This is a genomic window from Hymenobacter coccineus, assembly GCF_001816125.1.
Classification (GTDB): Bacteria; Bacteroidota; Bacteroidia; order Cytophagales; family Hymenobacteraceae; genus Hymenobacter; species Hymenobacter coccineus.
This window is the reverse complement of record NZ_MDZA01000110.1, coordinates 1-51,777: the sequence shown is the minus strand read 5'-3', so window position 1 is coordinate 51,777 and position 51,777 is coordinate 1. Positions and strand designations below refer to the sequence as shown.

51 protein-coding genes and 3 pseudogenes are annotated in these 51,777 nt (G+C 60.1%); 17 read left to right on the top strand and 37 right to left on the bottom strand.

Annotation, left to right across the window (positions count from 1 at the left end):
- Positions 1 to 20 precede the first annotated feature (20 nt).
- The 8 genes from BEN49_RS08070 to BEN49_RS08040 form a co-directional block, all read right to left on the bottom strand.
- The gene (locus BEN49_RS08070) at positions 21 to 329 is read right to left on the bottom strand and encodes a transposase (protein WP_070742528.1); all 309 of its coding nucleotides are present in this window, start codon (positions 327 to 329) and stop codon (positions 21 to 23) included.
- A 33-nt stretch (positions 330 to 362) separates the two neighbouring features.
- Positions 363 to 524 carry a zeta toxin family protein gene (locus tag BEN49_RS30895; protein ID WP_083325905.1) on the bottom strand — a complete coding sequence of 54 codons (162 nt, stop codon included), beginning with the start codon at positions 522 to 524 and terminating at the stop codon, positions 363 to 365.
- Positions 521 to 721 (bottom strand): hypothetical protein, encoded by a 201-nt coding sequence (locus BEN49_RS08065; protein ID WP_070742527.1) that lies wholly within the window; start codon positions 719 to 721, stop codon positions 521 to 523. The genes BEN49_RS30895 and BEN49_RS08065 overlap by 4 nt, the downstream gene beginning before the upstream one ends.
- Before the next feature lie 188 nt (positions 722 to 909).
- Positions 910 to 1,542 (bottom strand): MOSC domain-containing protein, encoded by a 633-nt coding sequence (locus tag BEN49_RS08060; protein WP_070742526.1) that lies wholly within the window; start codon positions 1,540 to 1,542, stop codon positions 910 to 912.
- Between the two features lie 72 nt (positions 1,543 to 1,614).
- Positions 1,615 to 2,493, bottom strand: a complete 879-nt coding sequence (locus BEN49_RS08055) for an alpha/beta fold hydrolase (RefSeq protein ID WP_070742525.1) — start codon at positions 2,491 to 2,493, stop codon at positions 1,615 to 1,617.
- Positions 2,494 to 2,586: 93 nt separating this feature from the next.
- Positions 2,587 to 3,171, bottom strand: coding sequence for a TetR/AcrR family transcriptional regulator (locus tag BEN49_RS08050; RefSeq protein ID WP_070742524.1), 585 nt, complete (start codon positions 3,169 to 3,171; stop codon positions 2,587 to 2,589).
- A 232-nt stretch (positions 3,172 to 3,403) separates the two neighbouring features.
- The gene (locus tag BEN49_RS08045; RefSeq protein ID WP_070742523.1) at positions 3,404 to 5,056 is read right to left on the bottom strand and encodes an IS1182 family transposase; all 1,653 of its coding nucleotides are present in this window, start codon (positions 5,054 to 5,056) and stop codon (positions 3,404 to 3,406) included.
- Positions 5,057 to 5,231: 175 nt separating this feature from the next.
- Positions 5,232 to 7,637 carry an alpha-amylase family glycosyl hydrolase gene (locus BEN49_RS08040; protein ID WP_083325904.1) on the bottom strand — a complete coding sequence of 802 codons (2,406 nt, stop codon included), beginning with the start codon at positions 7,635 to 7,637 and terminating at the stop codon, positions 5,232 to 5,234.
- Between the two features lie 399 nt (positions 7,638 to 8,036).
- On the opposite strand from BEN49_RS08040, the gene BEN49_RS08035 reads away from it, so the two are divergent.
- Both BEN49_RS08035 and BEN49_RS08030 read left to right on the top strand, forming a co-directional pair.
- A complete protein-coding gene (locus tag BEN49_RS08035) occupies positions 8,037 to 8,345 on the top strand; it encodes a transposase (protein ID WP_070742521.1) in 309 nt (102 codons plus the stop codon).
- 15 nt (positions 8,346 to 8,360) lie between these two features.
- On the top strand, positions 8,361 to 9,221 hold the full coding sequence (locus tag BEN49_RS08030) for an IS3 family transposase (protein ID WP_083325903.1): 861 nt from the start codon (positions 8,361 to 8,363) through the stop codon (positions 9,219 to 9,221).
- Between the two features lie 97 nt (positions 9,222 to 9,318).
- Here BEN49_RS08030 and BEN49_RS08025 read toward each other — a convergent pair whose 3' ends face one another.
- The 10 genes from BEN49_RS08025 to BEN49_RS07980 form a co-directional block, all read right to left on the bottom strand.
- Positions 9,319 to 11,817, bottom strand: coding sequence for a starch-binding protein (locus BEN49_RS08025; RefSeq protein WP_158022793.1), 2,499 nt, complete (start codon positions 11,815 to 11,817; stop codon positions 9,319 to 9,321).
- Between the two features lie 98 nt (positions 11,818 to 11,915).
- Positions 11,916 to 13,313 (bottom strand): alpha-amylase family glycosyl hydrolase, encoded by a 1,398-nt coding sequence (locus BEN49_RS08020; protein WP_070742518.1) that lies wholly within the window; start codon positions 13,311 to 13,313, stop codon positions 11,916 to 11,918.
- Between the two features lie 138 nt (positions 13,314 to 13,451).
- Positions 13,452 to 15,560, bottom strand: a complete 2,109-nt coding sequence (locus tag BEN49_RS08015; protein ID WP_070742517.1) for a glycoside hydrolase family 97 protein — start codon at positions 15,558 to 15,560, stop codon at positions 13,452 to 13,454.
- Between the two features lie 48 nt (positions 15,561 to 15,608).
- Positions 15,609 to 17,018, bottom strand: coding sequence for an alpha-amylase family glycosyl hydrolase (locus tag BEN49_RS08010; RefSeq protein WP_070742516.1), 1,410 nt, complete (start codon positions 17,016 to 17,018; stop codon positions 15,609 to 15,611).
- Positions 17,019 to 17,554: 536 nt separating this feature from the next.
- Positions 17,555 to 19,180 carry a RagB/SusD family nutrient uptake outer membrane protein gene (locus BEN49_RS08005; RefSeq protein ID WP_070742515.1) on the bottom strand — a complete coding sequence of 542 codons (1,626 nt, stop codon included), beginning with the start codon at positions 19,178 to 19,180 and terminating at the stop codon, positions 17,555 to 17,557.
- A 19-nt stretch (positions 19,181 to 19,199) separates the two neighbouring features.
- The gene (locus BEN49_RS30115) at positions 19,200 to 20,231 is read right to left on the bottom strand and encodes a TonB-dependent receptor domain-containing protein (protein ID WP_070742514.1); all 1,032 of its coding nucleotides are present in this window, start codon (positions 20,229 to 20,231) and stop codon (positions 19,200 to 19,202) included.
- Positions 20,165 to 22,354, bottom strand: coding sequence for a SusC/RagA family TonB-linked outer membrane protein (locus BEN49_RS25520; RefSeq protein WP_262490187.1), 2,190 nt, complete (start codon positions 22,352 to 22,354; stop codon positions 20,165 to 20,167). Before BEN49_RS25520 ends, BEN49_RS30115 begins: the two co-directional genes overlap by 67 nt.
- A 728-nt stretch (positions 22,355 to 23,082) precedes the next feature.
- Complete coding sequence (gene susR / locus BEN49_RS07990) at positions 23,083 to 24,678, bottom strand: SusR family glycan utilization regulator (protein ID WP_070742512.1); 1,596 nt, start codon at positions 24,676 to 24,678, stop codon at positions 23,083 to 23,085.
- 501 nt (positions 24,679 to 25,179) lie between these two features.
- The gene (locus BEN49_RS07985) at positions 25,180 to 25,887 is read right to left on the bottom strand and encodes a 3-keto-disaccharide hydrolase (RefSeq protein ID WP_070742511.1); all 708 of its coding nucleotides are present in this window, start codon (positions 25,885 to 25,887) and stop codon (positions 25,180 to 25,182) included.
- A gap of 417 nt (positions 25,888 to 26,304) precedes the next feature.
- A complete protein-coding gene (locus BEN49_RS07980; RefSeq protein WP_070742510.1) occupies positions 26,305 to 26,622 on the bottom strand; it encodes a hypothetical protein in 318 nt (105 codons plus the stop codon).
- 268 nt (positions 26,623 to 26,890) lie between these two features.
- Between BEN49_RS07980 and BEN49_RS07975 the strand changes: the two genes are divergently transcribed.
- Complete coding sequence (locus tag BEN49_RS07975; RefSeq protein WP_070742509.1) at positions 26,891 to 27,262, top strand: hypothetical protein; 372 nt, start codon at positions 26,891 to 26,893, stop codon at positions 27,260 to 27,262.
- A gap of 485 nt (positions 27,263 to 27,747) precedes the next feature.
- Here the strand turns inward: BEN49_RS07975 and BEN49_RS30110 are convergent, their stop codons facing one another.
- The 7 genes from BEN49_RS30110 to BEN49_RS28640 all read right to left on the bottom strand — a co-directional run bounded on the left by BEN49_RS30110 (position 27,748) and on the right by BEN49_RS28640 (position 30,929).
- Positions 27,748 to 27,942, bottom strand: coding sequence for a transposase (locus BEN49_RS30110; protein WP_083325901.1), 195 nt, complete (start codon positions 27,940 to 27,942; stop codon positions 27,748 to 27,750).
- A gap of 27 nt (positions 27,943 to 27,969) precedes the next feature.
- Complete coding sequence (locus BEN49_RS07970; protein ID WP_070742508.1) at positions 27,970 to 29,232, bottom strand: ABC transporter permease; 1,263 nt, start codon at positions 29,230 to 29,232, stop codon at positions 27,970 to 27,972.
- Complete coding sequence (locus BEN49_RS07965; protein WP_317040416.1) at positions 29,229 to 29,471, bottom strand: FtsX-like permease family protein; 243 nt, start codon at positions 29,469 to 29,471, stop codon at positions 29,229 to 29,231. The genes BEN49_RS07970 and BEN49_RS07965 overlap by 4 nt, the downstream gene beginning before the upstream one ends.
- 6 nt (positions 29,472 to 29,477) lie before the next feature.
- Positions 29,478 to 30,311, bottom strand: a complete 834-nt coding sequence (locus tag BEN49_RS07960; protein ID WP_125916634.1) for an ABC transporter permease — start codon at positions 30,309 to 30,311, stop codon at positions 29,478 to 29,480.
- Complete coding sequence (locus BEN49_RS26715; RefSeq protein ID WP_125916632.1) at positions 30,236 to 30,478, bottom strand: hypothetical protein; 243 nt, start codon at positions 30,476 to 30,478, stop codon at positions 30,236 to 30,238. The genes BEN49_RS07960 and BEN49_RS26715 overlap by 76 nt, the downstream gene beginning before the upstream one ends.
- Positions 30,479 to 30,546: 68 nt before the next feature.
- Positions 30,547 to 30,681, bottom strand: coding sequence for a hypothetical protein (locus tag BEN49_RS30105; protein WP_262490186.1), 135 nt, complete (start codon positions 30,679 to 30,681; stop codon positions 30,547 to 30,549).
- A complete protein-coding gene (locus BEN49_RS28640; RefSeq protein WP_070742505.1) occupies positions 30,660 to 30,929 on the bottom strand; it encodes a hypothetical protein in 270 nt (89 codons plus the stop codon). The genes BEN49_RS30105 and BEN49_RS28640 overlap by 22 nt, the downstream gene beginning before the upstream one ends.
- A 564-nt stretch (positions 30,930 to 31,493) precedes the next feature.
- Between BEN49_RS28640 and BEN49_RS29435 the strand changes: the two genes are divergently transcribed.
- The 3 genes from BEN49_RS29435 to BEN49_RS29425 all read left to right on the top strand — a co-directional run bounded on the left by BEN49_RS29435 (position 31,494) and on the right by BEN49_RS29425 (position 32,722).
- Positions 31,494 to 32,150: a transposase gene (locus tag BEN49_RS29435; RefSeq protein WP_239691867.1), complete on the top strand. Its 657-nt coding sequence runs from the start codon at positions 31,494 to 31,496 to the stop codon at positions 32,148 to 32,150.
- An 85-nt stretch (positions 32,151 to 32,235) separates the two neighbouring features.
- Entirely contained in the window at positions 32,236 to 32,505 is a 270-nt protein-coding gene (locus tag BEN49_RS29430) for a transposase (RefSeq protein ID WP_070742503.1), read from the top strand.
- 10 nt (positions 32,506 to 32,515) lie between these two features.
- Positions 32,516 to 32,722, top strand: a complete 207-nt coding sequence (locus BEN49_RS29425) for a transposase (protein ID WP_317040415.1) — start codon at positions 32,516 to 32,518, stop codon at positions 32,720 to 32,722.
- Between the two features lie 532 nt (positions 32,723 to 33,254).
- Here BEN49_RS29425 and BEN49_RS07940 read toward each other — a convergent pair.
- The gene (locus BEN49_RS07940; protein ID WP_083325899.1) at positions 33,255 to 33,650 is read right to left on the bottom strand and encodes a winged helix-turn-helix transcriptional regulator; all 396 of its coding nucleotides are present in this window, start codon (positions 33,648 to 33,650) and stop codon (positions 33,255 to 33,257) included.
- A gap of 104 nt (positions 33,651 to 33,754) precedes the next feature.
- On the opposite strand from BEN49_RS07940, the gene BEN49_RS07935 reads away from it, so the two are divergent.
- The 7 genes from BEN49_RS07935 (at position 33,755) to BEN49_RS07905 (ending at position 39,415) form a co-directional block, all read left to right on the top strand.
- Entirely contained in the window at positions 33,755 to 34,204 is a 450-nt protein-coding gene (locus BEN49_RS07935) for a nuclear transport factor 2 family protein (protein ID WP_070742502.1), read from the top strand.
- A gap of 2 nt (positions 34,205 to 34,206) precedes the next feature.
- The gene (locus BEN49_RS07930) at positions 34,207 to 35,073 is read left to right on the top strand and encodes an NAD(P)H-binding protein (protein ID WP_070742501.1); all 867 of its coding nucleotides are present in this window, start codon (positions 34,207 to 34,209) and stop codon (positions 35,071 to 35,073) included.
- A 166-nt stretch (positions 35,074 to 35,239) separates the two neighbouring features.
- Positions 35,240 to 36,169 (top strand): helix-turn-helix domain-containing protein, encoded by a 930-nt coding sequence (locus BEN49_RS07925; RefSeq protein ID WP_070742500.1) that lies wholly within the window; start codon positions 35,240 to 35,242, stop codon positions 36,167 to 36,169.
- A 117-nt stretch (positions 36,170 to 36,286) separates the two neighbouring features.
- Positions 36,287 to 37,084: an SDR family oxidoreductase gene (locus tag BEN49_RS07920; protein WP_070742499.1), complete on the top strand. Its 798-nt coding sequence runs from the start codon at positions 36,287 to 36,289 to the stop codon at positions 37,082 to 37,084.
- A gap of 120 nt (positions 37,085 to 37,204) precedes the next feature.
- On the top strand, positions 37,205 to 38,128 hold the full coding sequence (locus BEN49_RS07915) for an alpha/beta fold hydrolase (RefSeq protein ID WP_070742529.1): 924 nt from the start codon (positions 37,205 to 37,207) through the stop codon (positions 38,126 to 38,128).
- A gap of 61 nt (positions 38,129 to 38,189) precedes the next feature.
- Positions 38,190 to 38,537: a hypothetical protein gene (locus BEN49_RS07910; protein ID WP_070742498.1), complete on the top strand. Its 348-nt coding sequence runs from the start codon at positions 38,190 to 38,192 to the stop codon at positions 38,535 to 38,537.
- Between the two features lie 116 nt (positions 38,538 to 38,653).
- Positions 38,654 to 39,415, top strand: a complete 762-nt coding sequence (locus tag BEN49_RS07905) for an SDR family NAD(P)-dependent oxidoreductase (RefSeq protein WP_070742497.1) — start codon at positions 38,654 to 38,656, stop codon at positions 39,413 to 39,415.
- Between the two features lie 199 nt (positions 39,416 to 39,614).
- On the opposite strand, the gene BEN49_RS07900 is transcribed toward BEN49_RS07905, so the two are convergent.
- Both BEN49_RS07900 and BEN49_RS07895 read right to left on the bottom strand, forming a co-directional pair.
- Complete coding sequence (locus BEN49_RS07900) at positions 39,615 to 40,676, bottom strand: IS110 family RNA-guided transposase (protein WP_083325897.1); 1,062 nt, start codon at positions 40,674 to 40,676, stop codon at positions 39,615 to 39,617.
- A gap of 330 nt (positions 40,677 to 41,006) precedes the next feature.
- Positions 41,007 to 41,552: pseudogene (locus tag BEN49_RS07895) on the bottom strand (recombinase family protein).
- Between the two features lie 109 nt (positions 41,553 to 41,661).
- On the opposite strand from BEN49_RS07895, the gene BEN49_RS07890 reads away from it, so the two are divergent.
- A complete protein-coding gene (locus tag BEN49_RS07890) occupies positions 41,662 to 41,841 on the top strand; it encodes a DUF4158 domain-containing protein (RefSeq protein WP_070742495.1) in 180 nt (59 codons plus the stop codon).
- Positions 41,842 to 41,971: 130 nt separating this feature from the next.
- Here BEN49_RS07890 and BEN49_RS07885 read toward each other — a convergent pair whose 3' ends face one another.
- Together BEN49_RS07885 and BEN49_RS07880 are read right to left on the bottom strand one after the other, a co-directional pair.
- Entirely contained in the window at positions 41,972 to 42,766 is a 795-nt protein-coding gene (locus tag BEN49_RS07885; protein ID WP_070742494.1) for an SDR family oxidoreductase, read from the bottom strand.
- A 92-nt stretch (positions 42,767 to 42,858) separates the two neighbouring features.
- Entirely contained in the window at positions 42,859 to 43,437 is a 579-nt protein-coding gene (locus BEN49_RS07880) for a TetR/AcrR family transcriptional regulator (RefSeq protein WP_070742493.1), read from the bottom strand.
- 425 nt (positions 43,438 to 43,862) lie between these two features.
- Between BEN49_RS07880 and BEN49_RS07875 the strand changes: the two genes are divergently transcribed.
- Together BEN49_RS07875 and BEN49_RS07870 are read left to right on the top strand one after the other, a co-directional pair.
- Positions 43,863 to 44,198, top strand: a complete 336-nt coding sequence (locus BEN49_RS07875) for an IS110 family transposase (RefSeq protein ID WP_070742492.1) — start codon at positions 43,863 to 43,865, stop codon at positions 44,196 to 44,198.
- Positions 44,199 to 44,210: 12 nt separating this feature from the next.
- Positions 44,211 to 44,819, top strand: a complete 609-nt coding sequence (locus BEN49_RS07870; RefSeq protein WP_083325895.1) for a transposase — start codon at positions 44,211 to 44,213, stop codon at positions 44,817 to 44,819.
- Between the two features lie 346 nt (positions 44,820 to 45,165).
- On the opposite strand, the gene BEN49_RS07865 is transcribed toward BEN49_RS07870, so the two are convergent.
- The 7 genes and pseudogenes from BEN49_RS07865 to BEN49_RS07840 all read right to left on the bottom strand — a co-directional run bounded on the left by BEN49_RS07865 (position 45,166) and on the right by BEN49_RS07840 (position 51,256).
- On the bottom strand, positions 45,166 to 45,840 hold the full coding sequence (locus BEN49_RS07865) for a cyclase family protein (protein WP_070742490.1): 675 nt from the start codon (positions 45,838 to 45,840) through the stop codon (positions 45,166 to 45,168).
- An 831-nt stretch (positions 45,841 to 46,671) separates the two neighbouring features.
- Positions 46,672 to 47,193: an SDR family NAD(P)-dependent oxidoreductase gene (locus tag BEN49_RS07860; RefSeq protein ID WP_158022791.1), complete on the bottom strand. Its 522-nt coding sequence runs from the start codon at positions 47,191 to 47,193 to the stop codon at positions 46,672 to 46,674.
- A gap of 10 nt (positions 47,194 to 47,203) precedes the next feature.
- Positions 47,204 to 47,341 carry an SDR family NAD(P)-dependent oxidoreductase gene (locus BEN49_RS30100; protein WP_125916629.1) on the bottom strand — a complete coding sequence of 46 codons (138 nt, stop codon included), beginning with the start codon at positions 47,339 to 47,341 and terminating at the stop codon, positions 47,204 to 47,206.
- A 147-nt stretch (positions 47,342 to 47,488) separates the two neighbouring features.
- Positions 47,489 to 48,145 carry a GWxTD domain-containing protein gene (locus BEN49_RS07855; protein ID WP_070742488.1) on the bottom strand — a complete coding sequence of 219 codons (657 nt, stop codon included), beginning with the start codon at positions 48,143 to 48,145 and terminating at the stop codon, positions 47,489 to 47,491.
- Between the two features lie 74 nt (positions 48,146 to 48,219).
- Positions 48,220 to 49,168: pseudogene (locus BEN49_RS07850) on the bottom strand (IS481 family transposase); the annotation flags it as partial.
- A 706-nt stretch (positions 49,169 to 49,874) separates the two neighbouring features.
- A complete protein-coding gene (locus BEN49_RS07845) occupies positions 49,875 to 50,240 on the bottom strand; it encodes a nuclear transport factor 2 family protein (RefSeq protein ID WP_070742486.1) in 366 nt (121 codons plus the stop codon).
- A 146-nt stretch (positions 50,241 to 50,386) separates the two neighbouring features.
- A complete protein-coding gene (locus tag BEN49_RS07840; protein ID WP_070742485.1) occupies positions 50,387 to 51,256 on the bottom strand; it encodes an AraC family transcriptional regulator in 870 nt (289 codons plus the stop codon).
- A gap of 170 nt (positions 51,257 to 51,426) precedes the next feature.
- Between BEN49_RS07840 and BEN49_RS29415 the strand changes: the two are divergent.
- A pseudogene (locus tag BEN49_RS29415) lies at positions 51,427 to 51,777 on the top strand (transposase); the annotation flags it as partial.

The window sequence follows — 51,777 nt, the reverse complement described above, 5'->3', positions numbered from 1 at the left end:
AGCAATGAAAGCGAAGCGTTTCATCGGCCCGTCGGTTGTGAAAATATGGTCAGCGCTTTTTTTAAAATATCGCGCTCCATTTCAGCACGGGCCAATTGGACCCGTAACTGCTTGTTTTCCTGCGCCAGGGCTTCGCTGCCCGCTGGGCGGGCAGCTTGGGTGCGAGCCGCCCGCACCCACTTGCCCAACACGGCCTCGCTCATGCCTAGCGCCTGCGCTACGCGTGTCGTCGCCTGGCCGTCCTGCGTTACGCGGCGGACTGCCTCGGCTCGAAAGGCCGCGTCATACTTAGTTCTCGGCCGTTTGCCAGCTGGTTTATCTGCTTCCATGACAGGGGAAAGTTACTTTCTCCGTGTCCATTTTTACCCGACCATCTCAAACTGAGGGTGCTGCTGCTGGAGCACATCGCCGTTTACCTGCTCGATGGGCTGTTGCGCGGTTTCCAGAAAGCGCGCAAACAGGGTCGATTTTCCCGCGCCGTTTGGGCCGCCGAAAAGGTGTAGGACGGGCGGTTCTGGGCTCATTTACCGCTCACCACCGCTTGTAAATGGGTCGTTGGCAAGGCAACGTCCACGGATTCAGCGGCTGGCACCGAAACCGAAAGCTGGGAACTACCGCTACCCTTAGCGGCTGCGGCTTTGGCCCGCACCTTCGCCAGATTGTCGCGGCGGAACGCCGGGGTGTCTATTGTCGTCAGGAAAGTGGTCAGTTCGGATTCCATCACCAAAAGCTTTAGTGCGCGGCTAAAACAAAGATACCGCCGGGTTCGTGTCAAAAAACAAAGCTCTTATCCCCTACCGCCTTGCTTCTTACGTGGTCAAAAGTTTGGTCCAAAAGCTAAACGGGTTCCCCAGGTGGACAGTCTCCGGTTTAAATTGACCTTTCTTCTACCGGAAACGCACTCCTTCCTCAGCGGCCGGTAAGTTGCCGACGCACTTCGGCCGGCAGATGCGGAAGGGCCAGCACTTCGGCCAGCCGGCTCGCGTCGACCGTGCGGGCCGTTAGCACGTGCGAAAGGTCTTGAATGGTGACGGGGGTCGCCGCCGCTTCGAGCAGGGTGAGCGCGTCGCCGGCCTGAACCGTGCCCGGCTCCTCGACCCGGAAATAAATGCCGGGGTGGCCGGCCCGGGCAAAGCGGGCGGCCATGCCCGCGTCATCAAAGCGGGCGTTGAGCTTGTAGCAGGGTTGCCGGGGCTGCACGGCCCGCAGCCGGGCCGTGCCCAGGCCAAACACGTCGCCCACGCGCACCGCGGTTTCGAGCAAGCCCTCCGTCGTCAGGTTTTCGCCGAACAGGCCCGGGGTCCAGTCCGTCCAGGCGGGCAGCCGCGTCCGCCAAAGGGCGTAGTGGGCGGCGTCGTAGGCATACACGGCCTTGTCGGAACCGCCGTGCACGCTTAGGTCGGCCTGCTCATCGCCCGCGAGGTTGACCCCGGCCAGGGCCACCGGCCCGGTCACGGGCTGCTTGAAAATGGCGGTCCTGATTTCGCGGCCGTTCCAGGTGAGGACGCGGGGCCGCCCGACGTTGACGGAGAGAAGCTGCATAAGGAGAAGAGGTAAATGAGGGGAAAACTGGGGCCCACCGAGGGCGCAAGGGCGGCAGATTCGTTCCGCACCCTACGCCGAAGCCGGCACCGACGCCAGGAACGCGCGGATAAGGCCGGCGATTTCGACCACGTGCGTTTCGAGGGCAAAGTGCCCGGTGGGCAGCAACTGTACCTGGGCGGCGGGGTTGTCGCGGCGGTAGGCGTGCGCGCCGGCGGGTAGGAAAAAGGGGTCGTTTTCGCCCCACACCGCCAGCGTCGGGGGGCGGTGGGTACGGAAATAGTCCTGAAAGCGCGGGTACAGCGCCACGTTGCTTTGGTAGTCCCGGATGAGGTCGAGCTGCATCTCGTCGTAACCGGGGCGGCTCAGGCCCCAGAAGTCCAGCGCGGGCGCCTCGGGGGCCAGCTGCGTGGGGTCGGGCGTGCCGTGGCGGTACTGCAACTGGGTGGTGTCCCAGGTGAGCATCTGGCGCATCGCGGCGCGGTTTTCGGGCGTGGGGTCCTGCCAGTACGTGCGGGCCGGGTCCCAGCCGCTGCTCAGGCCTTCCTCGTAGGCGTTGCCGTTCTGGGTGATGAGGGCCGTCACCCGCTCGGGATGCGCCACGGCCAGGCGCAGGCCCACCGGCGCGCCGTAGTCGAAAATGTAGAGCGCGTACCGGGCCAGCCCCAGCGCCTGCGTAAAGCCGCCAATGACGTCCGCCAAGTGGTCGAAGGTGTAGGCAAACGCCGTGGCGGGCGGCGAGGTGGTAAAGCCAAAGCCCGGCAGGTCGGGCGCGACCACGCGGTAGCGGTCGGCCAGCAGCGGCATCAAGTCGCGGAACATGTGCGACGAGGTCGGAAAGCCGTGCAGCAACAACAGGACCGGCGCCTCGGCCGGGCCGGCCTCGCGGTAAAACAGGTCGAGGCCGTTCACGGCAACGGTGCGGTAATGAACTTGGGTTTGCGTGTCCATGAGTGAAAAGAGGAAATGAGGTGAAAAAATGGGAAGGGCATTGATGGCCCATACGCGATAACTGTACCGAGCAGTACAGAATAAAGCAAAAAATTAGGCGAGCACAGCTAGCTGTAAATCAATGAGTTCGCGGAGCTGTGCGTTATCCGGGTAGAGGCGGCGGGTAATGCTCAGGCCGTTCCACAACGTCAGCAGGTGCCGGGCCAGCAGGCCGGCGGCGGTCGGGTTGGTGAGCTGGCCCGTGGCCTGGGCTTGCCGAATGACCGTGAAAAACAACGCTTCCAGTTTTTTCAGCAGTAGCCCGGCAGCCTGTTGCAGTTGCGGGTCAAGCGAGGCCATTTCCATCACCGTATTGCCCAGGTAGCAGCCCCGTTCATGGGCCTCTGGCGCGGCGGTGGCGATGCGGCGAAAGTAGTCTTTGAGCACTTCCAGCGGCTGCGCACTGGTCGCGACCAGTTGCTCCAACTGGCGCAGGTTGTCGCGGTGAAATTGCTGCACCGTTTTGGCAAACAATTCCCGCTTGCCGCCCGGAAAGGCCAGATAGAAGCTGCCTTTGCCAAGGCCCATGGCCGCCAGCAGCTCCTCGGTAGAGGCGGCGGAGTAGCCGCGCCGCCAGAAAACGCGCTGCGCCCGGTCAATCACCTCGTGCTCGTCAAACGTTTTGGGCCGTCCAGTCATGATGCGTGCCGGGGGAGAAGCAATATTGTACCAACTGGTACAAATGTAGGAATAAAAAGCTTGGCAACCGCTGCTCCGCCAATTTTCACGGGCGCTGCCCAGTCAACGCCGAGCACCTCGCTCAACGCCTCCCCCGGGCAGGTTTCCCAGTGCGGTTGATGAGTTGGGCGCTGTTCCAATCCAGCCACCTGCGGGGTTCTTGTTGCAAAAGGATACTGTTGGCGAATTGGTTTTAAGCCCTTGCTGGCGGAATCAATCGCTCGAAGGCGGCCTGACGGGTCTGGGCTAACGGCACTTCGTTTAACCAGTTTACGATGCGCGACAGGTTCATCGCCGCGGCGATAAAGACGTGCTGCAAATGGGTTTTGGCCAGGCCCACGTAGCGCGAGCGGCGCAGGCCAAACGCTCGGACCCCTTGCGAGAGGGTGCCTTCAATGCCCGCGCGCTGATTATAAAGCAGCGGCCAGTCCGCCTGACTATCGCGCACGCGGGCCGCTTGCAAGGCCTGATAGGGTGCGTCGGCGCGCAGCTTAATGGCGCGGCGTTTCATGCGCGTACACTGCGCGTGCACGGGGCAGGGCCCACAGTGCTTGCGGGAGAACTTGATGAACACGCGGGGCTGGCCTTTTTCCAGCGTGTGAATCCAGGACTGTGACGGATGTCCCTGGGGACAAGTGGCCTGCTGCGCGTCCCAGTCCACGTGGAAATCCGCCGCCGCATAGCCCTGCCCCGCCAAAGCTTGCCATTGCTGGTCTTTCCGGGCAGGCCCGACTAACTCCACGTGATGGCGTTGCTGACTCTGGACGAGCAGCTCGGCGCTCACGTAAGCGGTGTCGACCAGCTGCTGCGATGGGAGTAACGACCTCTCAGCCAGTCCTTGCTGAATGTGAGGCAAGGTAGTCGAATCTACCTCCGTGCTGACGGTCGTGGCGACCTGCGTAATCAAATGCGGTTGGTCGGCTTCGCAGGTTTCGCTCAAATGGACTTTATAGCCCACCCACGTCGTGGTGCGCTTGCGACTAAAGCGGGCTTCCAAATCATAGGGAGAGCTGATGAGCTGCGCGGAGGGGGGTACTTCTCCTTGGTTCTCCACGCGCCAGCTGAGCTGGCCCTCCACCACCTGAAACTGCTGGAGCCAGATTCGGCGCAAGCTATCGATCGCCGGCAGCTGCCACAGCAAAGCGGCCTGTTCATCCCGTTCTACTTGCTCCAGCAGCCACCAGCCGTCCTGCCCGACTTGCTGGGTATAGGCTTCCCGCTGGGGTTTGGTGTGTGGCAGGCGGTACTCCTCGGCGCGGGGGCCGTACCGGGCGGCCCACCCCGGCTGAAGATGGCGGGCCAACCAGTCGGGCAGCAGCGTGGCCAAGCTATTGAGGGTGAAGCGCATCGTCTCCGCCACACACTCTAGGCGGTTCATATCCCGGACCCGGGCTAGCACGTGCGTTGAGTCCATGCGCTGTTCACCCCCGGCTTTGAGCCACTGCTGGTCCTGGCAACAGACCAGCAGGTGGCTAAGGAGCCGTTCCTGGGCCTTGCCGGCCACCAACCGTTGACGAAATTCAGAGAGGACGCTAAAATCAAACCCGGCATCGGTCAGCTCCAAGCCCAGCAGGTACTTCCAGTCGATGCGACTGCGCACGGCATCGGCGGCTTGGCGGTCGGAGAGATTCTCGGCGAATTGCAACAGCGTCACCAGCGCTAACTGCCAGGGAGCCTGGGCCGCTTGCCCCCGCTGCGGAAACAGGTCGGCAAAGAGGGCATCGTCATGCAGCGTGCCCAAGGTATCGCGCAGCAGTAGATAGTGGTTGCTGCGCGGGAATGCTGCCTGCGCTATCTGGCGCGTTTGGGGCGGAACAGGCGTGCTGGGTTGAGGGTGCAGGCTCATGAGCAGAGGCGGTTAAGGTGCCTCCGAAAATAGCCTCTTTATCCCCAAATGAATTCGCCAACAGTATCCCGTTGTAACAAGAACTTCCTTTACCGCTAGCTCGTCCCCTTAGGCGTCCTGGTAGCCGCCATCTGCTACTTACGGCATTTTTTTGTTCCATAGCAACAGCCCCCAGTTACTCCATTGCCACGTGTTGGCTAAGCCGTAGCTCCGGCACGCGCAGCTGGTAGAGTCCGGCATTCAGTGACCGGGGGCCGTTCAGCATCAGCCTATTCAGGCCAGGGGTCAGTTGGGCGGTTTGCGCGTGTACTAAGCGTCCTGTTAAATCATACAGCTGCACCGTTACGAGCTGGGCGGTGGGCGTCTGAATTGTGAAGGCAATGGCATCGGCCGTGATAGGGTTCGGGAAAATATGCAGGGCAACTGCTTCAACCGCCTCGCTGCTAGGAGTAGTAGCAAGCGGGGTGCTCTCGCGGTTGGCGATGGCCCCAACTACCACGGGGGGCGGGGTATAAGTTACTTTCAGGTTGCAGCGCTGCCCAGGATTAGTGACCATGCTATTTTTGACTTTGAGTAGGTACCAGCCCTCGGCGGTAGGCGTGTAGGAGCCGTTGAGCGCACCCGTGCCACTGACACTATTCAGGGAAGTTCCCGCGTTATCAAATACGGTCACCGTCAGGTTGCGGGTGGCGTCGTTAGGGTAGAGGGTGTAGCTGATGTTTTTATTGGCCCCTACGTAGATGCGGCCTGCCGTGCGGTAGGCGGTGGAACCAGCGGGCAGCTGTCCGCCCTGGCCGAGCGAGCGGCTGTCGGAGTCGCCCAGGTCATCGGCTAACTCCCACTCCTGAGTAGTGGCGCGGCCGGTGAGGGTGTAGTTGGTCACGGCGTTGACCGGCGCCCACACCGAGTAGCCCCGGCGGCCGCTGGCGGCCGTGCCGTTGCAGGGTGGCGTATTAATGCTCACCGTTTGCGTGGCACTAACGGTGACCGTGGCGTTGCCATTGGCCCCGGAGTAGTCCTTGAGCACGGTGCCCGCCGGGAAGTCGCAGCTGATGGTGACGTTCTGCCAGGTATCCCAGTTATCACTAATGCCGATAATAGCTGTGGTGCTCCGTTCGATTATCAGGTAGTCGTTGGCTTGGTAAGGCACCTTGTACGCCCCGTCTTTGAAGTGCAGGTTTTGGTGGCACCAAATCAGGTTTTCGATATCGGAGCGGGTAGGTAGGTCAGTAGCGTTGCGGGGGTTATGGGTAAAGCGCTTGCCGGTGGTACCGATGTTGAACAGATCTTCGAAGAAAATCTGGGGCGAGCCGTCCACGGCCAGGGCCACGGCGTAGGCGGCCGAGAGGCGCGGGTCGGAGGGGTCGATGTGCGGGTACAGCTCCCCGCCGGTATCCCAGCCAGTGTAGTTGCCGCTGGCATCTACGGTGGGCCGAAAGGTGTCGTGGTTGTTGACTAACGGCACCGTACGATGCACGGTGGTCCCGTTGATGGTGACCACACGGGTGCCTTGTTGATAGCTAGGCAGCGAGCCGATATTAAAGGCCCCATTGCCTTGGATAAGCGCGAGCAGGCCGCCGCGCAGCGAAAAGTCAAAGGTGCCGGCGCGGTTGTTCACGTTGGCTACCCACTGGTCCATCTGGGCCGCGGTAGCTTGGGCGTATTCACCTACGGCAAACATGGTCGCGCCACCGCTGGCCCAATCGGCGCTATTTTGCAGGCTGTTGAGAAAATCATCAGTGGCAAAGTCTGGGAACAGCTTCACCGCGTCGAGGCGCACGCCGTCGAAGCCCACCTGCTTTTTGTACCATACCAGCCAGCCCCGGGTGCTGTTGCGCATGTAGTCGCTGGCTTGCCCAGGATTGTACGTGGCGTTGGAGCTTTGGCCGTAAGAGCCAGGATAGTAGCTTATATCGGGGCCGAAGTAGGGGGCATTCCAGTCGCCGGTAATGGTATTGTTACCGGGGTTGGGATTGAAATTCTGCCAGTTTTTAGCGAACCGACCCGTGCGGGCTAGGTAGTTGGCGGCCGTTTCGCTGCTGGCCGGCGAGGTGTAGCTCACGTAGCGAAAGTTTTTCATCCGGTTGGTTTTACCATCGTCTGCGGCGGCCGGGTCCTGGCCCCCGGTGTTGTTGTCGTCCGAGCCGGCCCCGTCGAGATGGTTGAGCACAATGTCCTGCACCACATCAATGCCGTTGGCGTGCAAAATGGCCACGGCCCGTAGCAGCTCATCCTTCGTGCCCGAGTTGGTGCGCAGCCGGCCGTGCTGATACTTGTCGCCGAGGTCATAATTGTCGAAGGGTGAATAGCCATTTGAATAAACGGTGTTAGTCGGCATCCGCGTTTTCAGGTTCGGGGGTATCCACACGGCGTTGATGCCTAGGGCCTTGAGGCGCGGGGCCAGGTCAGCGACGTAATTAGCCCAGCCGTTGGGGTAATTGTTGTTTTGGTAGTTCCACCAGAACCCTTCTAAGATAACTTGTTGCGCCCGCGTCGCCGTGGCGCTAAAGCCGATAAGCAGAGCTACGATTATTAGCTGCCGGCGCACGGTGGTCAAAAGAGTAAACCCTGTTTTTTGCATGGTGGGTGGGAAGGAGGAAAGTGAGGGAAGCGCTTTCAGCCAGGGCTGAATGGCGCAAAGGAAACCTACCCGTTCCCCATTTCACATTCATCAAATATCCATCAAGAAAATAATACGGGACTTGTAGCCTAATTATCTGATTTAAAAATAATTAGGCACTCGGCTTAATTTATAAAATCAAACCACATTTCTCTTTATTTGGCCTAGCTGCGGTTGCATGAAGAGCACTTTCGGCCGGTTTAAGCTCACCCTAATTAAGCTGGACAGTTTAAGGAGTCAAGTTGAAGAAGTTGTTGATGAGTAAGATAGGGTATCTGGTAGTTGATGCTAGTTACATAAGCGCCCCTACTGAGGTGGTCGGGTAAAAGTGGACACGGAGAAAGTAACTTTCCTCCTGTCATGGAAGCAGCAATACCAGCCGGTAAACGGCAGCGAACAAAGTACGATGCGGCCTTCCGGACCGAAGCGGTCCGCCGCGTAACGCAGGACGGGCAGGCGGCGACGCGCGTAGCGCAGGCGTTAGGCATGAGTGAGGCAGTATTGGGCAAGTGGGTGCGGGCGGCCCGCAGCCAGGCCGCTCGTCCAGCAGGCAGCGAAGCGCTAGAGCAGGAAAACAAGCAGTTACGAGCCCAATTGGCCCGTGCCGAAATGGAGCGGGATATTTTAAAAAAAGCGCTGACCATCTTTTCGCAACCGACGGGCCGATGAAGCGCTTCACGTTCATTGCGTTACAGGCCCCCTGCTGGCCCGTGCGGCACCAGTGCTACTAGTACCAGTGGCTACTACGCGTGGTGTAAGCTTGCACCCGTGCTGACAGACGAGCCAGCACTTCCCGCCTGGCAAGTGGCAGCCCAGCGTGTCTTCTCCACTCAGGCCGGCCGCTATGGTCAACGCCGGCTACGGGCCCAGTTGCGGCGCGAAGGCCACGTGGTGGGCCACCAGCGTTTGCGCGGCTGGCTCAGCGCCAGCGGCTTACGGGCCCTCTATACGCGCGCGAGCACCCGGCCGCCGCGCACTACCCAGGCCGACCCACAGGCCATCGCCGCGGCCAATAAGCTCGCCACCTGGCCCGCGGCCGCCGCCTCCAACCAAATCTGGGTGGGCGACATCACCTGCCTGGCCCTGGCCACGGGCCACTGGGCCTACCTGGCCTGCTGGCGCGACGCCTTTTCCCGGCGCGTGGTGGGCTGGCACGTGAGCGAGTCGCTGCATACAGACTTGATTCTGACCGCTTTTAAGCAGGCCGTGGCCGTCTGCCAGCCCCCGCCCGGCCTGCTCGTGCACGCCGACCGCGGCAGCCAGTACACCAGCGAAGCCTTTACCCAGCTCCTATACCTTACCCAGGCCATTGCCAGCCTGAGCCGGCCCGGCAACCCCTACGACAACGCCCTGGCCGGGAGCGGCTGGAGCACACTCAAAACCGAGCTGCTGCCCCGAGGGTCCTGCTTTGCCGACCTGGAAGAAGCCCGCTTAGAACTGGCTGAGTACCTGGACCATTACTGCAATACCCAGCGGCTGCATTCCGCCCTGGGCTACTGCACCCCACTCGAAATCGAACTCCACTATCTTTTCAACCTACCTTAGCTCGGTGTCCGTTTCTACCCGACCACCTCATACTATTGAAAAGAGGGTACCCTATCGAGGCACCCTCTTTTCAATAGTAGGGGCTAATTGCTTAGCTCTACTCCACGACAAGCTTTTTCGTAATACTCGTTCCTTTGGTACTTATCCGGACAATGTATATTCCTGCCGGCAGGTTGTGGCTGATTGTGGCTGATTGATGCACCTGCGTTTTCAGTGCTATCCTCCCATTTATATCCAGAACAGAAAGAGTTGCTACTTCATTCTCAGGCAAGTCGGGTAGGTAGATACTGAATACATTATCCTTTGCCGGATTGGGAAATAGTTGCACAGAAGTGGCTGTCTGCGCTCCATCATCAATTGCTTTGGCTGCCGAGTTAACAGCAAGTAGAGTACTAGTGGCCGAGCTCATTGCAATGCCGTGTTTGGTGTCGTACCAAGTACCAGTTACATACCAACCGGTTTTATCCCGGATACCATCGGCTGTTTGGTTGGTGCCGTCGTTGAAGATAAGAACCGCAGAATCTGTATTGGTAAACGTGTAGCTATACCAGCCGTCCCCAGTAGTAGTCATGCTTGCGCCGGGCCAGGCAGGGCTGAGCGGCGCACTGGCTGGCAGCGCATTGTACCAGTACACATTTACGCCCGCGCCCCAACCCGCTGGCTTGAAAAAGTTAACTGTGAACGTATTAGTTGAAACTACCGGTTTGGTATCGTACCAAGTACCATTTACGTACCACCCGGTTTTATTCCTGGTTAAATCGGCTGATTGACGGGTGCCATCGTTAAAAATAACGGTTGTAGAGGAGATATTGGTAAACGTATAGCTATACCAGCCGTCCCCGGTAGTAGTCATGCTTACGCCGGGCCAGGCAGGGCTGGGCAGTGAACCGGCCGGCTCGGCATTGTACCAGTACACATTTACGCCTGCGGCCCAACCCGCTGGTTTGAAAAAGTTAACTGTGAACCTGTTGGGCTCCACAACGGTAACGGCCGATGTGGCGATTTTATTGCCGGCAATAGCAGCCGTGATGGTAACACTGCCCTTGGCAATGCCGGTAACCAAGCCGGATGCATCAACAGTAGCTATAGCGGTATTGCTGGAGCTCCAAGTTACTGACTGATTTTTGGCAGCGAACGGGGTGACGGTTGCGGTAAGTTGTTTAGTAGCCCCAATAACAATGCTGGTGTTCAAGGGCGAGACAGCTATCCGGGTAAAGGCCGGAATATTCATGGTGGTCAGCGTACGGTATTCAAAGCCTTTCAAAGCCAGGGTAGCGCCGGCAGTTAAGGTTACGGTAGCGCCAGTGTAAGCATTTTGGTAAGTACCGGCCAAAGCAGCCGGCATCACATAGGCTGATGCGGTGGCCCTGAGATTAGAAAATACGAGGGTTTTTTCTGTGCCGGCTATTTTTGTAAAAGCACAAACATTCAAATCAGAATAATTGGCCATTACGCCCCGCCGGATGGCCGTACTGCTGTTTCTAAAGCCAATAACGTTTTTAAACTCCTCGGTAACGGTGGCGTTTTGGCTCCAGTCAATGTCTACCCCATCCCAGGGGAAAGGTATTCGTTGGGCAAACGCCACTTCCTGGCCACCGTATATAAAGGGTACGCCTTTCATATAAGCCGCCACTACAAAGTTTGCCATTACCCCAGCAGTTCCGCCAAATACTTCAAGCGGCGTGCCTTCCGATCCATTTGTGTCGTGGTTACCTGTGTAACGGGCTATCTGTTGCGTAGTGTTGGCATAGGTATATTCTACGTCTGTGGTGGTTTGAATATTGGTGACCGGAGCGCCCGCGTGTATAGGTTTCAGCGCGTTATTGTAAAACTTAAATCCAAAATTTAAGTCAAATCCAGCGTTGAAATTTTCCACGCGCTCGCCTTCGGCCAGCATAACCAGCTTGTGGGCTTTTATGCTCCTTAAGTTGTCTATTGTCTGCTTCCAGAAATCAAGCCCTGGATTGTCCGCAAAGTCACACCTGAAACCATCGACGTTGGCTGCAAAAATCCAGTAGCGCATCGCCTTAATCATGGCATTGCGCATGTCTACATTATTTACATCAAGCGCCGCCACATCCGCGTATGACCCCAATTGTTGAATAATACCATTGGCATCCCGCACATACCAGTCGGGATGCTGCGTAATCCAAGGATGGTCCCAGGAAGTTTGGTTTACCACCCAATCAAGTATCACCGCCATGCCCCGGCTATGCGCCCCATCAACGAGTTGGCGCAAATCTGTTAATGTTCCGTATTCTGCCCCTACGGCGGTAAAGTCCTTGATGCAGTAAGGAGAAGCAGAACTGGCAACTTTACTTCTTGCATCGGTGCCCACCGGGAAAACCGGCATTAAGTAAACGACATTGCTCCCTAAGTCACTGATTTCATCCAATCGAGCAGTAACCCCGGCTAAGTTGCTCCCCGGGCTAAAAGCCCGTATGTTCACCTGGTACATAGTGATATCCCTGGTATCGGGAACCCCCTTAAAGGGGGTGCTGTACTGCCCCGGATCCTGGCCGAAAACAGTAGAGAACACAACCGTAAAAAATGCTGTTAGCAGGGCAAGTACCTGGATTCTTCCTTTCGTGTACATGATTCTCATAATAACTGGTCGTTTGTCAATTTGTGAATGTGGCTGCGGCTAACTTATAGCCTGTTCATCGTTGCTAGTCGTCCTCAAAACCTGCCTTGCTATTTCTTGAGTATCATGTAGCCGTACGCTGGCAGCAAAATCTGCGTGCCTACCGTAACAGATCCGCCCTGTAACGCATTGGTCCAATTGGTGTTAGCAAGAGCAGCGGGCACTGCATACTGGGTAGGGGCATTGCGAACATTAACTAGTACCAGCGCCTGGTCACTGCCTTCCGATTTGGTAAAGGCACACACGTCATTCGTGCTATAGGCCACTGGGGCGGCGTGCTGAAGCGCGGGGCTGGCAGCGCGCGCAGCGAGCAGCTGCTGGTAAGCACGCTTCACATCAGGGTGCTGCCCCCACTGCACTTTTACCGTGGTGAAGGGGAAGGTAATGGGCACGGTCATCCCCGCTTCCTGACCGTTGTACACAAAGGGAACACCCTTGAGGCAAGAGGCAATAACAAAAGCTGACATGGCGCCCGCGTTGCCGCCGTACAAAGCCACGGGGGTGCCGTCCGTGCCATTCACGTCGTGATTGGTGGTGTACCGGACAACTTGCTGCGTGGAGTTAGCGCCTACGTATTCGCTGGTATTGAGGGGCGTAAGGCCAGTGGCAGCACCATTGCGCTCGTACACATTGCGCAATGCTCCATAGAAGTTAAAGCCAAAGTTGTAGTCAAAGCCCGACGTGAAATTAGCGCTGCGAGTGCCTTCGGCTAGGAGCAGCAACTTGTGGGTCTTAACGTTACGCAGCGTATCAATGGCCTGCTTCCAGAAGTCGGGCGGGATAACGGGGTCGGAGTAGTCGCAGCGAAAACCGTCGACGTTGGCCATGTACACCCACGATTTCATGGCCGTTACCATCGCCAGGCGCATGGGCGCGCTGCTGAAGTTGAGCTGGGCCACGTCGGTGTAGTTGGTGTTGGGCGGCGAGAGGACGGTGCCGGCCCCGTCGCGCAGATACCAGTCGGGGTGGGCCGTAATCCAGGAGTGATCGAAGCTGGTGTGGTTGGCTACCCAGTCCAGCATCACCGCCAGGCCGCGGGCGTGGGCGCCGTCCACCAGCGTGCGCAGGTCGTCAAGGGTGCCAAACTCCGGGTTCACGGCCGTGTAGTCCTTCACGGAGTAGGGCGAGTTCACCGATTTTAGGGCCCCGACCGGGTAGATGGGCATGAGGTAGAGCACGTTCACGCCAATGGCCTTGATGGAATCGAGCCGGGCCGTGACGCCGGCAAAGTTGCCGTTTTGGCTGAAGGCCCGCATGTTGACTTGGTAAATGACTGCGTCTTCCCGGTTCGGCACACCGGCGTAGGGGGTGCCGTACTGCGCCGGCGTGGCCGTGGTGGGCGCAACCGGAGTGGGGGCATCCGGCACCGCCGGTTGGCAGCCGATGAGCAACCAGGCCAGCGCCGCCAGGACCCGGCTATGCTTGAAAACGGTGCGTAGCGTAAGCATTGGATAACAGGGTAGAAACGAGAAAATAAGTATGATTGGGCCCTGAGCGGCGATGGAACCACAGGCGATGGAACCGCAGGCGAAGGGGCCCCCCGCTTGGGCCAGAAATTAGGAAATGGGCAAGGCGGCTGGGGCCCTTTACTTGCCGACGGGCCGAAAGCTGATGGCCGCGCCGCCGCCCGGCGCCAGCTTCAGCGTGAGCACCGACTTGTTGGTGACCACTCGCTTGGTGATTTGGTAAGCAGTTGGGTTCTTTTGCCAGTCAGCGCCTTCGCCGTCGGCGTAGAGGATGGCTTCGTAGCGCTGACCGGGCGTGAGGAAATCCAGCTTCACGGGTTGCTGGCGAGCGTTTTCGTCGGTAATGCTGCCCAAGTACCACTCGTCCTTGTCCTTGGCTTTGCGCACGGTGGTGAGGTAATCGCCGGGCTCGGCGGCCAGGATGCGGGTATCGTCCCAGTCCACGGGCACGTCCGCGATGAACTGGAACGCGTCGAGGTGCTGCTCGTAGTTTTCGGGCAGGTCGGCCGCCATTTGCAGCGGCGAGTACATGGTTACGTACAAAGCCAGCTGCTTGGCCAGGGTGGTGCGCACCTGGCGCTTGCCGGTGGGCTCGTAGTTTTTAAGCTTGAAAATGCCGGGCGTGTAATCCATTGGCCCCCCCATGAGGCGGGTAAAGGGCATGATAGTCTCGTGGTCGGGCGGACTGCCGGTACTAAAGGCATTGTACTCGTTGCCGCGGCCGGCCTCGCTGGCCAGCCAGTTGGGGTAGGTGCGGCCCAGGCCGGTAGGGCGCACCGCCTCGTGCATGTCGACCACTACCCGGTACCGGGCCGCTGCTTCGGCCACGCGCACGAAGTGGTTGCTCATCCACTGCCCGTCGTGGTGCTCGCCGCGCGGGATGATGCGGCCCACGTAACCGGTTTTTACGGCCGGGTAGCCGTACTTGTTCATGAATTGGTAAGCCGTGTCGAAGTGCTGCTCGTAGTTGGTGGCCGCGCCCGAGGTCTCGTTGTGCATGATCATCTGCACCCCCTTGGCTTTGGCGTACTGGCTGATTTCCTGTGCATTGAAATCCGGGTACGGCGTCACGAAATCGAATACGTTCTCCTTCCAGTTGCCAAACCAGTCTTCCCAACCCACGTTCCAGCCCTCCACCAGTACGCCCGCAATGCCGTGCCGGGCGGCGAAGTCGATGTAGCGCTTCACGTTGGCCGTATTGGCCCCGTGGCGGCCGGTGGGAATAAGTTGACCGCGGGCGTCGAGCGTGTCAGCGCTACTGGCGTACTTCCAGTCGGTGCGGCCAATCTGCATCTCCCACCACACGCCCACGAACTTCATGGGCTTGATCCAGCCCGTGTCGGCGATTTTGCTGGGCTCGTTCAGGTTAAGGATCAGCTTGGACGCCAGGATGTCGGAGGCCCGGTCGCTCACGATGATTGTGCGCCAGGGCGTGCGGCAGGGCGCGTGCAAAAAGGCTTTACTGCCCACGGCGTTGGGCACGAGGCGGGCCGTGAGGCGGTGGCTGGCCCGGTCCACGTGCAGCTGCAGGGCCGGGTAGTTGACCTGCGCCGCCTCGTGAATGTTCACGTACAGCCCGTCGTCGGCCTTGAGCATGAGCGGCGTGGCCACGGCCTGCGGGTCCGGGGCCACGCGCACGGCAATTTCAGTGGAGGCCTTAACCTGCGGTGCGCCGTCAACGGCGCTCAGGCGCGAGTGCGTGTAGTAGTACTCGTTGGTGTCGTAGTCACCGGGGATCCAAAAGGCCTGGTGGTCGGCGGGCAGGGCAAACTCGGTGAGCTCGTCGCGGACCACGAAATTGCCCAGCGCCAACTGCCGCGGAAACTCGTAGCGAAAGCCCACGCCGTCGGCAAACACCCGGAACACCACGTCCAGCCGGCGGCCGGGGGCGGCCAGCTGGCGCAGGTGCACGGTAAGCTGCTGGTAATGGTCGCGGATGTTTTTGACTTCGCCCCACACCGGCTGCCAGGTATTGTCCACGTCTTTCCGCTCGCTGCCCAGCAACACCAAGGGCCCGTCGAAGCCCGGGCCATCGGCTAGCGTAATGCCTAGCCGCGAAGCATTAACCACCGGCTTTTGGCCGCAGGCGACGCTATAAGTCGGCTGGCCGGCCGCATTCAGTGCAAACACCACTTTCACGGAGCCCAGGCTGGCGGCTAAGGGACCAGCTGGCTGCGCGGCGGCCGGGGCCCCCGCTGCCAGCAGCAGCAAAAACAAGTATTTTTCCATGGGGTGCTCGTCGGTTCTCGAAAGTGCTTTGCACGATTGGCTCCAAATTTATTGGCGATTGGCGGCGCGGGGCAGGCTTCGCAAAACCACGTACTGGTAGGGCTGTAAGGTGAAGGGGACGTCCGGGACGGGGACCAGCCCTGCGGTGAGGGCGTTTTGCCAAGCCGTGCCGCCCAAGGCCGCGGGCAGGTGGTAGGCCACGGGCGCGTTGCGCAGGTTGGCCAGCACCAGGACCTGTTCGGGGCCCAGGGTTTTGGTGAAGGCGCACACATCGTCGCTGCTGTAGGCCGCCAGTTGCCCATTGCGCACGGCGTTGCTGCCGTTGCGGAAGCGCAGCAACCGTTTGTATTCCTGGGTCAGCGCCGGGTTGGGCGTCCAGTCAATGGCCTTGCGGGGCCCCATGAACGGCACCCGCTCGGCGTAGCCCACTTCTTGCCCGTTGTACACCATCGGCACGGCCTGCATGTAGGCGGCCACCACGAATGCGGCCATCGCCCCGCGGGGACCCTGGAACATGAGCTGCGGCGGCCCTTCCGAGCTATTGATGTCGTGGTTGGAGGTGTAGCGCACCATGCGGGCGGTGGGCGGCGCGCCGCGGTACTCGACCGCCGTCAACGAGTCGAGCAGCTTGGCACTCTTGCCGTTTTGCAGTACCTCGCGCCGCATCACCTGAATGAAGGGGAAGTCGTAGTCAAGCTGGAAGCCCGCCCGGAAGAAGTATTTTTTCTTGTCGCCTTCGGCCAAGAACAGCAGCTTGCGGCCGCGGATGGCCTTGAGGTTGGTCAGGGCCTCGGTGAAAAACGCCTCCGTCGGCCCGTCGGCGTAGTCAAAGCGGTAGCCGTCGATGTTGGCTTGGAACACCCAGTAGCGCAGGGCCCCCAGCATGGCCGCGCGCAGCTGCGGGTTGGCAAAGTTGAGTTGGGCGATGTCCTTCCAGTCCGGGATCGGGTTCACGATGGCACCGGTGGCGTCGTGCACGTACCAGGCGGGGTGGGCCGTGATCCAAGCGTGGTCCCAACTGGTGTGGTTGCCCACCCAGTCGAGGATAACGGCCATGCCGCGGGCGTGGGCCCCGTCGACGACGGCCCGCAGGTCGGCGAGCGTGCCAAACTCCGGGTTCACGGCCGTGTAGTTTTGCACCGCAAACGGCGAGTCCACGGCCCGTACCTTGCCGATGGGGTAAATCGGCATTAGGTACACCACGTTAATGCCCAGGGCCTTAATCGAATCTAGGCGTGCCAGCACGCCTCGGAAGTTGCCGGCCTGGCTGAAGCCTCGCATGTTGACCTGGTAAATGGTCGCGTCCGGGCCCTCGGGTACCCCAGCAAAAGGCCGGCCGTACGGCGCCGGATCGGTGGGAAGGGCCGCAGCAGCGGCCGCGCGTTGGGCCGTGGCCGGCCAGCCACTGGCCAGCAAGGCCAGCAAGGCCAGCAGATAAAAAGAAGCGTTTTTGTTCATAAAGTGCGAAGTGAGGGCCTGGGCTCCAGCGGGCGCCTTCGAAAAGGTGGGCGAAGCCGGGGGCCCCGGGTCAGTAGCGGGTGATGGCTAGGCGGCGGATGGTCGCTTTATCGGCTACCCGCACCTTGACCAGGTACAGGCCCGCCGCCAGGTGGAGGTGTCCTGGCCCACGCGCCGGTCAATTCGCCCTGCGATGAGTTTCAGGGACACGCTCATGGCCACCACGGCGTCAACGGCCCCGCAGCGGCTGAGCAGCGCATCGGCAAGCCCGCGCGTTGAATAACGGCGTGCCAGGCATTTGCCTAGCCGCAACATTTACTAGGGCTTGTCAGCTAAGGCAGCGTTTAAGACCGGGCCAGCCGCCTGTATTCATCTGACCGGCGGGCCCGAAACCCGGGGCGGGGCCCAGGGCCTTATTTAAACAGGACGGTCACGCTGAGTTCACCGAGGCACGACGCTCTCGTTTGAAATTTGTTTGAATATTAGTTGACCTGCCGGGCCCCTGGCTGCCCATCAGTGTTTAGTAGCCCCAGTGTTTAGTAGCCGGTATTCTGCGTCAGCGTGGGATTCGCCACGATGTCAGCCGAGGGAATCGGGAAGACGTTGAGGTTGGGGGACACGCCCTGGCCAGCCGATACACCGCCTTTCCAAGGCCATAAGTAGCTGCTAGTGGTGAACTTGCCGAAGCGGATGAGGTCGGTGCGGCGGGTCCCTTCCCAGTACAGCTCGCGGCCCCTCTCAGCTAGAATGAAGTCGGGCGACGCAACATCGGCGGCCGTGACACGGCCGGCGGTGCCGCTGCCCGTATTGTTGTAGGCGCGGTCGCGCAGGGTGTTCACGTAGGCGAGGGCCTGGGCCGGGGTGCCGCCCTGGCCGCCGCGCTGCACCGCCTCTGCGTACATTAGGTACACGTCGCCCAGCCGGAACAGCGGGAAGTCGGTGTCTACGAAGTTGCCTTGCGGGTCCGAGCCCGGCTTGCCGGTCGAGGTCACGTTCTTCCACTTAGTGGTGGCGTAGCCATTATTAGAAGCTGTTAGATCCTTGATTTCTAAGGTGTGGCCGACGGTAAAAAACATGGCTCGACTGTCGGCACTGCTGGCCCCGCCGGCAAACAGCAATGGCAGGTTTTTGCGGGTGCGGTTGCCAAACCAGCCCCCGTTGATGCCGAAGTTCTTGGCTGTCATGCTGTCGCCTACCTGCGCGTGCACCAGATAGGTAGTGCCGCCGTAGGTTTGCGAAACCAAGCCGTCGCTGGTGATGGGGAAGATGATTTCCGAAGCCGACGTCACGTTGTTATCGGCCATGAACAGAAACCGGTACTGGGGGGCCAGCGCGTAGCCGCCGGCCAGCACTTTTTTGCAGTAAGTGAGGCAGTCGGTGTAGCGCGCGGTGCCCGTGTACACTTCCGCGTTGAGGTAGAGCTTGGCCAGCAGCGTTTGGGCAGCGCCTTGATCGGCGCGGCCGTAAGGGCCCTGGCGCGGCGCTTTCAGCAGCGGCTCGATGGCTTTCAGTTCCGATTCGACGTAAGCGAAAAGGTCGGCCCGCTTGATTTGCTTGGGCAGGTTCTTGCTGGGCGCGTCGGCCTCGGTCACGAAGGGCACGTTGGCGTACATGTCGAGGGCGTGATAGTACGCCAGGGCCCTGAGGAAGCGGGCTTCGGCCCGGTCGAGGCGGGCGTTGTCGGCGTCAGCGCCCGCGATGCCCCGGCTGCTGAGCTTGTCGTCGGTGGTCTCGCGGATGAATTCGTTGCACAGCGTTACCTCGTAGAAAATACGGGTGTAGCTGTTGTTGATCAGGTCGTTGCTCGAAGACCAAGTGGTCCGGTTCAACTCCTGCAGCGGGCCGCTGTTCCAGGCCACTACGGCCTCGTCAGTAGTCAGCTCCTGCAAGTACCAGTAAGCCCGCAGGTACGAGGTTTCGCCCTCGTCCTTGCCTTGGCCAGCAAACACGTCGGGCGAGCCCGAATTGCCCGACAGATTAAAGCCCGCGTAGCACTTGGCCAGCACCTGAACGTAGTTGGCGGGGTCCTTGTACACCAATTCGGTGCTGAGGTCGTAGAACGGCGTGCGGTCGAGGTCCTTGGTACAGCCCGAAAGACCTCCGCTGAGCAAAGCGGCGGTTGCTGCCAGGGCAGCGCCGCCAAAATGAAAATGCTTATTCATATAGTGCAAGAGCTAATAGTTAAATGCCAAGGTTTAAGCCCAACGTGACGGTGCGGGGCAAGGGGTAAAACTGGCTGTCGCGACCGTCGAAGTGCTCCGGATCGAGGCCGGTGTACTTGGTCAGCACCAGCAGGTTCTGGCCGGCTAACGTTAGGCGCAGTGTGGTGCCGGCTTTCAATAAGCTGCCAAAGTCGTAGCCCAACGTCACGTTTTGCAGGCGCACGAAAGAGGCGTTTTGCAAATAATAGTCGCTGTAAGGCTGCCCGGTTAAGAACCCGGTAGTGTAGATGTCGGGCACTACGTTGGCCGCGTAGCCCAGGCCCGTCTTGAGGCCATAGTAGTTGCCCTGGCCCGCGTCAATGCCGTTGTACACGTAGTTGCCGATGTTGGAGCGCACGGTAAAGGCCAGGCTGGCCTTGCCATAGCTCATATTGGAGCTAAAGCCCAGAATCGCTTTGGGAGACGGGTCGTGGGTATGCACCTTGTCGCGCTCGTTGATCAACCCGTCGCCGTTCTGGTCCACGTACTGGGCGAGGCTGGTATTAGAAGCCGGGTCTTGCAGGGGTTTGCCGTTTTCGTACTTCTGCTGGTAGAGAAAGAACGCGTTGGGCGCGTAGCCCACCGTGTTGACTTGCACAAACTGAAAGTTGCCAATGTTGCCCACTGGCGTGCCCAAGTAGTTGGGGTCTTCAACCTGCGTCAGCTTGGTAATCTTGGTGCGGTTCATGGTGGCGTTTAAATTCACCGACCAGTTGAAACGCTCGCCCTGCACCAGGTTGTAGTTCACGGCCAACTCAATGCCCCGGTTCTCCAAGCTGCCAATGTTGGTCAGCAGCGTGTTACTGAAGTTGCTGCCGGCGGGCACCGGAATCACGGCCAGCAGGTCATCGGTTTTGCGCAAGTACACGTCCACCGAGCCGGTCAGGCGGTTGCTGAAGAAGCCGTAGTCCAGGCCTGCGTCGTAGGTTTTGGTCTGCTCCCATTTCAGGTTGGGGTCGTAAGCGGTCGGCCGCAGCGTGTAAACGGCGTCCGTCCCAAACAGCTGCCGCACAGTCGGGCCCCGATGGTGTAGTTGCCCTGGTAGGGGTAGTCGCCGGCCACACTGGTGATGTCCTGCTGGCCCGTGATGCCGTAGCTCGCGCGCAGCTTTAAGTCCGATACCACATGGGAGTCGACCAGAAAGCTTTCCTTGTTAATGCGCCAAGCCACCGAGGCCGCCGGAAACTTGCCCCAGCGGTTGTCGGGGCTGAAGTGCGAAGAGCCGTCGGCCCGGAAGGTGCCCGTTAGTAGGTAACGTTCCTTGTAGTTGTAGTTCAGGCGCCCGTAAAACGAGATTAGTGTGTACTGCGTCTTGAACGGGTTCTGGGGCGGGTTGTCGGGGTAGAGCAGGGTTCCGTCCGCTTTGTAGGCGGGCCGATACGGAGAGTACGTATAGAAGTCCTGGTACGAGTAGCCGGCCAGGGCTTCTAAGTGGTGGTCGCCAACTTGCTTGCTGTAATTGAGGTAGGCCTCCAGCAGCTTGTTGTTCTTGCCCTGGTGGTACGAGTTATCTTGCCCCTGGGTGGAAAAAGCTATTGACGATGCGGCCGGAATGGTAACTGTGCCGTTGCTGCGCGACACGTCGTAGCCCAGGTTGAGGTTGGCGTGCAGCTCGGGCAGGAAGTGTACTTGGTAGTCGAACTGCACGTTGCCGATGCTGCGCAGCACCGTGCTGCGGTCGCGCTTGTCGTTGAGCAGCGCCACCGGGTTGCGGTCGGTGAGGGGGTTGGGGATGGCCCCGTTGAGTAGCTCGTAGTAGCCGTTGAACTTGTCGTTACTGCTGTAGATGGGTTGGGTGGGGTTGTACCGCACGGCCCCGCCGATGGCGCCCTGGTCGGCAAAGCGGTAATCGGCTTGGGTGCCCTTCACGTTGACGTCGATGCGCAAGTGGTTGTCGAACAGGCGCGGCGTGAGGCCAATCGAGGCCGAGTTGCGCTTCAGGTTGCTGGTGAGCAGCGTCCCGTTCTGGTCGAGGGCCCCCAGCGACACCCGGTAGGGCACGTGCTTGGCGCTGCCCGTCAGGCTCACGCTATTATCGGATGTCCAAGCCGTGCGGTAAATGGCGTCCTGCCAGTCGGTGTTGGCCGTGCCCAGGTACTGGGCGTTGGTGGCCGGGATGGTGCCGGCGGCAATGGTCTGGTTCGTGAGGGCGCGGTAGGCGTCGGCGTCCAGCACGTTGACTTTGCCATAGTTCCGCGCCCGCGACAGCTGCGAATTGACGTTGACGCGCATCTTTTCGCCATCCGCGCCTTTTTTGGTGGTGATGATGATGACGCCATTGGAAGCCCGCGAGCCGTAGATGGCCGTCGCCGAAGCATCCTTGAGCACAGTGAACGTCGCGATATCAACCGGGTTTACCAACGAGAGCGGGCTGCCGGCCCCGTTGATGCCCTGGTTGTCCACCGGCACCCCGTCGATGACGATGAGCGGGTCGTTGCTGGCGTTCAGCGACGACCCCCCGCGGATACGAATGGTGCTCAACGCACCAGGGTCGCCGCCGCCCGTGGTTATCTGCACGCCGGCCAGCTTGCCCTGAATGAGTTGCTCGGGCGAAGTCACCTGCCCTTGCACGAAGTCTTTGGCCGTCACGGTGGCAATTGAGCCAGTCACGTCCTGGCGACGAGCGGTACCGTAGCCCACCACCACGGCCTCGTTGAGCGCCGTGGCATTCTCTGCTAGTTTAACGTTCACGCTGGCACTTTGTCCGTCCACGCTGGTAACCTCTTGGCGCACCGTGGTGAAGCCGACCGAAGAGATGACCAGCACGTGGGGCCCTGCTGGCACGTGTGCTATGGAAAAAGTCCCATCAACGGCGGTAGTGCTGCCCAGCGTTGTGCCTTCCACTACCACTGTGGCGCCCGGCAGGCCTTGACCCTGGCCGTCTACCACGCGGCCGCTAACGCTGCCATCGGCCCGGGTCCCGGCCGTGCGGTTGGCAAACGACGGGCCCGGTCCCGGGCTACCGCTCGGGGCTACCCGCGGCGTGGTGCGCAAGTGCTCCGCTTTGGAAGCAGCCGGGTTGAAATGCTCGGACGCGGCCAGCGCGGTGCCCGTCGAGTAAATTCCCAGCGTAGCGAGGAACAGCGTTCGGGAAAGGTGCCGAACAGTTGGCACCGGCGGTAATAATATCGGCATGGGTGGGAGGTAGGTAGTGATCAGTTCTGGCCCGCCTGGCAACTGCCAAGACTAATGCAATCGATTCCACCAGAAGAGGGAATGGAACGGTGCAAAAGAAGGGTCCTGCTCAAGCAACTAAAAACCATCAAACCAATATCAAGAAGCAGTTCTAAAATATTGATGATAATATTTTGCTAATCAATACTTTAATCTTGTGATTATTAATAAAAATCAAGATGATTTATACCCATAATCCTGTTGATTTTCCGCCAAAATGGCCTTCGCTAGCCTTGGTACTACCCCGCCTAACCTCATATGCAGTCAACCCAACCCAAAGCTCCAAGCGCTCAAGCGAGGCAGCACCAATGCCGTCAATTGGGGTTGCGGGGCTTGCAATCAAGAGGAGCGCGTAGTGGTTACGCAATCCATTTCCACGAACGCATTAGTAGCGTCTACTTCTCCTGTTCCGATGCATTGACAATTACCCGGGCCGTGTTAGGCAATAGGTTCTCTTCGCTGGCAAGGCTTCGTTGGCAAGAGCTGCCTGCGTAGCGTCGGCGTGGGGCCCCAAGCCCGGGTTACCTGTTTCCGCTTAGGAAATAAGTTCGGTTGCGCGAGGCGTCAACAGCGGCCGCCAATTCGCCCCCGCGAGGCAGTTTCCTCGCCTGGCTGGGCCGCTCACCGGGCCCCCCGGTTTAGCAGGCAAATCCGATGGCCTTAGCAAAGTGCTAAATCAGTTCAGTCGCTTAAATTGCCCGCACGCGCCCTTCAAATTCCTCGCTCGGGTAAATGGATTTCTTCTTGGTGCGCGCCTTGTAGGTGTACACCGTGTTTATGGTGTAGCCCAAAATCTTGCTGATGCGCTCACTGTCGCCAATCCCCAGCCGGATGAGCGCAAAAATCCGCAGTTCGGCAGTCAATAGCTGATCCTCGGGCGAATCAATCTTCTCTTCTGCTTTCAACAAGGAGTTAAAGTCCGCCACGAAGTTGGGAAACAGCTTTAGGAATACAGCATCGAAGCCCTTGAAAAGGTCGTTGCGCTCCTTTTTGCCGTTTATGCTCTCAACAATGCGCTGGGTGCTGATGTACTGCTTATTGGCCAGCGAGGCACTCAATTCATCCTTGATTTCTTCGAGTTTGTCGATGTGTTCGGAAATGACAACGAAGTAGTGCCCGATGTATTCGTCCTTGATGACGTTGGCCTCATTGAGTTGGTGGTTTACTTCGTGTAGCTGTTCGTTGAGCTGGTTGAGCCGCTCGTTGTTGTGCCGAAGTGCCTCGTTGATGGCCGAGATGGTGACTTCCGCGCGTTGCAAGCGCCGGAGTTGCCGGAAGATAACAGCGGCAAAGGCGATGACCAACAGGATGAGGACGGTGGTGGCCAAGGAGTAGACCCCCAAGGTCTTCCGCTGGCGCTCGATGATGCTGACGCGCTGGCCCTCAATGACGGAGAATATGCTGCCGATCTGAATCTGCCGCAACCGGGCGTTGTAAAAGGAGGCATCTTCGCGGGCGTTGTTAATGAACGCGTACGCGTGGGCCAAGTCGCCCCGGCGGTAGCACAGGTCGGAGAGTTTAAACAGCGCCAGGGTTTCCGTCGTGGCCGACTTGATGTCCGCAATGGACGCCTGCGTCAGTAGTTGCAATTCCTCTTCCGGCTTACCCAACAGTTCCGCCACGTAAGCCGCTGTGCTGGCGTTGATGGCGACTTGGTGCAGGGGCAAATCGGGCAAGCCGAGGATGTGTTTGTACACCAGTTCACTGGCCTTTGTATCCTTGGTTTTTAGGTACCGAAAGCCCCGCACCGACAAGGCTTGGTACGAGCCCACTCGGCAGTACTGCAAAGCGGTGTCGCTGTAGGCAATGGCCTTGGCCGTGTAAAGTGGCAGGTAGTACGCACCGCCGTTAAAATCAGCTAAATCGCTGTAGGCACGCGCTTTGGTAAAGTAAAGATCTACTCGGGTGGCCGAGTCCAGCGGGGTTGGGTCAACGTTTTCCAAGGTTTCAAACGCTTCCTTGAACATACCGGAGGACACTTGCACAAAAGCCAGGTTGAGCTTGGAAACCTCCGTCTTTTCGGGACTTTGCATGGTGGTTGCCAGCTTAAGCAACCGTTGCGCGTAGGCAAAGGCTGAATCGTATTTAAAGGATCGGTACTCGTGGTAGATGCGCAGGCCAAGAATGAACTTGGCTTGGTCATTTCCTTTAGATGCCTGAAAATGCTTGGTTAGCGTAGCGATTCGGGTAACCCGCTGCTTAAAATAAGTATTTTTGTGGTTTAAGGCCTGAGTAAGTTCGTCCAGTAGCTTATCCGTGTCGTTTGCCCAGGCTTTTCCAGCCACCGCAAATAAGATGAGGCATAGAACTAAAAGAGGTTTCACTTGACGAGGGTTAAGAACTTCTCTTATCGGTTAGGACTTGCCAGCATCAAAGATAGAGATTAAGGGAACATTAGGGTAATTTAGTCACGCTGGACAGTTTAAGGCACTACACGAAATAGGGCTGTTGGTGAGCGACATACGGGACCGGCAGTAAATGCTGAAACGTAGCCGCTCGTGATTGCAGTAGTCAAAATACTCGGCGGCGCTACGCTGCGCATCAGCTAAATCGGTAAAAACGGGCCGCTTGCTGACTTTGAATACCGGCTTCTCTTCAAGGAAGTGCATTCACAGCTGGAACCTGACGGCCCAAGCGTGAATCAGGGCGGCACACCTTGCCGAGCAATTGCCCGACAAGCCAGGGCAGCTGGGATTCTGGACAAGCGGCAATAAGCAACAGCATCGCTACCTACGCGGGCGGAAGCCGATCACGTAACCGGCGTTTGTCGCTGGGCGAGAGCTGCCCTACTTCAGTTCCTTGATTTTGAGGCTACGAAAGGAGACTCGGTGGCCGTGGTCTTGCAAAAGCAAATGACCGGCGGGGGCTTCGCCAAACTGGGGCCAAACGCGGTACTTGCTGCCCGCCACCAACGCCCGAAAGGCCGGAGAGCCGCGCTCATATTCCAGCACTTTGACCCCGTTTAAGTAGTGCGCGACGTGATTAGCGCGGTCCACCACTACCCGCCCGACATTCCAAGCGCCAATGGGCCGCTGGCAGGCCAGCGGCTTGGCGGCCGGAATCAGGTCGTAGAGCGAGGCCAGGGTGCGGTCGCCATTCGTGCCAAGCCGGGCATCGGGGTGCCGGGCGTCGTCGAGCAGTTGGTACTCCAGGCCAATGGGCGAGCCGGGGGTTTGCTCGGCCAGCGTCACGAAGTAGATCATCCCGCTGTTGGCCCCGGGCGTGAGCTGGAACTCGAACGAGAAATCGAAGGCCCGGTACTGGGCCGTGGTGATAATGTCCCCGCCGTTGGCCGATTCCTTCCCGTCGGCCGCGAGCGTCGTCAGCGTGCCATTTGCAATTTGCCAGCCGTGGCTGGGAAAATCTGGCCCCTTGGCACTGTGCCAGCCGGCCACCGTTTTGCCATCGAACAGCAAGCGCCAGCCCTGGCGTCGCTCGGCCGCCGTCAACGTATTCGGAGCGGGGTCTTCGGCGGATGGTACCACCCGTGGCATTGCCGGCAAAACCGAACTGCCAAGCAGGAGCGCACCCCCCAGCAGGCAATGTGCGACGCGACGGGCGGGGAAAACTAAACGCATCATGGCATAGAAGAGGGAACGGCTACGAAAGTAGTGCGCCTAACCTTGCCAGCACGAAGGGCGAGCGGGCGAGCGCAGGCTGCACGCTCGCCTCAACACAGAATGGAGACCGATAAAGGTAACGAATCATCCCCAGCGGCCGAGGCAACTGCTGGTGGCTGGCTGCGCTGGTAGGAAACGAGCCACAAACCGTCTGGCAGATCAAGACCTAGCCCGCCGCGGAGCCCACCGCCCGCACCGTGGCGCGCTGATTGCCTCGGCAAGAACCGGACCATGGCTCCAGCGCGGGCCCCCCTGGGCCTGGGCGCTTGGGTGGCGGCCGCAACCCGGCGCCTAGGCGCGGGCGTGCAACGCGTGGAGTACCCCGCGCACCTGCTGTTCCGTGGTGAGCGTGTCGCTGTACACTAATTGCCCCTGCGCGTAGGTGCAAAAGAACGGGGCCGCCAACCGGGCGCCGGCTGGGGCGTTGTCGGTCGCGGGCAGCCACACGAATGTAATGCCGGCGTACGCGCGGTTGGTGGCAAAGAGCGCGAACACCGGGCGCAGCCGCGCGTCGGCCGCGCTCTCCGGCCGGGCGACCATGGCCATGACCTTGGCGTGGGTCTGGACCAAGTGCGGCAAGTCGGCGGCCGTGGCGGTGAGCAGGCCCATGGGCAGCGAGCGAGGAAAAATGGAGTGTACAGCCCGGTATACGGCAAACCGCAGAGAACGGCTTTCGGCGGGCGTGCAACCCACCCATTTTATACCGTTCGCTCGCTGCGCCAAGTACATTGATAAGGTCCGATAAGTAAAGGTTATCGGACCCTATCCATTGCCCGGGTTCGGCTCGCCGGTGGCTTGATACGGGCGGGCCGCGCGCCAGGCGCAGGCCAGGCGCCGCGTTTTATCGTACGTCCGCGCCCATCAACGCCGCTTGCTTATGAGCCTGCTCACCGCCACGCCCGCCGACTTGCCGCACTTGGTTCGGGCTCACGCCAAGGTCCTGGCCACGGTCGCGCACGCCGAAAGCGCAGCCAGCGCCCGGCTGCGCCCGGTGTTCGAACTCTTCGCCACCAACCGCGCGTACGCCGGCATCGCGTTCGCGTGGCTGCCCGACATCAGCGCCGCCCCGGCCGGTCTCTTACTAACGGCCCCGTTTTTCTGCGCCTTCGCCCAGGAGCGGTTGGTGTACGGCGACTCGCTCTCCTCGGAACAGCAGGTCCGCGGGGTGCTCCAAGCCCTGCACGCCCACGCCTGGGCGCCAAGCCGCGGCCGTCACCAGCAGCTCCCGGCTATTGGAGGTGATTCGTAAGTATTACAATGCCAAAAGTCTCGGCAGACGGGACGCGGCCACTACAGTTTTTATAGTTTGCAAAGAAAAATTAGCGCAGCTTAGGTCGTTGCCCACGCAAGCGGGATACTCCTTGTCATAAGGATTTCAGCGGGCACCTACTAGGGGGTGTTTACAGTCAGAGCCACGTTGGCGCGGCAACCAGGACGCGCACGTGATCCGCGTCGTGGGCTCGGTCGGCCAACACGGTCTGCCCCGCCCGCAAGTGGTTCACCAGCAACCCAGATGCTTGCGGGCAGTCGCCGGCCTGGCCGCCGGTCGGCGCCAGGGAGCAAATCCGACCGTTGGCGTCGCAACTCACTGGGAGCTTGGTCGTGAAACCGCCCCGGCTGCGGCCGAGCGCCTGGCCAACGGGACTGTCTCATTTGGGGCCCCGCCGCTGCCTGATAAGCCCGCACAGCGTGGAGCCGGTGCAAGCCCGTCGCGTTTTGCACTTGGGCCAACATCTACGGCCCTACCCCGGCCTGGCGCCAACGCCGAAACAGGGCGTACACCGTGTGCCAGGGCCCGAACCGTTCGGCCGGTAAGTCGCGCCACCAGACGCCACAGCGGGCCCGCCAGAGTACGGCCTCCACGAACAGGCGCGTATGTGCCCGGTAATTAGGGTTTGCCCAGGTAAGAGTAGTGAAAGCCGCTCCCATTGGGCATCGGTCAACATACTGCGGTCTCTATTCATCCCTAAAGGTTGATCCTAATCGTAAACGCCCCCCTAGCAAGAGAACCCACGCTACTCCTCGCGCAGCGCCACGGCCGGCTGGATGCCCGCCGCCAGCCAGCTGTGGCGCTGCGCGCAGATAAGAGCCAGCAAGCAGAGCGCCCCGGTGGCCAGGCCTAAGGCCGTCAGGTACACGCTGGTGCGCTCGCCAAACGCCCCCAGCAGCGGAAATTGCACCGCCACCAGCAGCTCCCAGTACCAGCCCGAAGGTGGTGAGTGCCAGCTTTTCGCCTACTATCAGGCGCGCAATGGCCCCGGTCGGCGCCCCTACGGCCCGGCGCACGCCCAGCTCGGCCCGGCGGGCGCTGATGGCCAGCCACAACACCCCAAACAGCCCGAGGGCCACATTAATCAGCAGGAACACGCTCATCACGCCCAATAGAAGGGGTTTAGTTATTACCTGCTTGAACTGGCTCTCGTGCATATCGGGCAAGGTGCGCACGGTGCTCGTCCAGCCCGGTCCGATGCGACGAATGTCGTCGGTGATGCGCTTTTCGAGCCTTGCGCCGCTGCCGGGCTGCACCCGCAGCAGCAGCGACTGCGGTAGAGAGAAGGTATCGGCCGGGGAGATGGGCCCGAAAATGGCTGGCAGCGGCCCCATTAACTCCCCATCGGTGCGGTAAGCGCGCACCACCCCAATGACGCGCCCCTGCAGCATGTCGTTCAGGGGCAGTAGTTTGCCAAGCGCCGATTCTCCCGCCGGAAACATAGCGCGCTGCATCTGTTCGTCGATGACCACCGGCGCGTGCAGGCCACCCACGGCATCGCGTGGGTCAAACCAACGGCCCGCCGTCACTTCCAGGCCCATTACGTCGCGCAGCTCCGGCCCCACGGCGTAGGAGTTGATGTTCTGGATGGGCCGTTTGGGGCCGCCCGGCCTGTCGGCAAAGTCGATAACTGTGCGGCTGTCGTTGAACGAGAACGGCGTGTTGGCAGCGGTGACGGCCACGCCCAGCACGCCGGGCGTGGCGCGCAGACGCGCCAGTACTTGTTGCAGCGTGCCAAGTGCCTCGGCTTTGCGCTGCGTGCCGGGCAAGTAGCTAACCTGCCACACGTTGTCGTAGCGGAAGCCCAGGGGCTCGCGGTAGTTCTGCCAGAGGCTGCCGCCGATGGTGCCCACTGCAAACAGCACCAGAAAGGCCAGAAATATCTCCAGAATCAACAGGGCGTTGGCCCGGCGGCGGTTCCACATCAGGGTAAGTACGTGGCGGATCATGCGGTAAGGCGTCCTTTAAGTGCTTGGTTGGCGGGTAGCTTCGACATTTTGTAAGCCGGGTAGGCGCCCGAGAGCAACCCAAACAGCAGGGCCAACTCCAACCCTACGCCAAACACCGGCGCGCTGAGGCCCAGGTGGGCATAGGGAATAAACTGGCTGGTATTGAGCAAGTGCAACACCAGCGCCGCCAGCCCCAGGCCCAGCACGCCGCCTACCAGCGTCAACAGCACGTTCTCAATCAGAAATTACCCCACCAGCCGCCCGGCGGTGGCCCCGAAAGCTTTGCGCACCCCGATCTCGGCGGCGCGCTCCAGGGTGCGGCTCACGTTGATGTTGACCAGGTTGAGGACCGGCAGCAACATGAACAGAAACCCCAGGCCCAGCCAGCACTGCCAGAAGGCTGCCGCGTCGCCGCTCTGGTCGGCGTCGTTGTCGCGGCTGGCCATGTAGTGGGCCAGCAAGGTGCGGGCATACGAGCGCATTTCCTTGTATTGCTGCGGGTCGGGAATGGGCAGGCGGCGCAGCACCTGCTGGTACTCGGCCTGGATAGCCGGCACGTCGGCTGCCCGTTTCGCCAGAATGATGGCCTGGTACTCGCCCAGGTGATTAGCGTCGCGCAGGTCAGCGGCAGTCGTCGTAACGGGTACCCAGCACTCGGCGTAGGTCCGCTCGCGCGAGGTGGGTACGTCGGCCACCACGCCCACTACCCGGTAGGGCTGGCCCTCGAGTTGCACTGCCCGGCCCACGGCGGCGGCAGCCGTGCCAAAGCAGCGCCGGGCTACCGTTTCATTAAGCACCAGCACGTGGGCCGTGTCGCGCACCTCGGGGGCATTGTAGGGCCGGCCGGCCACAAAGTCGAAGTCCAGTACCCGCCAGAAGTTGCCGTCGGTGTAGCGGCGGTCTGCCTTTACGCCCTGCTGGCTTACGTACAGCATGACATTGACGGGGGCCGCTTCGCTTACCGACACCGCTTCGGGGGTGCGCAGGGTGCGCACGTGCCGCTCTAAAAAGGCATAGCCCACGCTGGAGGCGCCCTGCGCCACGGGCCCACGCAGCACCATGCGGTTGACGAACAGCAAGCGGTCGGTGCGCCGCTCGGGGGCCGGGCGCCCACGGCGTGGTCAAACAGCGTAAACAGCACCACCAGCGTCATCAAGGTGAAGCTGATGCCGAACAGGCTGATGCCTGTGAAGAACTTGCGCCGCTGCCAGCCGCGCCAGGCAATTTTGAGGTAGCTCAGTAGCATGGGGGAGAAAGTAGAGGTTTCCGTCCTGCTGAACTGGTTGAAGCAGGACATTCCGTTGCGTTAATTAGCTAGTCGCCCCAGGCCACCTGCCGGCCGTCGAAAAAGCGCACCAGGCGGCCGGTTTTGTGGTCTTGCTGCTCGTCGTGGGTCACCGTCACGGGGGTGGTGCTGCGCTCGCGGTTTAGGCCCAGCAGCAACTCCATGATTCCTCGCCCATCACCGGGTCGAGGTTGCCGGCGGGTTCGACGGCCAGGAGCTGGGCCGGGAAATGACCCGTGCGCGCCGTGAGGCCTACCTGGTCGGGCGCGGCCAGCTCCAGGATGAGCTGGCCCGGCGCCACGCGGGTGCCAACAACCAGCGCTGCCCGCCGAATCGTACCCTGGATTGGACTCGTGATGACTACCTCCCGGGCCGGGATGACGGTGCCGGTCGCCGTAAGGGCCGCGTTCACCTAGCCGGTGTCGACGGTAGCAGTTAAAAGATCGGTGCGGTGTAGGCTGCACTACCCGGCGCAGCCCAAGGCCAGCGGCCAGCAAGACAGCCAAGGCCCTCACTGCCACCAACCAGCGACGTAGCTGGCGGCGGTGAAGGGTGGTAATGGAAATAGCTCTGTCCATCAGTGGGCACTAAAGAGGCGGTGTGCCGCTAGTTAAGCCAAGCCGCGTGCCAATCAAGTAAAATACTGATTGTCAGCATAATTATTTAGAAATGATTAAGGGTTGGTTAGTGAGTAGTGTCCACTTGCGGGCAGGGGGTGTCCGGAAATGAACACTGCCGGCAACTGCGGTAGATAAAAGGGTGGCAGAACGGCCATCGAAGCCTATTCTAGCTGCTGGCGCCGCGTCGGTAAGGGGCTAGTTGCATCCCCATAAAGTACCATACTGGGCGCAGTAGCTGGATGGACCCAAACCACCACTTTTTGAAGTCGTGGCTATAATCCCTGTGGCTGTTGCAAAAGGCAATTAGTTGCGGGTTAGTAAGTTGCTAGCCTATGCTAGGCTTCCATCTCGTTGGCATGTCGCTGGTCAAACTGGTGCCCGCGCACCACTTCTACCAGCGGCTGCTCCAGCGCATCAATTTTAGTTTTGTGCGGCCCCTTGTTGCGCCCTTTTACAGCGCCATCGGCCGCCCCGCACTGGACTCCGTCGTGTTTGTGAAGTTGCTACTCGTGCAGCACTTGGAGAACATCACCTCCGATCGCAAGCTGGTGGAGCTAGCCAATTTACACCTTGGCATCCGCGCTTTCCTCGGTTATGAACTCGCCCAGCCGCTGCCCAGCCACCGTACTATTTCACGTACTCGCCAGCGCCTACCCGTAGCCGTCTTCGAGGCCTGCTTCACCCAGGTGGTGGGCCTGTGTGTGCAGCAGGGCTGGGTGAGTGGGCATACCCAAGTCGTGGATTCCGCTTACATCAAAGCCAACGCCTCGATGAGCCGGCTCCAGGCCAAACGCTCCCGGGAAGCAGCAGTAGTGACCACCACGCTAGGCCCTGCCAAAGCGCCACCCGTAACCGCCTCGACAGAACGTTTACGGCATATCCAACGCTTCCAGGCCGCTAGCCGCAAGGCCGGCCCCAACAAACCAGGCCAACTCGTCCGTAACCTGACCCACTACCATCCAACAGATCCCGAGGCGCGGGTTGCCTTCAGCCGGGCAAGCCGCGCATCCTAGCGTACACGGCCAGTGTGCGTGTCGGTGCGGCGCGGCATGTTATCACGCATATCCACGCGGACTTGGCTGACGGGACAGCCGGTATTTGCTCGCCATCGTGGATGCCACGCAGCAGCGGTTGAAGGCCTTCGAGATGGAAATGACCACTGTGGTAGCGGATGCGGGCTATTGCTCGGGGGAGAACTATGACCAATTGGAAGCACACGGCCTGATCGGCTACATCCCGGCGCATGGCATGTACAAGGCCGAGCGCGCGGGCTTTACTTACGATGGTGTTACTGACAGCTATACCTGTAGTCAGGGCAAACAGCTGACGTTTCAGAAGGTCCGTCTTCGATTCGGAGTGAAACGCTAAGAAACGCTACCTGGCCAAGGCCTCCGAGTGCAAGACATGCCCGATTCGGGAGCAGTGCAAGGGCAAGAAGGCCAAGGAGAAGCGCTTGCATCACACGCCGTACAAAGCCCACTACGAACGCATGTTGGCGCGCTTAGCCACCCGAGTAGGTAGACGTATGCGGCGATTGCGGGCGGCGACGGCAGAACCGGTACTAGGTAGCTTAATTACTTATTAGGGCTTGCGTCACCTCAGCAAGAAAGGCCGAGAAGGGGCCGCTAAAGTCATGTACGTAGCCGTCATGGCTTATAATCTGAAGAAGTACCTACGCTTTACTCCACCTCAGACAGCTGCTATGGTGGTAGCGCTACTGCCGCCTAATCGATCCTTTTTGGCGCTCCTTTACTTTTGCAACAGCCACGCACGTTAAGGCGCATAAAGTGCCTTTTAAGTACCCAGCCAAAAGCAATCGTGCGCGCGCCCATCAACCGCGACCGTCGGACGGCCTAGGGCCGTCGACGGTCGCGGTTGATGGGCGCGCCGTTACCCTAGCTGTTTTAACCGGTTTTTGACCAATCCACTCTTCCCTAACGGCGCAAACGTCAACCGGTCGGACGGCCTAGGGCCGCCCGACACGGTTACTTTTGGCCGACTACTTAACTGATTTACTGAGGCAGAATGACTTGTTTTTAACGAGCAAATGGACTTGCCGATACTTTCCGTGCCAACTCTGGTGCTACCTCATGAGTTTCAGTAGGTGCTACTGCGCGCTACTGCACCTTCGCCAACACCTGCGCTTCCCACGCGAATGACCACTCGCACAGTTCGGCCAGCAGCGGGGCCACGCTCTCACCGAAGGGCGTGAGGGAATACTCGACGTGCGGCGGCACCTCGGCGAAAACCCGGCGATGCACCAGCCCCCGCGCTTCGAGCTGCCGCAGGCTTTGGGAGAGCATCTTGGGCGATACGCCCCGAATTTGCTTTTGCAACTCGCTGTTGCGCTTGGGGCGTTGCATGAGGGCCAGCAGAATGAGCAGTAGCCACTTGCTAGCGAGCAGGTTTAGCGCCTGATGCACGATGCAGGTTTCGTCCAGGTTAGACTTGGCATCGAGCCAGGCGGTTAATTTTTGCCGGGCCAGCAAATTTTTTTCTGCGTTTAGAATCATTCGGCTCATTTTTTACGCGAAGGTAACTACTTCACTTTTGGGTGCCTACTTTCTTTTGGGTAGTTAAGGTTGGAGCTTTGTAACCTGCTTCACTTACTTCTCCCATGAATAGTACCCTTGAAAATCAACAGTTGGAGCAAGTGCTCACTAACGCCCTGGCTGCCCTGACGCGCGATGACGTGCAGCCGTGGATTGACATGTTTGCGGAGGACGGCGTGCAGGAATTTCCCTACGCGCCGGCCGGCTCGATGCCCCGCACGGAGGGCGGCCGTCAAGGCGTCGCGGCGCACCTGGGCCGCTTCCCCGAAAATTTCCGGCTCTTCCGTATCAGCCCCCTAAAATTTCACCACAGCACGGACGTAACCGTCGCCGAATTCAGCGTAGAGGGCCAGGCCGTCAAGACCGGCAATGCCTATAATCAGCAGTACGTCAGCGTAATTGAGCACCGCTACGGGAAGATTACGCGTTACGTTGATTACTGGAATCCGTTGACGGCGCTCCTGGCGCTGGGCGGCCCGGAGGCGTTCACGGCGTTCAGCGGTAATCCGTCGTAGCCATGCGGATTATCATTGGAGCGGCGGCCGGCAATATCGGCCACCGCGTGGCCGAGCACGTCGTGCAGGCCGGGGCCGAGGCCGTATTGCTGGTACGCGCCCCCGCCAAAATCTCCCCCGCCCTGGCGGCCCGCGCCCAGGTAGTCCCGGTTGACCTGACGGATACGGCCGCCGTCACCGCCGCCGCCCAAGGAGCCGATGCCCTGTTCTGGCTGGTGCCGCCCAACCTGGGCGCGCCCGACTGGCCGCAGTGGTACCAGGCCATCGGCGCGGCCGGGGCCACCGCCGTGCGCGCCAACAGCATTGCGCGCGTCGTGCTGGTATCGAGCCTGGGGGCGGGCATGGCGCCCGGCCTGAGCACGGTGTCGTACATCGGCGACACCGAGCGGCAGTTCAACGACACTGGGGCCCATGTGGTCGCCCTACGGCCGGGCTACTTCATGGAAAACCTGCTGCTGCAGGCCCAATCCATTCGGACCCAGGGCGTCATCGCCTACCCCTACGCCGAGGACCACGCCCTTCCCTGGGTGAGCGCCGCCGACATTGCCGCTGCCGCCGCGCACTACCTGCTGCACCCCACCTGGGCCGGGCAGTGGACCCGCAACCTCATGGGGCCAGCCAGCCTCACGCTGCCCGCGTGCGCGTCCATTATCGCCGAGGTGTTGGGCCGGCCGGTGCGCTACCAGCGTCAAACCGAAGCCGAGGTACGTCAGGGCCTGGCCGCGTTCGGCGCTTCGCCCCACGCGCAGGACGAGTTGCTGGCGCTGTTTCGGGCGCTGGGCGACCCCACTGGGGCGTATGCCACGCCGCGCACGCCGGAGGCGCGCACGGAGACAAGCCTGCGAGACTTCGTGCGGCAGTGGGACTAAAAATCAAAAATGACAGGGCAAAAATTGCCTGGGAGGTAGCGGGGCTCTTAAGTAGACTGTTTAAAAATGTAAAAAACCTCTAAAGGCGAGCAACATTTAAGATGCAACCCTCCTTTTACCGTCCGTCGATGGAGGCTTACCTTTGGATTTCGCAACTTCCAGGCCCATGAAAGCCATCTCCATCCCTGACCTCTACCAGCAGTTGGCTACGGCGGCCGACACGGAGCTGAGCGCGTTGCTGCCGCCCGACATTCAGCCGGAAATCGGGCACTTCAACGTCTTTAACGTGGCCGACCTCTTTCGGCACCACCGCGAGCGGCCGCCCATGCCCTACGACCGGCGGGCGTACTACAAAATCAGCCTCATCCGGGGCCGTAGCCGGGCAGAATACGCCGATAAAGTCATCGAAATCGAGCAGAACGCCTTGCTCTTCGCCACGCCCAGGGTGCCCTACCACTGGCTGCCCGAAGACCGGGAGCAGGACGGGTACTTCTGCGTGTTTACCGACGAGTTTCTGCTGCCCGCCAAGAGCGGCGTGCGGCTGGATGAGCTGCCCCTCTTTCAGCCGGGCGGCTACCCCGTCTTCGCTATCACAGACGCGGAATACGCCGAAATCAACGCCATTTTTCGGAAGATGGCCCGCGAGATTACCTCGGCCTACGTTTATAAGTACGACCTGCTGCGCACCTACGTGCTGGAACTGATTCACTGGGGCCAGCGGCTGCAGCCGGCCACGGCGCTCTACCCGGCGCACTCGGCCTCGGCGCGCGTTACGTCCTTGTTCGTGGAGCTGCTGGAGCGGCAGTTTCCCATCGAAACGCCCCAGCAGAAGCTGCAATTGCGCACGGCCAAGGACTATGCCGATCGGCTGGCCGTGCACGTCAACCACCTCAACAAGGTGCTCAAGGAGAACACCGGCCGCACCACCACCGAGCTGATTGGTGGGCGCGTTATTCAGGAAGCCAAGCTGCTGCTCAAGCAAACGAGCTGGAACATCTCGGAGATTTCCGACAGCCTGGGCTTTGCCGAGGTGGCGCACTTCTCTAACTTCTTCAAGCGCCAGACAGCCGTTTCGCCCGGCGCGTTCCGGAGCTAGGACGGGAAAGCGGGGGCGGATTTGAATTTCGCAACAAACGGATTGGCTGCCGCAAACGCGGTGGTAGGGGCGTGGGGGACATTTGTATAGTCATTCATCCCCCCCCCCCCCAACGTCATGAAGTTGCATCAGCGCACCATTCTGCTCACCGGCGGCACCAGCGGGCTGGGCCTGGAGTTTGCCCGCCAGCTAGTAGCCCTAGGCAACACGGTCCTCGTGACGGGCCGCGACGCGGCCAAGCTCGCCCAAGTGCAGCGCGAGCTGCCGCAGGTCCACACCTTCCAAAGCGATGTGAGCGACCCAGCCGCCATCGGGCAGCTCTACGAGCAGGTAACGACCCAGTTTCCGGCCTTGAGTATCCTGCTTAACAACGCGGGCGAAATGCGCAAGCTCAACCTGCAAGACCCCACGCGGAACCTGCACGACGTGACACGGGAACTGGACACGAACCTGGCGGGGCCGATTCGGATGGTGCAGCAGTTTTTGCCGCACCTGCTGGCCCAGCCCACGGCCGCCGTCCTCAACGTCACCTCCGGGCTGGCCCTCGTGCCCTACCCCCTGGCTCCGGTGTACGGGGCCACCAAGGCCGGGCTGCGCTCCTACACCAAGGCCCTGCGGGTGCAGCTGCAAGGCACCCGCGTGCGGGTGTTCGAACTCATCGCGCCGGGGGCTAAAACGCCGCTCAACGACGCCTTTGTGGGCGATGTGCGGGAAAAGGATTTGATGGACCCGCGCCCGCTGATTGCCCAAGCCCTGCGGGCCATGCAGCGGGATAAGGAGGAGGTATACCCCGGCATCGCCACGGCCCTGCGTTACCTAAGCCGCCTGGCCCCCGGCCTGCTACTGCGGCAGCTCAGCAAGGGGGTAGCCGAGTCGCTGGCCCGGCTCCGCCCCCCTGCCCCGACTACCCGCTAGGCCGGGCAAGTAGCGTCCCTTTCAGTTTTCTATATGCGATTGTTTAAAAATCTGCTAGTCACTGCACTAGCTTGCTTCAGCCTGCCCCAGGCTCACGCAGCCAGCCTCCGGCCAATCCCCATGCACCCCTCAGAAATTGCCCGCGCCGGTGCGCCTGGCCAGCCCGCGCTCGTGGCCGACCCCGCCTTTCGCGTGGACTCGGTTGCGTCGAAAGACGGGACTAAAATCGGCTACCGCATTTACGGCCAGGGGCCGGGGCTGCTTATCGTGCAGGGCGCGATGGGCATCGCCACCAACTACGACCAGCTGGCGCGGGCAATAGCCCCCTATTTTACGGTGTACTTGCCCGACCGCCGGGGCCGGGGGATGAGTCCGCGGCCGTTTACTGCCGACCACACCGTCGCGCGGGACGTGGAAGACGTGCAAAGCGTGGTGGAGAAAACCGGAACGCACTGGCTTTTCGGGCTTAGCTCGGGGGCCATCATTGCCCTGGAAGCCACGCGGGTGCTGCCGGCCATTCACCAAACGGTGCTCTACGAGCCGCCGTTTTATGTGGATGGGGTGCCCGTGAAAAATATTGCGCGTCTCAACCAGGAAATCGCGGCCGGCCAGCTCAACGCGGCCCTGGTCAGCATCTTTCGCACCACCCGGGTAGGCCCCCCGATTTTTAACGTGCTGCCCCGCTTCGCGCTGCTGCCCCTCACGTCGGCGTTCCTGAAGGCCGAGGCCAGGAAAACCCCCGGCCAGTACGCCCCGATTCCGACGCTGATTTCCTCGACCCGATACGACTTTCAGGTGGTGCTGGACCGGGGGGGAGCCGTGCAGTCGTACCGCTCGGTCGAGCAGCCCATCCTGCTGCTGGGGGGCTCTAAAAGCCCGGCTTACCTGAAAAAGGCCCTGGCCACACTGGCCACTACTCTGCCCCACGCCCGCCGGGTCGAGCTGCCCGGCCTCGACCACGCCGGCCCATGGAACGCCGACCTCGGCGGCCAGCCTACCGTTGTGGCGGAGCAGCTACGCCAGTTTTTCCAGCCGCAGCCGTAGGCCGCACCTACTGCCACCGAGGATACGGCGCATAAATTATAACTTCCTACTAATCAATAGCATGAAAATTATCAGTGGCCTGTTGCTCCTGGCTTCCATCGGCCTCACGGCCCGGCATGGGTGGGCGGGCGTAACCGGCCACGTCAGTCCGGCGGCGGAAAAAATACTGGGCGGGTTAGGCATTGCGCCACCCATCCTGGTCGGCCTGAGTTGGCTGAATCTGCTAGTGGCGGGGCTGGTGTTCTTCCCAGCCACGTTTTTTGCCGGTAACCTGCTCAACGCCGCCACCATTCTGCTGCTCATCGCCTACGCCCTGCGGGCCGGCAACCTCCCGACGGCGCTGGTGGAAATGCCCTTTCTGCTGCTGCCGCTGGCCCTGATTTGGCTGAAGCACCCCCTGGCCAGGTAAGGCCCCGGCGGGCCGGCAACCCGACCTACGCCCACATTCTTTTTTACCCGCTTCCTCCGCGGTACCGGCGCTGGGCAGGTACGCGCTGGCAGCCTTTTACCCCACCCCAATCTCCAATGAGCACTCCCAAAATAGCGTTGGTAACCGGCGGCAGCCGGGGCCTCGGCAAAGACATGGCCCTGAGCTTGGCCTGCGAAGGCACCGACATCATCCTCACCTACCTGACCAAGCAAGTGGAAGCCGAGGCGGTCGTAGCCGAAATTAAGGGCCTGGGTCGCCGGGCTGCCGCGCTCCCGCTCAACGTCGCGGAGGCCGCCGGCTTCGAGGCCTTCTTAACGCAAGTCCGGGCAACGCTGCGCGCTACGTTTCAGGCCGACCAGCTTCATATTCTTCTCAACAACGCGGGTATCGGTATCTACGCCCCGTTTGCCACGACCACGGAAGCCCAGCTCGACGAACTGTACGCCATCCATCTGAAGGGCCCCTTCCTGCTAACCCAGCAAGCGCTGCCGCTGCTCGCCGATGGCGGGCGCATCGTGAATATCTCCACCGGCCTGGCCCGCTTTAATGCGCCGGGCTACGCGGCCTACGCCGCTATGAAGGGTGGCCTCGAAGTGCTGACCCGTTACCAGGCAACCGAGCTGGGCCAGCGGGGCATTACCGTCAATACGGTAGCCCCCGGCGCCATCGAAACCGACTTCGGCGGGGGCATCGTGCGCGACAACGCGGACGTAAACGCCTACGTGGCTGCCGGTACGGCTCTGGGCCGGGTAGGCTTGCCCGGCGACATCGGGGGTGTCGTGGCCTTCCTCTGCTCGGACGAGGCCCGCTGGATTACAGGCCAGCGGCTGGAAGTATCTGGGGGACAGCATCTGTAAGCTACCCTGAGGCACAACTCGTACGCCTGCTGCTACCACATAGCAGCAGGCGTACGAGTTGTTGCCTGTATCCCCAGGTCTTCCAAGCGGCCTACTGCCAAAAGATACTGTGATAAAAAGCAAGGAATTAGGCAAGTTTTTTTATCTTTAGTCACCTTTAAGGAGGGCCCTCGGGTCCATCCTGTGTAGCCTCGGCCGGTTAACTGGTCGGGGCTACTTCTTTTTCCAGGCAACGGGCCGGATGGTAGTGCGGATCATAGGCGCAGTCGTTTTTCCACAGGCAGTAGCAGAGCAACAGCAGTTTACGCATGACGGCAATGACGCCGGGCTTGCCGCTGGACTGGCGTGCGCGTAGCCGGGCATAAAAGGCTATTTGCTGCGGATTGAAGCGTAAGCTGCTGACAGCAGGTAAATAGAGGGCGGTTCGCAAGCGCACGTTGCCGCGACGGGAGATGCGCGTGGCCCCCGCCGAGAGGCCACTTTGCCGCTGCACTACATCCAGCCCGGCGTAGGAGGCGAGTTGCCGTTCGTTTTCCATCAACCCGAAACCGCTGGTTTCGGCGACCACCACGATAGCTGTCGTGCGCCCGATACCCGGCACACTGGTCAGGTGGGCCAACTTACGGGCCAGTTCCGGTTCGGTCTCCAGTAGCGCAGCTAAATCCTGGTCCACCGCTTTTAGTTGTTGGTCAAGTAGTTGTATGCGAACCGCCAACCGGTCCAGGGTGCGCGTATCCGGTTGATAACTATGCTGGTAGGCATGACGTTGCGTTTTGAGCCGGGCGGCTTGCTGGGTAAGGCTCTGCCGTTCGCGGGAGAGGGCGCGCAGCTGCCGCAGGGCGGGCGTGGGGGGCTGCCAGGCCGGCAAGGCCCGCTCTAAGCCCAGCCGGCAAAGCAGGCGGGCATCCAGTTGGTCCGTTTTGCTCTTCTGCTCGGTGCTCTGGGCGAAATGCTTGACTTTGTTGGGCAGCAAGACGCTTAGGGCAAAGGTATTATCAGCTAAAAAGTAGGCCAGCTCTTCGTAATACACGCCCGTCGCCTCCACGACGAACCACTGTGGCGCGGCAACCACCTGCTGCTTGGCGGCCCAGACCAGCAGGGCGGCAAAGCCCGCCGGGGTGTTGGCAAAGGTGGTTTCTTTGCCGAAGGCTAAGTGCTGGCTGGTGTCGATACGGCCGAAACAGGCCACAAAGGTGTCTTTGGCAATGTCAATTCCCACCACGTATTTGAGGGGAGCTGTAGACGAACGCGCAGAAGCCATACACAAGGGTAAAAAGTGAGAAATAGCTCAGCCAGTCAGGTTTTTACCGTAACTCTCCTTGTACAAATACGGGATACTGGGGCGAGCCTAGCTCCCTCCATACTGTGCAGTCTTCAGGCAAAACAGAAAATGGGGCACCGACTCTTGTGAACTCGGTCAGTCCCGAAAGGCTGCCGTTAGGGCGGATGTGTGTCCCCATTTTCCTTTCTGGCTACCTTTTAACTGAAAGGCAATGCAATCATACAAGGGCGGATTTATACGCTAAGCAGTCTTTAGCTTCTGGACGTAATTGTAAACCCTGCCGTAGGCTACACCTAACTGCTTGCTGACTTAGTTCATGGACAAGCCTTCGCCCATAAGCTGAGCAATAACTTCTTGCTTGGTTTGGGCCAGCGGGGGACGGGCTACGGGCTTGCCCTGGGCCTTGGCCCGCACCATGCCAGCGCGCACGCGCTGGCTGCTAAGCATGCTTTGTAATTGAGCAAGCGAGGCCATGACGTGGAAAATCAATCCGCTGGTGGGCGTGGTGGTGTCGATGTTCTCCTGGTAGGAGATGAAGTCCACGCCCAGGCGCTGGAATTCCTTCAGCGCGTTGACCAGCGCCTGGGTGGAGCGGGCAAACCGGTCATAGCGCCAGACCAGCACCGCGTCGAGCTGCCGTTTCTTGGCCGTTGCCATCATGCGTTTGTACTGGGTCCGTTACTCGCTGGTGCCCGAGGCCTGGTAGACGTATTCTTCGATGACGGCAAAGCCCCGGTGCTGGGCGTATTCCCGCAGGGGCCGCAGTTGCGTCTCCGGGTCCAGCCCTTTGTCGAGGGTGGAGACGCGGGCGTAGAGGGCGACGCGCCCGGGCTGGTCGGTCAGGTTCAGGGGCATGGGGGGTTATCGAAAAGGAGTTCCTTTGCAAAACTACTTTTTGGAGTGTAAAATAGGCCTTGCCGCCCCCAAAAACGCGGGTGGTTTTGCCTACCCTGTTTGATAATCCATGCCGCAGGAGTTTCTCACCACCCCCGAGCGGCTGCGCTACCAGACCGTGCCGGCCAGTCTGCTCGAAGCCGATATCCGCCAGCACTTCCATTTGACAGAGGCCGACCGCGCCTTTCTGCTGCCGTTTCGCGGCGCCGCCAACCGCCTGGGCCTAGCTCTGCAGGTGTGTTGCTGCTGATGGGCTTTCTACCCGAGGCCTGAGCCCGCCAGCTGCCACCCGAAGCGGTGGCCTTCGTGGCCACGCGGCTGGCAACGGAGGTGCCCCACTCGGTCGACTATGGCTTGCTGTACCGAGTCTGGAGGGGCCCCTAAACGACCGGCACCACTCCTCCGTCAATAGTGTAGTTTGCCCCTGTCAAATAAGCGGCAGCAGGCGAAACCAGGAAATGGACCAAAGTAGCTATTTCCTCCGGTTCAGCCATTCTGCCCATTGGAATCGGCGGGAATTGGGCTTGCAGCTGCTGGTACGCCTCTTCCACCGAAACGCCCGCGCTGGCGGCGTGGGCCGCTATGAATTGCTCTAATCCGGCTGTCCTCGTCGGGCCAGGCGATACGGTCAGTACCCGCACCTTTTTGCTGGCCAGCTCCAGCGCCAATGATTTGCTGTAGCTGTTCAACCCCGCTTTGGTCACCCCGTACGCCAAGCCCGTGTTCCACAAGGACAACAACCGACCGTTCACCGAGGAGACGTGGACGATGACGCCGCCGCCTTGTTCGAGCATCTTTGGCAACAGCACCCGGTCCAGGCGAACAGAAGCCAACAGATTTAATTGCAGCTCGCTTGCCCAGTGCTCATCGGTTAACGAGCCGTAGCCCCCCCCGGGGGTAGTAATCCCCCCCGCGTTGTTGATCAGAATATCAAGGCCGCCGAAACGGGCGTTGATTTCCGCGCTTAACTTGGCCACTTGTTCGGGTTGGGTCAAGTCGGCGGCGATAAAATGGAGGGCGGCATCGTCTTCGTCGCCCTTGCTGCGAGCGGAGACGATTACTTTGGCCCCCGCGTGGGCTAATTCCGCCGCGATGGCTTTCCCGATGCCTTTGGTGCCGCCGGTTACCAACGCTCTTTTGCCCTTAAGATCTGGGGTGATGTTTTCGTTACGCATGGTGAGGTTGACTGGTGAAGTGAAGGAGTTGAAAAATAGCTGCTACAACGGGTAGCAATTTTGAAGCGAATGTTTCAGAATTGTTGAAAAAATTAGTTGGCTATGCTTGCAATAAAATAGTGCGCCATTTTCTTAAGTTTGGGGGGGTCGTTGTTCAGGATAAACGATTCGTGCCACCCTTTCCAGATGCAGATAAAATACTCGGCTAAAAAGGCAGGTTCCTCATCCGTCCGCAAGGCCCCCTGCGCGATGGAACGCCGGATAAGCTCCCCTACAAAATAGGCATCGTAATCACTGCCTGCTTTAAGAATACTCTTAACGCGCGGGTCGTTAACAGCCACCTCAAAAACTGTTTTGATTGCCAAGCAGCTATTATCCTGGTCGATAATCATTTCTACAGCATCGTGAATATAGCTGACTAAAACCTCAAGCGGTGCCCGGCCGCTCACCAATCGTTTTTGCAGCTCCTCCCTGCGCACCGCAGTGTAGTGCTGAACGCATCGTATAAAAAGCGCGTGTTTGTCGCCGATGGTATTATATAAACTGCTGCTGTTGATTCCCATGGCACCGGTCAACTCCCGAAGCGAAGCGCCGTGGTAGCCCTTTGCCCAAAAGACTTCCATTGCTTTCTGAATAGCTTCCTCTTCATTGAACTCGACGCTTCTGGCCATACATAATTGAGTTGCGTTGCAAAGGTAACATAATTCTGAAACAATCAATTCAGATTAACCTTCTTTTTGGAGTGACTCTTTGGAGGGGTACGTTTCCGCATCGGCAAAATACCACGCGAGCCGCGTCCCGGCTGGCGGCCTAAATCCACTACTTTTCCAAGGTTCCGCGTATAAGGGAATGTTATCCTATGTTCAGGCACCGCTTGTAACTTGGTTGAGCAAGAAGGAAAAGGGCGGAATAAGATTCCGATGTTATGGGGCGTTGGAGCTCGTCTGACATGACAATCCCCGTCCTTTTCCAGGGCCACTTTGAACAGTTCCAGGAGGCCTGAGAGCCCGTATTAGGATAGCGAAAGATTCCCTGGAAGTCCTTTTTATTCCTTTTCTCCACTTCAAGCTGCCTCGTCCTGACTCCCCAACTGCCGTTGCCGGTCGTCGGCATTGAGGTGAGCAAAGCCACGCGCGCCGTTTGTTACCGCGCGCAGGAGCACGTCCAGTACCTGGCAGTGAGCAATGGTAAAGCCGGCTTTCAGCCGCTGGTGGCGGCCTGCGGGGCGCACTGCCAGTTTGTAATGGAAGCCACGGGTACCTACCATCTGGCCCTGGCGTACTACCTGCCTGCGCAAGGCGGCCAGGTGGCCGTGCTCAATCCGCTGGTCATCAAACGCTTCATTCAACTGCATCTGAGCAAGGGCAAAAGTGACCGCAATGAGGCCCAGCGGCGGCTGCGCTATGGGCAGCAACAATCGCTCAAGGTCTAGCAGCCCGATGAAATGACAATGGTCGCGTGTCGACCGCTCGAACAAGAGCCGCTGCTCAAGCAAAAAACGCTGGTGAGCAACGCGCTCGAAGCGCGCCAGCAGCATCCGGTCATCCGCAAGCTTGCGCTGAAGCGCCTCCAGCACACACGCAGGGCCTTAACCAAACAGGTAGAAACCGTGGGAGCGGAACTACTGGCGCTGTTAGCGCAGCGCTTTGCAACCGAAATGCGGCTACGATGCGCTATTCCCGGCATTGGGCGCAAAACCGCCGGCATGTTATGGCGCTTTGCTGGGGGCTTTACACGCTTGGATAACGACCGCCCGCTGATTGCCATGGCCGGCTTGTCGCCCCGCGAGCATACCTCGGGCACCAGCATCCGCGGCAAGGCACGCATTACCAAAATGGGCGGGGGGCTGATTCGCGGTAAACTGTTCAGGTGCCGCTTCTCAGCTAAAAAAACGAACGCGGCCTGCCCGGCGCTCTTTGACCGGCTGGGGGCCGAAGGCAAGAACAAGAAATTAGCCCTCATTGCCGTGTGCAACAAGCGCCCCAGGCAAGCCTTCGCCATCGTCAAATCGGGGGTTCCTTACCAAGCTGATTTTACTAGCTCTCTTGCTTAAAGTCTGGCCGTTCAACACAGTTCATCTTAGCTCGGTATCCATTTGCGCCCGACCACCCCGTGAATGGTGAATGCCATAGCCTTGTTACTAGCCTATCCACCACAGACTGGGTACTGCCACAAGCTGTACAGCGTACGGGCTGGCCGCCGGGGTTAACCCAGAAGATTTTAGCCGGGTGGCGGTGGGCCTAAAACCGCTTGCGAAACTGCTTTTTTTGGCTTCCTGTCATACAACAAGGTACGTTGAAAGCCTGTGTTCGCTCCACAAAAGCTTTTTTGGGCAAGAGCGATGCGGTTGTCGCAAAAAACAAGGGCCCCGACCGGTCACCCCACGTTCGGCCCGCAACTTACGCCCCCGCCACCTTGGCAAAGGCCCGCACTGGAAAGGTGCCCATGCCCTTCACTTTGGGGGGCACGGCCGTAAACCGGAAGCCCTCGTCTGGTACCTGGTCTAAGCAGCACAGGTGTTCGACAATCAAAATACCGGCGCCGAGCAACGTGGAGTGAACCGGTCGGCTTTTGCCGGTCGTGTCGTCAATGTTGTGGCTGTCGATGCCAACCAGCGCCGCGCCGCTGTCCCGTAAGTACTCGGCGGCTTCGGCGGTCAAGTAAGGGTACTGTTCAAAGTATTGTTCCGTGTTCCAGTGCTGTGCCCACCCGGTGTGCACGAGCACGGCCCGGTTGCGCAGGGCCTTGCCTTGAAAATAGTCCGCCCCGATGGCGGTGGCGTGGGGCGCCCGCACCACCAGTCCTTCCAAGTCCGCCACGTCGGCCAAGGCCAGTTGCGACAAGTCGGGACCGTCGGCGTAGCGGTGAAACGGGCAATCCAAGTACGTGCCCGTGTTGGCGACCATGTCGAGCCGGGCAATTTGGAACTCCGTGCCGGGCGCGTAAAATTTTCGGGAATCTTCCCGGCTCAGGTAATCGCAGATGATGGGGGCGGGCAAGCCTTTGTAAGTGACGAGGCCATCGAAAATGGTGTGGCTTAAGTCAACGTAACGGGCGGGGGCATTAGGAATCATGTTTAAGCAGTGACGAGGTAAGGTTAAGGCCGGGGACATGTGGTGCGCCTACGGCGGTTCTCTGACGAACCGGCCCGAGTGGAGCGGCCCGTCCCTTGTGGTGCGGCGTGCGCGGTTTTGTGCCGGCTCACGGCCCGACCCCCGCAACGAATTTATGCACTCGGCTGCCATCTCACTAGATGGAGTTGCATTAGTGGTTGAATCAAGAATCCTTGTAAGCGAGTAAAATTTTGTAATACAAGACGTTGTGAATAAATACTGTTTTGCCTATTTGCCCTCTAAAGTAGGCTTCGTTGCATTCCAACTATTTGACGTGGGCCCTCCCACTTCACCTTGGTAGCTGGTTTCTACTTTTTACCTACTTACAGTAAGTTTTAGTCCAGCTGGTAACGCAACCCCATGACAGTAGACTAAGCGCGTCAGTGCCTGTACTACGCAACTGGTTGGCAAGGGAAAATTTAATTTCCACGCCTAGCAGCCGACGGCGGTAATCGTCGAGCACATTCAGGGCCCGAAATCGTCGGCCATCCATCAATATTGCCCATAGAGTCGAGCGATCAGCACACGTTGGCCGTCGTCGATACCGTTCAGGGCTGCTTGACACGGGCCGGCACGCACTTTTGCAGGTGTCGGGTTTAGGGCCAGGGCCCGCTAACTGTGTAGCGTGCGCAAGTGCGGTGCATTTGTCAGAACCACCAGCCCGGGTGCTGCCCGCAACGCCGACTGGGTTTGGCAGCGATTTGTTCCCCTGTTGCCTCAACCTTTGGTTGCGCTCAAACAAACAGCTACTGGCTGTTGCAAGTAGTGCAGGTGCACTGGGGAAGCTAGCGGCTACGCTAACACCGAATTAGTTTCGCCGTCCCAGAACTGGCCGCTGGCCAGCGGCGCCGTAATGCCCTGGTAAATGGCTTCGGCCGCCTGCTCGGGCGTCATCGGGGCCTGGTCGCCGCCCAGGCGAGTCTGGACCCAACCGGGGTGAATGGGCGTTACCCGGATATGGCGGTCCGCCACGCGCTGGGCCAGTACGGCCGCGTACATGTTAATGGCTGCCTTGGATACGCGGTAGGCCGTGCCGTTGGGACCAGCATTTTGGGGGGTGCCCATCTTGGTGGTAATGAATACCACTTGTCCTTTATCGGCGAGCAATTCCAACAGCGCTTCGGTGAAAAAGATGGTGCCCTCCGCATTAGTAGCAAACGTGTCGCGCAGCGCCTCCCGGCTGGGGGGGGCCACTGACATGACTTCGGGGGCTACGCCCGCGTTATTAACCAGTAGGTCGACATGGGACGCAAGCTGGCGGATTTGGGCCACCGCGCCACTAATGCTATCCGCTTCGGTTACGTCCAGCGGCACTACTATCAGGTTAGGATGGGTTATATCGAGCTGGCCCGCGCGGCGTGCCTACTACGCGGTACCCTTCGGCAAGCAGTTTTTGCGTCAACGCCAGGCCGATGCCCCGGTTGGCACCCGTGACGATGGCAGTTTTCAAAGCAGAATTCATGAGGAAGAAAGAAGTGGTAAAAAGCTTACTGATTGGAAGGGGAAGGTATTGCGCGGGTTGTTTGCCGGTACCCGGCCGGCTAATGAGCAGGCGCTAGGAGAGCCTCCAGCCTAGGCTGGCAGGGAGAAGCGACGGCTTTTAAACGTGTTAGTTGGGTCGTAAAGGTACGTAGCCGCTCGTCTTGACTAAGCAGGTGTTCAAGGTACTAGAGCGGGGCCGGAAGGTAAAAGCCATGGCCTCGCCCTGGCGGCCGGCTTGGTCGTAGTGCCAGCGCTCGGTGCCATCGGCCAGGCGGCGCACGCTCTGGGGCGGCCCCAGCACCACGTACGGGATGCCGCGGTCGGTGAGCCAACCGGCCTTGTGGCCCGTAATCACCTCATTGGCAGTGGTTGCCCGGCTGTAGTGGCGCCTTATCATGTCGCGCCCCCGGGTTTGGTCGCCCCCGGCCGCGTCGAGCCATAAGCGGTCGATGGCCCGCTTGGGGCCTGATGATTTTAATAACGCCTGGCGCTCAGCGGCGGTGGTGGGGTACAGCAGCGGCTCAATGACTTCGAGCGCGGTGCTTTGGCCCGGAAAGCTGGCCGGCACCACCAGCAGCGGCAGGGTACGCACCGGCTCGCCTCCCTGGCCGCCCACCTTCAGCGCGTACAGCCCGATAGTAGCGAAGCGCAGCAAAGTGCCGGCCGCCACCGGCGTGGCCGACGAGTCGAGCACGTCTAGTATGCGCGGGGCCGCCGCTTGGCGGCGCGGGTCGGTGAGGGGCGGCAGGGCCGGCGTGCCCGTGGGGTAGCGCCGCCACCGCACGGGCTGCGCCAGTCCATAAGTGACCACAGCAACTCCTTCGCCGACATCGAGGTAGGGCCGAACCAGCACAAAGTGTATAATCCCAGCGTGAGGTGGGTCGGGTCTCGGGTAAAGATAGCCGGGTTCTTTTGCCACTGGGCACAGATAAATTCGTGTGGGGTGAGCCCGCGCAAGGTCTTCAGACGCTTGGCGTGATTGTAGGCCAGCAAAAAGGCTTGTAGGTGCTCATGAAGCTCGTCGGTGGTTTGGGAGTGGAAGCGCTGAACAGTTGCTTCTTTAATCGTGCGGTTTAGGCGCTCGACCTGGCAGTTGGCCCACGGGTGGGCTGGTTTGGTCAACCGGTGTTCAACGCCGTATTCCCGACAGATGCGGTCGAAGCTGTGACCGCCCGGCAGGAACTGGTGGGGTTGGGGCGTGAACTGCACGCCGTTATCGGTCAGCACAGTATGGACTTTGTAAGGTAACTTATCGAGTACGCGCCGCAGAAATTCGGCGGCTACGACGCGTTTGGCCCGTGAATGCAACTCGGCAAAGGCCACTTTGCTGGTGCGGTCAATGGCCACGAAGAGGTACTGTTTGCCCTCTTCGGTCTGCACTTCCGCGAAATCGACATGCAGGTAGCCGATGGGGTAGTCCTTGAATTTCTTTTTCGGTGGGCGCTGCCCGTCTTCGCTCAAGGGCAGGCGGCTGATGCCATGGCGTTGGAAACAGCGGTGCAGCGCGGAGCGCGACAGGTGCGGAATCGCGGCCTGCAACGCGTACAAGCAATCATCCAGCGCCAGCAAGGTGTGCCGACGGAAGGCCACGGCGATGGCTTCCTGCTCGGCGCTGAGCACCGTCGAAGCTGGTTCGGGGCCCATGCGCGCATCCAGGACGGTGGGGCGCTTGCGTCACTTAGCCACTGTTTTCGGATTGATGCTGTACCGGGTAGCTAAGCTTTGTAGGCTTTCCTGGCTGTTTTGGATAGCGCGCCCGCCGTATTGCCGCCGTTGTGCGGGCGCTGCCGTGGAGTACTTGTCCTATAGGTGTGTGCGAAATTCCAGCCCGGAAAATACACCATCACTCCTTGGGATTATACACCTAGTCCGTCCGTCTGGGGGCGCGCCTGGAGCGAATCTTGGCATTGTTGGAAATAGCGACGTTGTGCTTGCAGGTAAGCGGGGGAGACGGTGTGGCTACTGGCTAGTACATGTAAGTAGTCCTCGACCGCGTGGAAATCGACTGCAAAGACCCGGGTAGTGTCCTCGTCTAGGGCAGCGGGCACGACGGGCAGGGAATTGAGTTGCGTTTGATGGTGCGCGTACCAAGTTAAAAACGCGTGCACCACGGTAGTAGGCGACTCAAGCGGGGCAGCAACCGTAGCGGGAACAGAAGGCAGGGTATGAGCGGGCGGTTCTGTCTGACAGGAAGCGGTAAGAACTGCTAGCAGAACGATACTTTCGAGTAAACCACGGGGCATTAAACTTCCTGTCAGTTGGTGAGGCCGCAAAGCTATTCACTGCAAACCGACTAGGTAAGCCTAAGTAGGCGCTGCTCGTAATGGGACTGCTTATCGCGCTAAAGTACCACGCCGGACGCAGTGGCAAGAAAGGCGAAACCTACCACTTTTCCGCGACTTATTCGACAATATGCATTACGTTAAGAGACTTTTCTAAGTGAGAAGAAGGGAAGTAGCTGCCCCGCTAGTATCCTCAACTTCCCATTCACGCATTCTATAAAAAGGAGTTGGCTACACTGCTCCAGTGCTCCAGAAACCAGCCCAGTGCGTTATTTGGCCCACTTCATTTACTTGCACATAGCTATGGGCCGTCAAAAGTGCCGCGCCCTGTTGGTCGAGTTGGGTCCACTCGGCGAGCGCTTGCTGGTGCTGGTGCCGCACCCAATGTAGGCGAAAGCTGCCGCCTGGAAATTTCTGTTGGAACCCGTCGATGTGGGCCAGCAGGCTGCTCAGCCCGCGGCCGCTCACGCCGGGGTTGGTGTAGACCACTTCCTCCGCAACGCTCGCGCGCAGCAGGCGCTGCTGCTCGGCCAGCGAGGGAGCGGCGAAAGCAGTAAGGTACTGTTCCACTAGGGTTTGAAATTCGTTGTCCGTCATCAGATAGCCGTTGCTGAAGGGCCGTTAGCGTTTAGGGAAGGGGTCGTTGCGCCGACAAAAGTCCCCCGACACTTTTTCATATAAAAGGTTAATCACCGCCTTTTTAAGGTAGAAAACTGCCCTCCCCCACGGGGGAGTGGGATAAATTAAGCGACGTGTCTTTCCCGAAACTCGGTAGGGGTCAAGCGCGTCTGGCGCCGGAAATACTTGATGAAATTCGTCGGTTCCCCAAAGCCCAACGCGAAGCCGATTTCCTTGACGGAGGCGTGCGTATGCGCCAGCAGGCGCTTGGCCTCCAGCGTTACCCGCTCGTCAATCACTTGCTTGGGCCGCTTGCCCAAGAGGCTGGCCGTGGCCTGTGCCAAGCGCTTTTCCGGTAGGTTTAGCTGCGCGGCGTACCCGCGCACCGACCGCTCCGCCTGGAACTGCTGCTCCACTAAGGCGCGAAACCGCACCGTGGCGGTTAACTGGGGGCTGCGGTCCAGGGGCCGATACCCTTGCTGCCGCTGCGCTCTTTCGGCCAAGAGTAAGAAGGTGTGCACCACATTTTGTAACACCACGGGCTGGTAGGCATCGGGCGCTTGGCGTAGTTCGGTGGCGAGCTGCGCCAGCAAGGTGGCGAAGACTGCGGCGTCGCGGTCGGCTAGCACGACGGGCACGTCGCGCAACTCTTGAAAGAGACTCGTAGTGTGCAGAAACCGCGTCGCGGCGTCGCTGCGAGCGAAGAAGGCCTCGGTAAAGAGTAGCAATTGCCCCTCGTACTCGGCCGTCAGGTCGAAGGTGTGCACGCGGCCCGGCCCGACAAAGAGCAAGCTGCCCGGTCCGAGCACGACGCGTTGAAAGTCAACGGTGTGCAGCGCTTGCCCGTGCCGCACCCAAATAACCTGATAAAACGCCGCCCGCACGGGTACCAGCAAGGTGGGGGCCTTACTAGCCAAGAGGCGTCGCAGGGCAACCACCTCCAGCCCTACGGCTAAATCGGGTCGAAACGCAACGGTGGGCAGGGAGGCAGCCATCAGACAAAGCACGGACTGGCAAGTATAGAAGCAATCGCTCCAGCTGTACGCCTCCGTCCGCAGCTAGGGCAACAAGATTACCCTAATTCTGACCTCCTCTCAATAAACTAGGCCAATCCAAAGGAGAGAAAATCGGGTACTTGTCGTACCTTAAAACCCCAGACAATGCCCTGAAAAAGACCAAGTTTACCGAAGCTCAAATCGTGTTTGCCCTGCGCCAGGCGGACACGGGCATCACCGTCGCCGAGGTATGCCGGAGGATGGGCATCAGCGAGGCCACCTACTACAACTGGAAGAAAAAATACGGCCGACTGGGCGTGCCCGAAGTGCGGCGGCTCAAGCAGTTGGAAGAAGAAAATCAGCACCTCAAATAGCTCGTGGCTGACCTGGGCTTGGACAAGCAGATGCTGCAAGACGTACTCAAAAAAAGTTCTGAAGCCCGTGCAGCGTCGCCACGCGGCTCAACACCTCCTCGACGCCTACCGCATCTCGGCTCGCCGGGCCTGCCGGGTGCTCCGCTT

Excerpts from the sequence above, each read along its gene's own strand:
- BEN49_RS08070 (WP_070742528.1), bottom strand. The coding sequence starts at position 329 with ATGGAAGCAGATAAACCAGCTGGCAAACGGCCGAGAACTAAGTATGAC.
- BEN49_RS30895 (WP_083325905.1), bottom strand. The coding sequence starts at position 524 with ATGAGCCCAGAACCGCCCGTCCTACACCTTTTCGGCGGCCCAAACGGC.
- BEN49_RS08065 (WP_070742527.1), bottom strand. The coding sequence starts at position 721 with ATGGAATCCGAACTGACCACTTTCCTGACGACAATAGACACCCCGGCG.
- BEN49_RS08060 (WP_070742526.1), bottom strand. The coding sequence starts at position 1,542 with ATGCAGCTTCTCTCCGTCAACGTCGGGCGGCCCCGCGTCCTCACCTGG.
- BEN49_RS08055 (WP_070742525.1), bottom strand. The coding sequence starts at position 2,493 with ATGGACACGCAAACCCAAGTTCATTACCGCACCGTTGCCGTGAACGGC.
- BEN49_RS08050 (WP_070742524.1), bottom strand. The coding sequence starts at position 3,171 with ATGACTGGACGGCCCAAAACGTTTGACGAGCACGAGGTGATTGACCGG.
- BEN49_RS08045 (WP_070742523.1), bottom strand. The coding sequence starts at position 5,056 with ATGAGCCTGCACCCTCAACCCAGCACGCCTGTTCCGCCCCAAACGCGC.
- BEN49_RS08040 (WP_083325904.1), bottom strand. The coding sequence starts at position 7,637 with ATGCAAAAAACAGGGTTTACTCTTTTGACCACCGTGCGCCGGCAGCTA.
- BEN49_RS08035 (WP_070742521.1), top strand. The coding sequence starts at position 8,037 with ATGGAAGCAGCAATACCAGCCGGTAAACGGCAGCGAACAAAGTACGAT.
- BEN49_RS08025 (WP_158022793.1), bottom strand. The coding sequence starts at position 11,817 with ATGTACACGAAAGGAAGAATCCAGGTACTTGCCCTGCTAACAGCATTT.
- BEN49_RS08020 (WP_070742518.1), bottom strand. The coding sequence starts at position 13,313 with ATGCTTACGCTACGCACCGTTTTCAAGCATAGCCGGGTCCTGGCGGCG.
- BEN49_RS08015 (WP_070742517.1), bottom strand. The coding sequence starts at position 15,560 with ATGGAAAAATACTTGTTTTTGCTGCTGCTGGCAGCGGGGGCCCCGGCC.
- BEN49_RS08010 (WP_070742516.1), bottom strand. The coding sequence starts at position 17,018 with ATGAACAAAAACGCTTCTTTTTATCTGCTGGCCTTGCTGGCCTTGCTG.
- BEN49_RS08005 (WP_070742515.1), bottom strand. The coding sequence starts at position 19,180 with ATGAATAAGCATTTTCATTTTGGCGGCGCTGCCCTGGCAGCAACCGCC.
- BEN49_RS25520 (WP_262490187.1), bottom strand. The coding sequence starts at position 22,354 with ATGCCGATATTATTACCGCCGGTGCCAACTGTTCGGCACCTTTCCCGA.
- BEN49_RS07985 (WP_070742511.1), bottom strand. The coding sequence starts at position 25,887 with ATGCCACGGGTGGTACCATCCGCCGAAGACCCCGCTCCGAATACGTTG.
- BEN49_RS07980 (WP_070742510.1), bottom strand. The coding sequence starts at position 26,622 with ATGGGCCTGCTCACCGCCACGGCCGCCGACTTGCCGCACTTGGTCCAG.
- BEN49_RS07975 (WP_070742509.1), top strand. The coding sequence starts at position 26,891 with ATGAGCCTGCTCACCGCCACGCCCGCCGACTTGCCGCACTTGGTTCGG.
- BEN49_RS30110 (WP_083325901.1), bottom strand. The coding sequence starts at position 27,942 with ATGGGAGCGGCTTTCACTACTCTTACCTGGGCAAACCCTAATTACCGG.
- BEN49_RS07970 (WP_070742508.1), bottom strand. The coding sequence starts at position 29,232 with ATGATCCGCCACGTACTTACCCTGATGTGGAACCGCCGCCGGGCCAAC.
- BEN49_RS26715 (WP_125916632.1), bottom strand. The coding sequence starts at position 30,478 with ATGCTACTGAGCTACCTCAAAATTGCCTGGCGCGGCTGGCAGCGGCGC.
- BEN49_RS30105 (WP_262490186.1), bottom strand. The coding sequence starts at position 30,681 with ATGGAGTTGCTGCTGGGCCTAAACCGCGAGCGCAGCACCACCCCCGTG.
- BEN49_RS29435 (WP_239691867.1), top strand. The coding sequence starts at position 31,494 with ATGTCGCTGGTCAAACTGGTGCCCGCGCACCACTTCTACCAGCGGCTG.
- BEN49_RS07940 (WP_083325899.1), bottom strand. The coding sequence starts at position 33,650 with ATGATTCTAAACGCAGAAAAAAATTTGCTGGCCCGGCAAAAATTAACC.
- BEN49_RS07935 (WP_070742502.1), top strand. The coding sequence starts at position 33,755 with ATGAATAGTACCCTTGAAAATCAACAGTTGGAGCAAGTGCTCACTAAC.
- BEN49_RS07930 (WP_070742501.1), top strand. The coding sequence starts at position 34,207 with ATGCGGATTATCATTGGAGCGGCGGCCGGCAATATCGGCCACCGCGTG.
- BEN49_RS07925 (WP_070742500.1), top strand. The coding sequence starts at position 35,240 with ATGAAAGCCATCTCCATCCCTGACCTCTACCAGCAGTTGGCTACGGCG.
- BEN49_RS07920 (WP_070742499.1), top strand. The coding sequence starts at position 36,287 with ATGAAGTTGCATCAGCGCACCATTCTGCTCACCGGCGGCACCAGCGGG.
- BEN49_RS07915 (WP_070742529.1), top strand. The coding sequence starts at position 37,205 with ATGCACCCCTCAGAAATTGCCCGCGCCGGTGCGCCTGGCCAGCCCGCG.
- BEN49_RS07910 (WP_070742498.1), top strand. The coding sequence starts at position 38,190 with ATGAAAATTATCAGTGGCCTGTTGCTCCTGGCTTCCATCGGCCTCACG.
- BEN49_RS07905 (WP_070742497.1), top strand. The coding sequence starts at position 38,654 with ATGAGCACTCCCAAAATAGCGTTGGTAACCGGCGGCAGCCGGGGCCTC.
- BEN49_RS07900 (WP_083325897.1), bottom strand. The coding sequence starts at position 40,676 with ATGGCTTCTGCGCGTTCGTCTACAGCTCCCCTCAAATACGTGGTGGGA.
- BEN49_RS07890 (WP_070742495.1), top strand. The coding sequence starts at position 41,662 with ATGCCGCAGGAGTTTCTCACCACCCCCGAGCGGCTGCGCTACCAGACC.
- BEN49_RS07885 (WP_070742494.1), bottom strand. The coding sequence starts at position 42,766 with ATGCGTAACGAAAACATCACCCCAGATCTTAAGGGCAAAAGAGCGTTG.
- BEN49_RS07880 (WP_070742493.1), bottom strand. The coding sequence starts at position 43,437 with ATGGCCAGAAGCGTCGAGTTCAATGAAGAGGAAGCTATTCAGAAAGCA.
- BEN49_RS07870 (WP_083325895.1), top strand. The coding sequence starts at position 44,211 with ATGACAATGGTCGCGTGTCGACCGCTCGAACAAGAGCCGCTGCTCAAG.
- BEN49_RS07865 (WP_070742490.1), bottom strand. The coding sequence starts at position 45,840 with ATGATTCCTAATGCCCCCGCCCGTTACGTTGACTTAAGCCACACCATT.
- BEN49_RS30100 (WP_125916629.1), bottom strand. The coding sequence starts at position 47,341 with ATGAATTCTGCTTTGAAAACTGCCATCGTCACGGGTGCCAACCGGGGC.
- BEN49_RS07845 (WP_070742486.1), bottom strand. The coding sequence starts at position 50,240 with ATGACGGACAACGAATTTCAAACCCTAGTGGAACAGTACCTTACTGCT.
- BEN49_RS07840 (WP_070742485.1), bottom strand. The coding sequence starts at position 51,256 with ATGGCTGCCTCCCTGCCCACCGTTGCGTTTCGACCCGATTTAGCCGTA.